This window comes from Mycobacterium talmoniae (genome assembly GCF_001854525.1).
In the GTDB taxonomy this organism is placed as follows: Bacteria; Actinomycetota; Actinomycetes; order Mycobacteriales; family Mycobacteriaceae; genus Mycobacterium; species Mycobacterium talmoniae.
The window spans coordinates 1-55,617 of sequence record NZ_MLQM01000011.1 but is presented as its reverse complement, the minus strand read 5'-3'; the positions used below and the strand labels follow the sequence as shown (position 1 = coordinate 55,617).

Here is a 55,617-nt window from a genome sequence, read left to right as displayed (position 1 = left end):
ACCGAAACCCTCCCACCCCCACACCTCGACCACGGCCAACCCAGAACCAACAACTACTGGCACCCCGACAAACAGCTACCCGACAACAACGAGAACGACGACGACAACGAAGACGACGACGACGACGGACCATAGCCCGGGACGGCCTCAGAAGATTTCCCCAGCAATCCCGCAGGGACCGACCGGAGGTGGGCCACTCCGGAGATCGCCGCCCGTCGTAAGGAGCTGGCCCCACACGCGCACGAGGCGTTCAGCCGCGCGGTATTCGCCGAGGGCGCGCTGCCGGAAAAGGCCAAGCAGCTCATCGCCGGCTTGCGGGTCGTGGTAACACCCCGCGGTCCGGCCGCGATCATGTTGATGACGGAGGGAGCAAACCCCATGCGCGGACTGATACAGAAAGTTGTCCACAGCAGTACGACGACGTTGGCCGCGTTGGGGGTGTTTCTGGCCGTACCCGCGGGTGTGGTCGCCCCCGCGCATGCGGCATCCGGCTTCGGCGGTCCGTCCATTGCCGGAGCCCCAATCGGTTATGCGAGGGGCGGCCATGATCCGGCGTGCGCGACGGAGTCCACCGACCCCACTTGCGCGCCAAATTCCACCGACCCCACCCACGCGCCGAATCCGCTCATCGTGCACGGCCCCTTCTACGCCTGCCCCACCTGTCCCGGCGGCCCATTCGACGACTAATCCGTAACCGGGCTAAAACCAACGGTTGACGTGCATATTTCCGAGAAAAACTGTTCCACGACAACAACCACACCGGACCGTAAGACCGGCGGTATATAGGCGGACTCACTATCTGCGCCGTCCTTTTTCCCACCGGGTGCGTCGAAACATTCGGTAACCGCTGGCACACCAGCCTCACCGGTGGTAGTACGAGGAGAGAAGGCTGTAGCTAGCGAACCGAGGCGGCAGCCATCGGTTTGTACACGTTCAGGGGCGATGCCCTGAACCCAGCATGGCTGCCCCGCTCGGCGTAGCGCGACCCGCGACGAAACCGAGGCGGTATGACCGAAAGCCCGACGCGTGGATCGTTGGCACCGCTGCTGCCGGGCGGTGAGCCGGTTGAGTCGCTGCTGCGCGGTGCGCAGTTCTTCACCGTCGGGACGCCCACCCCGGATCACCGCGAGGTGCATCGTCGCGGCGGGCGGGCGGCCGAGGAGTTTTACCGGGAGCGGTGGCGGCACGGCAAGGTGGTGCGCTCCACCCACGGCGTGAACTGCACCGGGTCGTGCTCGTGGAAGGTCTACGTCAAAGAGGGCATCATCACCTGGGAGACCCAGCAAACCGACTATCCGTCGGTTGGCCCGGACATGCCCGAATACGAGCCGCGTGGCTGTCCACGGGGCGCGTCGTTCTCCTGGTACACCTACTCCCCGTCGCGGATCCGCTACCCGTATGTCCGCCAACCGCTGCTGGAGATGTGGCGCGAGGCCCGCCAGCGCCTCGGCGATCCGGTCGAGGCCTGGGCGGACATCACCGCGGATCCCGTCCGCGCCGCCCGCTACAAACACGCCCGGGGCAAGGGCGGTTTTCTCCGATCGACCTGGGCGGAGGTCAGCGAGTTGATCGCGGCCGCGCACGTGCACACCATCAAGGCCTACGGACCGGACCGGGTGATCGGGTTCTCGCCGATCCCGGCGATGTCGCAGGTCTCCTACGCGGCGGGGACCCGGTTTTTGTCGATGATCGGCGGCACCATCCTGTCCTTCTACGACTGGTACGCCGACATGCCGCTGGCCTCCCCGCAGGTGTTCGGCGACCAGACCGATGTGCCGGAATCCGGGGACTGGTGGAACGCCGCCTACCTGATCATCTGGGGCACCAACCTGCCGATCACCCGCACCCCGGATGCGCATTTCATGGTCGAAGCCCGCTACCGCGGCCAGAAGGTGGTGGTGGTCAGCCCGGACTACTCCGATCACACCAAGTTCGCCGACGACTGGCTGGCCTGCGCACCGGGCACCGACGGCGCGCTGGCGATGGCGATGGGGCACGTGATCCTCGCGGAGTTCTTCCGTGACCGCCAAGTCCCCTATTTTCAGCGATATGTGAAGACCTACACCGATCTTCCGTTCTTGGTGACGTTACGCAAACGGCAGGACGCCTACGTTCCGGATCGATTCCTGACCGCCGCCGACCTCGGTGACACCGGCGACGGTGCGCAGCACCGCACCGTCCTGCTGGATTCGGCGACCGGGCAACCGTTCTTCCCCAACGGCACCCTCGCCGACCATTACAGCGAGTCTGGCCAGGGTAAGTGGAACCTGGAGCTCGGGGACGTCGACCCGCAGCTGACCCTGTACGGCGGCCACGACGAGGCGGTCCCGATCGACCTGCCGCGCTTCGACATCGGCGACACCGAGGGCGGCGGCGCCGTGCGCCGTGGCGTTCCGGTGCGCCGCCTCGGCGACCGGCTGGTGACCACGGTGTTCGACCTGCTGATGGCGCAGTACGCGGTGCCGCGCGACGGGCTGCCCGGACAGTGGCCGAGTGGCTACGACGACGCCGCCCAGCCCTACACCCCCGCCTGGCAGCAGGCCATCACCTCGGTGCCGGCCGCGGCCGCCACCCGGGTGGCCCGCGAATTCGCCCGCAGCGCTGAATGTTCCGGCGGCCGCGGGATGATCGCGATGGGGGCGGGCACCAACCACTGGTTCCACTCCGACCAGATCTACCGCACCTTTTTCACCCTGACCATGCTGTGCGGCTGTCAGGGCGTCAACGGTGGCGGCTGGGCCCACTACGTCGGGCAGGAAAAGGTGCGCCCGCTCACCGGGTGGCAGCAGGTCGCCTTCGCGCTGGATTGGCAGCGCCCCACCCGGCACATGACCGGCACCTCGTTCTTCTACCTGCACACCGACCAGTGGCGTTATGAGCAATTCGGCGCCGACGAACTGTCCAGCCCGCTGGGCCCGGGGCTGTTCGCCGGCCGGACCATGGCCGACGCGATGGCCCAGTCGGCGCGGCTGGGTTGGGCGCCCTCGCATCCGATGTTCGACAGCAATCCCCTGGACCTGGCCGACGCCGCCGCCGACGCCGGCCAAAGCGTCGCCGACTACGTGATCGACGAGCTCAAAGCGGACCGGCTGCATTTCGCCGGCCAGGACCCGGACAACCCGGTCAACTTCCCCCGGGTGCTCACGGTGTGGCGGGCGAATCTGCTTGGCTCGTCGGGCAAAGGCATGGAGTACTTCATGCGGCACCTGCTCGGCGCCGACAACGCCGTCCGCGCCGACGAGACGCCCGAGCAGTTGCGGCCAGCCGAGGTGGTCTGGCGCGACGAGGCGCCGCGCGGCAAGCTCGATCTGGTCACCACCGTCGACTTCAAGATGACCTCCACCTGCACCTACTCCGACATCGTGCTGCCGGCGGCCACCTGGTACGAGAAGTACGACATCTCCACCACCGATATGCACCCGTTCGTGCACTCGTTCAACCCGGCCATCGCCCCGCCCTGGGAGTCGCGCACCGATTTCGACGTGTTCGCCACTATCGCCCGTCACTTTTCCCGGCTAGCGGGCCGGCACTTAGGCACCCGCACCGACGTGCTGGCCGCACCGCTGATGCACGACAGCGCCGACGAACTCGCCCAGCCCGGCGGCGTGGTACGCGATTGGCGCCGAGGCGACTGCGAGCCGATCCCCGGCAAGACGATGCCGCGGCTGGTGACCATCGAGCGGGACTACGGCGCGGTGGCGGCCAAGATGGCCGCCCTCGGTCCGCTGACCGAGACCGCCGGCACCCAGGTCAAAGGTGTTGCGTGGAAGCCCGTTTCAGCGGTCACCTACCTCGCCCACAAAAACGGGGTAGTCCGCGGCGGGGTCGCCGACGGTCGGCCGGCGCTGACCCGCGACATCCACATGGCCGAGGCGATCCTCGCCCTGTCCGGCACCACCAACGGCGCGGTCGCCGTCCAAGGGTGGCACGCGCTGGAACAGCGCACCGGGGTCCGGCTGGCCGATTTGGCCGAGGAACGCGCCAGCGACCAGATCACGTTCGAAGACACCCAGGTTCAGCCCCGGTCGGTGATCACCTCGCCGGAGTGGTCGGGCAGCGAGACCGGCGGCCGGCGCTACTCCCCGTTTGTGGTCAACGTGGAACGCAAGAAGCCCTGGCACACGCTGACCGGCCGGATGCACTTCTTCCTCGACCACGACTGGATCGCCGAGTACGGCGAGTGGCTGCCGGTGTACCGCCCGCCGCTGAATTACATCCGCCACTTCGGCGAGCAGGGACTCCCCCAGGAGCAGCGACCCGAGGTCACCGTGCGCTATCTGACCCCGCACTCCAAGTGGTCGATTCACTCCGAGTACCAAGACAACCTGCACATGCTGCGGCTGTTCCGCGGCGGGCCGGTGATCTGGATGAGCCCGGAAGACGCGGCCGTCATCGGGGTGGCCGACAACGACTGGATCGAGGCCTACAACCGCAACGGCGTGGTGGCCTGCCGCGCCGTGGTCACCCACCGCATGCCCAAGGGCACCGTGTTCATGTACCACACCATGGACCGGCACCTGATGACGCCGATCACCGAGGTGTCGCAGTTGCACGGCGGCGGTGACAATGCGTTGACCCGGCTGGTGATCAAACCCACGCATTTGATCGGCGGCTACGCGCAGTTCTCGTTCGGGTTCAACTACTACGGCACCACCGGAAGCAACCGGGATGAGATCACCGTCATCCGCCGCCGCTCCCAGGAGGTCAGCTACCGATGAGGGTGATGACCAATGTGGCGATGGTGATGAACCTGGACAAGTGCATCGGTTGTCACACCTGCACGGTCACCTGCAAGCAGGTGTGGACCAACCGGCCGGGCACCGAATACGTGTACTTCAACAACGTCGAAACCAAGCCGGGCATCGGCTACCCGAAACGCTATGAGGACCAGGAGCACTGGCACGGCGGCTGGACGCTGGACCGCAAGGGCCGCCTGCAGCTCAAGGCCGGCGGCCGGCTGCGCAAGTTGCTGTCCATCTTCTACAACCCGGACCTGCCCAGCATCGACGACTACGGCGACCCGTTCACCTACGACTACCAGACCGTCATCGACGCCCCCCTGGGCACCCCCAACCCCGTCGCGCACTCCATCTCCGCGCTGACCGGCCGGGATATGAACGTGACGTGGGGCTCCAACTTCGACGACGACCTCGCCGGCGCACCGGAATTGGCGGTCGGCGACCCGAACCTGGCCGGGCTCGAGGACCGGGTGAAGATGGAGTTCGAGCAGGTGTTCATGTTCTACCTGCCCCGCATCTGCGAACACTGCCTCAACCCGTCCTGCGTGGCGTCCTGCCCGTCCGGGGCGATGTACAAGCGCGCCGAGGACGGCATTGTGCTGGTCGACCAGGACCGCTGCCGCGGCTGGCGGTTCTGCGTGTCCGGATGCCCGTACAAGAAGGTCTATTTCAACCATCGCACCGGCAAGGCGGAGAAGTGCACGTTCTGCTTCCCCCGCATCGAACAGGGCATGCCCACCATCTGTTCGGAGACCTGCGTGGGCCGGCTGCGCTACCTGGGCCTGTTCCTCTATGACGCCGACAAGGTGCTCGACGCGGCGGCCACCCCCGACGTGCAGGACCTCTACGAGGCCCAGCTCGGTGTGTTCCTCGACCCGAACGACCCGGAGGTGCAGGCCGAGGCTGCCCGCTCGGGGATCCCGCACGACTGGATTCAGGCCGCGCAGCGCTCCCCCGTCTACGAGCTGGCGGTGCGCCACAAGGTCGCGTTGCCCCTACATCCGGAATACCGCACACTGCCGATGGTCTGGTACATCCCGCCGCTGTCACCGGTCGCCGACGTGGTCAACGCCGCGGGCTATGACGCCGAGAACCCCGACAACGTGTTCGCCACCATCGACGCGCTGCGCATCCCGATTGACTACCTGGCCAACCTGTTCACCGCCGGCGACGCCGCGGTAATCCGCACCGTGCTGCGCAAGCTGACCGCGGTGCGCACCCTTCAGCGGGCCGCGCAACTGGGCTTGGACGTCGACGCGGACCTCCCCGCCTCGGTCGGTGCCACCGCCGACGACCTCGACGACCTGTACCGGTTGCTGGCCATCGCCAAATACGAGGAGCGCTACGTGATTCCGCCCGCCCACATTGAGGAGGCCGGGCGGCTGATGGGCCAGCACGAGCAGCTGTTCTGCAGCCTCGACACCGACGGCGGCCCCGGCATGGGCGGCCTGGGTCCGCCCGGACCGCACGGCATCAGCTCGTATCGCCCATCCTCCCAGCGGCCCGAAACGCCCAGTCGCACCGCGAATTTCAATCTGTTGAACTGGGACGGGCACACTCGGGTGTCGGGGATGTTTCCGGAACCGGGAACCGCGCAATGAATACTCAGACCGCCAAGTTGGCGTCGGTGTTGTTGCAGTATCCGACGGCGTCGTTGTTCGACGGGCTCGACGACCTCGATGCGTACGCCGCAAACACCGCCCCCAAATCGGCGCGGGAGTCGTTCGGCAGATTCCTGGGCTGGCTGCGCGCCACACCTCCCGAGCAGGTCGCCCAGCACTACGTGGACACCTTCGATCTGCGCCGCCGCTGCGCGCTGTATTTGACCTACTACCGCTACGGCGACACCCGCAAACGCGGCATGGCCATGGTGGTCATCAAGACCGCCTACCGGGACGCCGGCTTCGTCCCGTCCGAGGACGAGCTGCCCGACTACCTGCCGATGGTGCTGGACTTCGCCGCGCTGTGCCCCCGCGGCCAGCGGCTGCTGACCGGGCACCGGACCGACCTGGAATTGCTGCGCCGCGGCCTGGTGAAGATCGACTCCCCCTACGCCGACGTGGTCGCCGCGGTTACCGCCGGCCTGCCCAAGCTCGGCAAATACGAACTGGGCCAGGTGAAGTCGGCGTGGGAGTCCGGGCCACCGCATGAGGAGGTCGGGCTGGAGCCGTTCGCCCCGCCGGAATATCTGACGGGTTATGGAGGCGATCCATGCCACACATAACGACCTGGCACTTGTGGTGGTGGGTGATCCTGCCCTACATCGCGATCGCCGTCTTCGTGGTCGGCCATATCTGGCGCTGGCGCTACGACCAATTCGGCTGGACCAGCCGCTCCACCCAACTGCAGGAGCAGCGGCTGCTCAAGTGGGGGGCCCCGCTGTTCCACTACTCGGCGCTCGCGGCGATCGCCGGGCACGCCATGGGCATCCTGATCCCCAAAGCGGTCACCGATTGGCTCGGCATCCACGAAACCTTCTATCAGGATGTCTCCGCGGTCGCCGGGTCGGCGGCGGCGATCGGGGTGTTGATCGGCGGCGCGCTGTTGACGATTCGGCGCACCGCGGTGCCGCGGGTCCGGGCCACCACCAGCGCCGTGGACTACCTGGCACTGATCTTGCTGGGCATCATCGTGATCCTGGGCATCTACCTGACCCTGGGCATCCAGGACACCTCCCACTACGAGTACCGCGAAACCGTTGGCGTCTGGTTCCGCAGCCTGTTCGCCCTGCATCCCAACGTGGCGGTGATCGTCCAGGCGCCGTTGATGTATCAGGTCCACGCCATTGCGGCCTGGGCGATCTTCATCGTGTGGCCGTTCAGCCGCCTGGTGCACGCCTGGAGTTATCCGCTGTGGTATTTGTGGCGGCCCTACATCGTCATCCGCAGCCGGGTAGCCAAACAGCCCCAAGAGCCGGGCACCGCCGGGCGGCGGTGGCGCAAGATCGGCGTCCCCTACTGAGCTCTTAGACGGTGTCGCTGCTCGGTACCGCCCGGCAGGCCGCCCGATAGTCAGCGAAACTCCATGTGGTCAGGAACTGTTGGGCTGCCTGCACTCCGCGGTCGTAGAGTTCTTCGCGCTGTTGCGCGGTGATGTCGAAGTCGATGGCGCTGATCTCCTCGGCGGGCACAAAGATGGTGCGGCGCACCGTGCACGGGTCGTCGAGGTAGGCGGTGTCCTGATTGCTGATCAACGTCTCCAGGGCGGCGAAGCCGAGCGAAAACGGCCCGTGCACCGGATGCGTCGGCGGGATGCCGGGGCGGGCCGACAACCGGATGCCGAAGGTGGGCCACGCCGGCTCGGCGTCGGCGCGGTCGAACAACTGCACCGGGAAGTTCGACAGCAGGCCACCGTCCACCCAGGTCGCCCCGCGCACCCGCACCGGCTCGAACACGAACGGGATCGCCGAGGAGGCGCGGACCGCGCGGGCCACCGCGAAGTCGTCCGGGTCGATGCCGTAGTTGTCGAGATCCCAGGGGATCCGGACCAGCCGGCGCCGGGACAGGTCGCTGGCGGTGACGACCAGCGACCACGCGTATTGGGCGGGCTGCTCACCGGTGCGCAGGTCGCCGAACGTGCGCACCCCCAGATCGCCGAGCAGTCCGGTCAGCAGCTTCTCCAGGTAGTCGCCGCGGTAGAGGCCATCGGAGACCAGCAGCGACAGCACCCCGCCGACCAGCGGCACCCGCCCGATCAGGCTGGGATCGGCGAACTTTCGGTAGTCGATGCTGCGCATGATCTCCTCGAGCCGGGTCAGCGGTTCGCCGGCGCGCTGCAGCGCCGCGGTCAGCGAGGCGACGACCGCGCCGGCGCTGGAGCCCGCGATGCGGGGAAACCGGTAGCCGTGTGCGGTCAGCGCCTCGATCGCCCCGACCAGCCCGATGCCGCGCACCCCGCCGCCTTCACAGACCAGATCGGCCGGCGCGGTGTCCATAACGCCAGCATAGGCGGCGCCGACGGGCGGATTCGGAAGTTTGAATCTCGGCGAGTTTAATCCCCGCTCGGGCCGTCGCTACGAGCCGCGGTTGACCGGAAAACGGGCCCGCAGCGCCGCCCGCAGCCGGTGTGCTTCGGCGATCCGCTGCCGCAGTTCGGCGGCTACCGCGGCGCCGGTCTCGCGGCGACTGCTCCGGCGCGCTTCGGCCGCCCTGGCGAGTTCCTCTAACTCGACGATCTCGGCTTGCAGCAGCTCGTCGAAGAGTTTCGCCTGGGCGGCATCAGCGGCGATGACCGGGCGGGCCGCGGCGTCGGGCACCACCCCGAGGCGACGGACGGTACTTGCGGCTGTCGACACGACGTCATCTTCGCCGAGGATCGGCGGTCTCGCCACCCGAACCGTTCACCGGACGGCCCCGACGCCGACAAGTCAGCGTCACCGGCGCGTTACCGACGCCACCGCTCACGCTGAGCGGGTCACCCGACGCAACGTGTCGGCGACGACGCGTCCGGTATCCCGCAGCGGCTGGGTACTTCGCTGAGTGCGGGCGAGCACAATGGCACCTTCCAGGCTGGCCACGGCGAACACCGACAGGCGCCGCGCCTCAGCGGGTTTGACGCCCTCGCCGATGAGTTGGTCCGCGACCCGGGTGCGCCACGCCACGAACACCGCATCGCTGGCCTGCCGCAGCGGTTCGTTGCTGCTGGCAACCTCGCAGGCCACGGTTCCGATCGGGCAGCCGTCAGCAAAATCGGAGTCCTCCAGCGCCCGCGCCGCCAACGCGAACCAGGCGGTCGCCGCCGAGGCGGTGTCACCGGCCTCGTCGAAAACCCGGTCGAGCAGGTGCTCGTAGCGCTCGGCGGTCCGGCGGATCGCTTCGACCGCGAGCTCTTGCTTGCCGCCCGGGAAGAAGTAGTACAGCGAACCCAGCGGGGCCCCGCCCTCGGCGATGATCTGCTTGAGCGGTGTCGCGCTGTAGCCCTGCCGGCGGAATAACCCGGTGGCCGCCGCCAAGAACCGGTCGCGGGTCGGTGGTGTCACCGCCCCGCACCGCCCCGCAACGCGATGGCCTCGACGATGCGCCCGGCCGCACCACGATCGATCGCGTAGGCGCTGAGCGCCTCGTACTCGAGCTGATCGTCCAGGCGCCGACCGATGACGTCCAGCACCGTTTCCTTGGCCGAGCGCACCGCGGACTGATCGTGGCCGACGATGCGTTGCGCCAGCGCCAGCGCCGCATCCAGCAGGTGATCGTGCGCCACCACCCGGGTGACCAGGTTCGCCTGCAACGCGCGGGCCGCGTCAATCGGCTCGCCGCTCAGTTCGAGGTCGAGTGCCAGTCCGACACCGCAGATGTCCACCAGCCGCGAGATGCCCCCGTCGCCGTGGTGAAACCCCAACCCCACCAAAGGCGCCCCGAACATCGCCCGCTCGGAGGCGATGCGGATATCGCAGGCCAAGGCCAGCTCCAGTCCCGCGCCCAGCGCCCAGCCGTTGATCGCACCGATGACCGGTTTGCGGATGCGATGCAGGCCCCGGGTCAGCCCACCGAATCCGACGCCGCGCGCGTTGCGACGCACCCTGGCGGGGTCGGCGTCCAGCCACTGGGTGAACCAGCTGTTGCGGTCGGCGCCCGCACAAAACGCCGTGCCGGTGCCGGTCAGGACCGCAACGTCCACCGCATTGTCGTCGCGGAAGTCGACCCAGACGTCGCGTAGTCGCTGATCCATCGCCGGGTCGATCGCATTGCGGGCCGCGGGTCGGTTCAGCGTGATCAGGGCGACCCGGTTGTCCTTGGTGTAGCCGATGGTGTCGGTGCCGGCAGCGCTCATAACAACCCCTGGGACGACGTGCACGCGGCTCTCGGTGCCCATCGATTATATCGATCGCTCTACTAAATGGAAAGGCCGCGGGCCTCCGGATGCCGCTGGCGCTCAGTGCAGCCGTTGCCCGTCGGGGCTGAAGAAATGCAGGTGGTCCGGCTCCGGGTGCAGGCGGAGCCTGCTGCCGCGGCGGGCCGGATTGCGCCCGTCCACCCGGGCGACGACGGCGGGCCCGTCCGCGCTTTCCGCGGCGAGCACGCGGCCGTACAGGTAGGCGTCGGCGCCAAGCTCTTCCACCAGGTCGATCTCGACCTCGACGCCGACGGCGCCCACCACGAAGTGTTCGGGGCGGATCCCGACCACGACCTCGGCGGCCGCATCGGCGATCTCGCGGGCCACCGGAATCACCCAGTCGCCCAGCGTCACCGCGCCGCCGCTGACCGGGAGGGTGAACAGGTTCATCGCCGGTGACCCGATGAACCCGGCCACGAACATGTTGGCGGGGTTGCGGTAGAGCTCCCGCGGCGGTGCGCACTGCTGCAGCACCCCGTCGCGCAGCACGGCCACCCGGTCCCCCATCGTCATCGCCTCCACCTGGTCGTGGGTGACGTAGACGGTGGTGGTGCCCAATCGGCGCTGCAGACCCGCGATCTGGTTGCGGGTCTGCACCCGCAACTTGGCGTCCAGGTTCGACAGCGGCTCGTCCATCAGGAACACCTGCGGGCGCCTTACGATCGCGCGGCCCATCGCCACCCGCTGCCGCTGCCCGCCGGACAGGTCTTTGGGTTTGCGATCCAGGTACGGCTGCAGATCCAGCAGCCGCGCCGCGTCCAACACCCGTTCGCGGATCTCGGCCTTCGGGGTCTTGGCGACCTTCAACGCGAACCCCATGTTCTGGGCCACCGTCATATGCGGGTAGAGCGCGTAGTTCTGAAACACCATGGCGATGTCGCGGTCCTTGGGGTCGATATCGGTGACGTCGCGGTCACCGATCCAGATCCGTCCGGTGTCGACGGCTTCCAGCCCGGCCACCATCCGCAGCGACGTCGTCTTGCCGCACCCGGATGGGCCGACCAGCACGACGAATTCGCCGTCGTCGACGCGCAGATCCAGCCGATCCAGCGCCGGCCGGTCACTGCCCGGGTAGCGGCGGGTGGCCTGCTCGAAGGTCACCGACGCCATTACCGGCCACCGAACCCGGTCATCGCGATCCCGCTGATGAACGCCCGTTGGGCGATGGCGTACACGAGGACCAGCGGCACCAGGATGAGCATCGAGGCCGCCATCAGCACCGGCCACTCCGCGACGTATTGGCCCTGCATCCACACCAGGCCCAGGGTAAGCGTGGCAATGCTCTTGCGTTGAATCATCAACAGCGGCCACAGAAAATCGTTCCAGACGTTAACCCAGGTGAGCACGGCCAGCACCAGCACCGCCGGCTTCGCATGCGGCAGCAGGATCCGCCAGTACACCTGCCAGGACGAGCAGCCGTCGAGGATGGCGGCCTCCTCCAGGTCGATGGGCAGGGTGCGAAAGAACTGCCGCATCAGGTAGGTGCCGAAGGCGCTGCCGAACAACCCGGGGACGATCATCGCCCACACGGTGTCGGTCCAGCCGAAGACCCGCATCAGGATGAACTGCGGGATCACCGTCACCGTCAACGGCACCATCAGGGTGCCCAGATACAGCACAAACAAGGTGTCGCGGCCCTTGAACGGCAGCCGCGCGAAGGCATACCCGGCCAGCGAGCAGAAGAAGACCTGCCCGGCGGTGACGCAACCGGCGTACAGCACGGTATTGACGAACATGCGCAGAAACGGCATGCGGGTGAACACGTCCACATAGTTGGACCACTGCGGATGCGCCGGAAACAGGATCGGTTCGGTCACCTCGGCCTGCTGCTTGAGCGACCCCGACAACGCCCACAGGATCGGAAACAGCGCGCACCAAGCGATTCCGATCAGCACCGTGTACCAGCCGACGGTGCGCACGATGCCGAGTCTGATCCGTTGTGCGGTGAGCGGCTTGGGCATCTAGTCCTCCACCGCGTTTCGCCGGGCCAGGCGCAGCTGCAGCACGGTCAGCGTCAGCAGGATCGCGAACATGACCCAGGCCAGCGCGGACGCGTACCCGAAGTCCAGGAACGCGAACGCATGTTGGAACAGCATGATGCCCAGTACGTAGGTGCCGGTTTCCGGGCCGCCGTTGCTGGCGGTGAGCACGTACACCAGGTCGAACGCCTGAAACGCGTTGATCACCGAGATCACCACCACGAACGACAGCGCGCCGCGAATCATCGGGACCGTGATGAAGAAGAAGCGTCGCAGTCCGCCGGCCCCGTCGATGCGGGCCGCCTCATAGAGGGTGTCCGGGACGCCTTGCATGGCGGCCAGCAACACCACGGCGGCAAACGGCACGCTCTTCCACACACTGACCAAACACAACGACACCATGGCCCAGTTCGGGTCGACCAGCCAGGGCACCGGATCGATCCCGATCCAACCCAGCATGATGTTGAGCAGCCCGTTGTCGGTGTTGAACACGAACTGCCACACCACCGCCATCACCACCGACGACACCGCCAGCGGCAAGAAGACGATCGTTCGAAAGACGCCGATTCCCTTGACGGCCCGGTTCAGCGCCCCGGCCACCGCCAGGCTGATGGCCACGGTCGGCACCACGGTGCCCACGCTGAACACCACGGTGTTGCGGATCGCGATGAGGAACAACGGGTCAGCGGTGAACAGGTCGCGGAAGTTCCTCGCCCCCACGAACTTCGGCGGGGTGAACAGATCCCAGCTCTGAACGCTCATGTACAGCGAGAACCCCAGCGGGAACAGCATGAACACCGCGATCGCGGCCAGGTTCGGGGCGACGAAGATCCGCCCCGCGCGCGCCCGTCGTCGCAGCGGTCCGCCGCGGGAGGTTCCCTCGTGGGACGTCATGGCTTCCTCAACACCTCATCGACTTGCGGCGCCAACCGGGTCTGCAACGAGGCGGCGGGCCGCCGCCCGCGCAGCACTGGCCCGAACGCGCGGTCCATCAGCGCGTTGACCTTCTCCCAGACCGGTGTGATGGGCAGGCCCTCCGAGTTGGCGGGTCCGCCGGTCAGCACGCCGAGGTTGTCGATCCGACGGTGGGCCTCGGTGAACCCGGGCGAACCGATGGCCGAGGTCAACACCGGGACGAACAGCCCGGTTTGACCGATCAGGGCCTGCCCGACCGGGCCGGTGGCGAACTTGACGAACTCCCAGGCCTGCTCCTTGCGGGGGCTGCTCGCCGCGATCGCGAGCCCGGTGGTGCCGATATCGGTGCGGGCGCCCCGGCCCTCCGGTGCCCTTGGCCCGGTCGGCAGCACGGTGATGTCGAAGTCGAGGCCGTCGGCCCGGGCGAACGTCTGGTAGCGCCAATGCCCGCCCAACGCCATGGCCGCCTTGCCCAGCGAGAACAGGTTCATCGTCGAAATGGACTGGGCGTCGGACGCGGTGGGCGCCACCCTGTGCTTGTTCGCCAGGTCGGCGTAGAACTGGATCCCGTCGAGGAACGCGTCATCGTCGAAATTGAGGTGGCGCGGGTTCACCCGCGGGGTGGACCACGGCACCCCGTTGTTCATGCCGAACAGTCCGGCCGAATACGACGGCACCCAGGTGTCCACGAACCCCCACTGGGTGACCTTGCCGGCCGCGTCGCGTTTGGTCAAAGCGGTGGCGGCGTCCAGGAATTCGGCGAAACTCCACGGCCGCTCCCAGCGCGACGGCGCCGTCACCCCGGCCTCGGCGAACAACTTCTTGTTGTAGAACAAGAAGTTGCCTGACCACTGTTCGGGGAACGCGTACTGGCCGCCGGCGTAACTGAAGGTCTCATACAGCGACCCGATGCTGTCGGCCCGCAGTTCGTCGGCGAACCCCCGATCCCGGGCCAGCAGGGTGCCCAAGTCCAGCAGCACCCCGCGGTCGGCCAACCCGGCGTAGGAAAACTCCCACGCCATCAGCACATCGGGGCACTTGCCGCCCGCGCAGAACGTCGACATCTGCTGCATCGGGTTGCCGCCGGACAGCACGGTGCGCACGGGGATCTCGGGATACCGGCGGTGAAACGCATCGATGATCCGCATCCGGGCGTCGGCTTCTTCCGGGTTGGCCGCGAAGAAGAAGGTCAGCGCGTCGTTGTCGGGCGCGCATCCACTCGGCCAGGGTGCCAGCGCCGCCGCACCCAGCACGCCGGCGCCGCGCAACCAGGTGCGCCGCCCGAACGGCTGGTCGGCCATGATGTCCGCCTCACACCTCGCGAGCGGTCACCGCGGGCGGTGCCGGTTGCAGCTCGGCCGTCTCCGGATCCGGCACGGATATCCCCCTTCAGCTCCCATCAGTTCCCGTGACCCATCAAAGCAGACCACGGGCGGGCGAACCGGGTTGTCGCGCCGGGTTGTCGCGGTGTTCTCACCGCGGTTGGAACGCGCGAGGCGGTGTTCCGACCTGCCGGGCGAACATGGCCGAGAACGCCGCCGGGCTCCCGTAATCCAGGTCTGCCGCGACCTGCGTGACCGGTCGGCCGGCGGACAGCAGTCGCATGGCATGCACGGCACACGCCCGCTGCCGCCACTCCCCGAAGGCGAGGCCGGTCTGCGCTCGAAACAACCTGTTGAAGGTGCGGGCACTGACCCGTAGCCGCGCAGCCCAGTCGTTCGGCGCCGCGCGGATGCTCGGCGCCGTGAGGAAGACGTCGCACAAGCTACGCAGATCCGAGCGGGCGGGCAGCGGAAGATCAAACGGCAGCGGCGCGGCGGTGCGAAGCTCGTGAAGGATGAGCTCGATGAGCGCGGCATCGCGCCCGTGCCGGTCGTATTCGGCCGGCAGTTGCACCGCAGCGAGCAGCAGTTCGCGCAGCAGCGCGGAAACGTCCACCACCTGGCAGCGGGTGGGAAACCAGGGCGCGGCAGCGGGCTCGATGTAGAGGCTTCGGGTGCTGACGTGATCCATCTGCACCTGATGGTCGGTGTCGGGCGGTATCAGGACGGCGCGGTGCGTCGGAACCGTCCACGTCCCCGCGGCGGTCCCCACCTGCATGATCCCGGTGGCGCCGTAGAGCAGTTGTGCGCGACGGTGCCGATGAAGCGGCAGCAGGTGCTGCGGCGGATAGTCGGTCCCGATCGCCAGCACGGCGCGGTCAATGCCGTCGACCAGCTCGACCGGCACGTTCCGCACCCACCCACCCTACCGAGGCGCTGGCGCAAACTCAGATGAATATGGCGGAGTAGCGATTGTGCGCCATCGGGCGTGCGCCCTAGCGTCGGCTGGGTGCTGATCCTGTGTGCGGTTTTGCTCGGCGTCGGCTGCCTAACCGGCCTGACCACGGTGTTGTTCGGTTTCGGCGGCGGCTTCGTGACCGTCCCGGTGGTGGCCGTGGTGGTTGCCGCCTACGGCGGCGGCGACGCGATGCACACCGCGGTGGCAACCTCGACCGCGGTAATGCTGGTGACGGCGTCGTGGGCAACCCTCGCCCAACATCGAGCTGGCCGCCTGCAACCGCAGTACTTGTGGCCGATGATCGCCTTCATCGCCGTGGGCGCGGCGCTCGGGGCGATCGCCGCGGATTGGGTGTCGAACACCGTGTTGACTGTCCTGTTCGTCGTCTATCTTGCCGGCACGATTGCGGATAGCGTCACCCGCAGCGGATTCCTCAGCGGCGCAACGGGTCACAACGCCGTCCCCAAGCCGCTGAGCAGGACCACCGCCACCGTGGGCGGGATCGGGGTCGGCGCGGTCGCGAGTTTTCTGGGTGTCGGTGGCAGTGTCATGACGGTGCCGTTGCTGCGCCGCAAGGGGCTGCCGATGGCGGACGCCACCGCCTTGGCCAACCCGCTCAGCGTGCCCGTCGCGGCCGTCGCAACCATCGTCTACGCGGTCACTGGCCCAGCGGTACCGCAGCCGGGTCAGCTCGGCCACGTCGACCTCACCGCCGCCACAGCGCTGCTGGGCGGCTCGCTGCCGACCATCGCACTCGCCCCGCGCGTCATCGGCAGCATCCCCGATCGCGTGCACGCCATCGCCTACCTCATTCTGCTGACGGTGGTGTTGGTGGTGATGACCGTCCTCGCGTTGCGGTAGCCGTGCGCGCCGAACGTGCATTCAGGGCGGAAAAATCGCGAAAATCCCGTCGTGAGTGCACGTTCGGCGAGCGGGCCGAGCGGGCCGGCTCAATCGAGCTCAAACCGGCCAATCCGGCAGCGCCAGCGCGGCGGTGCGCAGCCGGTCGGGATCGCCGATGATGTCGATGCGGTGGATGCGGTCGTCGTCGCCGATGCCGATGCGCAGCAAGGCCCGCAGGTGTCCGCCGGGCGCGATGGCGACGCCGGGTGCGCCGTCGATCAGCACCACCACACCGGCGCGGGCGCGCCCGGTGAACCGGCGGGTCTCCTCGGCGACCTCGGTGGCGCCGCGCACCTCGGTGGCGACATCGTCGGGCACCAGCACGCGGTCGACCCGGCGCACCACGTCGGGGGCCAAAAGCTGCAGCAGCGTGGGGATATCGCCGCCGCGCGAGGCCGCCAGGAACGCCGCCACGATGCGAGCATGCTCGGCGGTGCGCGGCGGCGCGACGGCCGGGCCGGCCCGCAGCTGCGCGCGGGCGCGGCTGGCGAGCTTCTTCGCGCTGTCGGTGGAGCGGTCCAGCACCTCGGCGATCGCCTCGAACGGCAGCCCGAACACGTCGTGCAGCACGAACGCCACCCGCTGCGCCGGCGACAGCCGATCCAGCACCACCAGCAGCGCGCGACTGACCGCGTCGGCCCGCAACAGGTCCTCGTCGGCGGCCGGCGCTGCCATCCCCGGGTGGCGCTCCAGGTCGGTCAGCGGTTGCTCGGCCCGCCGCTGGCGGGCCCGCAACTGGTCGACCGCCACCCGCGCGGTGATGGTGGTGAACCAGCCGGTCAGGTTCTGCACGGCCTGCGCGTCCGCGCGGCTGGCCTTGAGCCAGGCCGATTGGACCGCGTCCTCGGCGTCGGCGGCCGAACCCAGCAGGTGAAAGGCCACCGACCGCAGGTGGGGTCGGTCGCCGTCAAAGCGGCGGGCCAAATCGTCCAGGGTGCTCATGGGTCACCTTTCCCGCACCGGAGCCGTCACACAGGTGAGCCCATTCACCAAGCCAAGGAGACCCAACACCATGAGCCTATCTGTCGTCATCACGCTGATCACGGCGATCGCCACGGCGGCCGTCGGGGCCGCCGATCTGGTTCCGGCCAAGTTCGTGCTGGCCAACTCGGCGCGGGTGGGAGTGCCGCGATCCTGGCTGCCGATGCTGGGGACGTTGAAGCTGGCCGGCGGCATCGGGTTGGTCGTCGGGCTGCTCGGCGTGCCGGTCATCGGTGTCGCCGCCGCGGCCGGCCTGGTCGCCTTCTTCGTCGGGGCCGTCGTCACGCACCTGCGGGCCGGCGTGCTGTCCAACATCGCGTTTCCCGGCGGCTACCTGCTGCTGGCGGCCGCGTCGCTGGCGGTAGCCGTCGGCTGAGCGGCCGGGCTGCTCACCCAAAAGCGGGCGGCGGTTCGGCGCGGCCCGCGGTGGTCGAGCGCCCGGGCAACTCCACGACGACGTTGGTGGCCTTGACCGAGGCGACCACCAGGCTGCCCGGCTCGAGCTGCAGTTCGTCGGCGGCCTCCCGGCTCAGCAGCGACACCAGCCGAAACGGCCCGGCCTGGATGTCGACCTGTGCCATCACCGTGTCGCGCAGCACGTTGGTGACCAGCCCGACCATCCGGTTGCGGGCCGACTGGCCGACCACCGGGCTGCGGGTGAGCGGCTCGGAGACGGCGCGTTCCTGCGCGAACCGCGCCAGCTCGGCCCCATCGACGAGGCGCGGCCCGCTGCCGGGCAGCACCGACAGCCGACTGGACTCGATCCAGCGCCGCACGGTGTCATCGCTGACGCCCAGCAGCTCCGCGACTTCGGCGATTCGAAAACTTGGCACGGGGTTGAGCTTATTGCCGACCCGCCCTCAGCGGGCGAAGTACCGGATCCGGGTGATGGCATCCCCGCGGCGGGTGAGGTCGGCGAACAGCACCCCGCGCCCCCGGTCGGCGTCGATCGAGACCGCCGCGGTGGGCCCGGCGCCGATCATCTTCGTCCAGCTGGCCCCGTCCAGGTGCTCGATGAGGTCGGCGAGGCGCGCCGGTTCGTTGTCGCCGAACGTGATCGCGTCCTTCGCAACCAGCGCCTGCCGCGCGGTGAACCGGTCGCCATGCCCGACCGCGGTCAAAAACCCGCCCAGCAGCCGCTTGTGCCGGGCACCCACCCGGCGGAATCCGGTCGCGAATCCCGCGGCGCCGGCCAACCGCTGGTTGCGCAGCAGCCCGGCCCCCAGCTGGACGGCGGGCGACGCCGCGCGCACCCCGTGGCGCAGAAACTGCCCCATCATCGCCGGCAGCTCCCAGTACGCCCGCAGCGCCGCCAATTTCCATTCGCCGTCGTCCGCGCGCAGGTCGTAGCGCAGGAACGCGGGGATGCGCATGGTCACCGCCGCCCCCATCGCGACCTCGAGTTCTAGGTCGCGCACCACGACGGATCCGTGCACGATGTCCAGGTCGCGGTGGAAGGTGATGTCGCGCGGCCCGATGAACGTGTCGAAGAACCGGCCGATCTGGGCGTGGCCGATGTGCGGCCGGGACCCGACCGGATCCTCGACCCGGCCGTCGCCGGTGAACAACCCGACCCAGCCGTCGCGATCGTGGGCCGCGGCGGCCTGCGGTGACCGCTCGACGACCGCCAGCAGGTCCGGATGCTCGGGGGCCATCAGCCGGCCCGCACCAGGTCGACGCCGGCGGCCCGCATCTCCTCGAGGGCCACGGCGGTCGAGTCGGCGGCCACGCCGGCGGTCAGATCCAGTAACACCCGGGTGGCGAAGCCGGCCCGAACGGCGTCCTCGGCGGTCGCGCAGACGCAGAAGTCGGTGGCGATCCCGGCCACGTCGACCTGGTCGACCTGGTGGTGACGCAGCCAGTCGGCCAGCGCGGTGTCGGTGCCGTCGGTGCCGTCGAACCCGCTGTAGCCGGCGCTGTAGGCGCCCTTGCGGAAGACCTCGTCGATGGCGGCGGTGTCCAGCTCGGGGTGGAAGCGGGCGCCGGGACTGCCGGCCCGGCAGTGCGGCGGCCACGACGATTGATAGTCGGGCTGATCGGAGAAATGGTCTCCGGGATCGATGTGGTAGTCCTGGGTCGCGACCACCTGGTGGTAGCCGCGGGCGGTGGTCAGGTAGCCGGTGATCGCCCGGGCGACCGCCGCGCCACCGCTGACCGGCACGGCGCCGCCCTCGCAGAAGTCGTTTTGTACGTCGACGATGATCAACGCCCGCATACGCCCACCGTATCCCCGACGCCGGAAAGGGTGGGCGTCGCAGCTGGTGGTCGGCGACCGCGTTGCATCAGCTAGCTTGTCAAATTATAGTCCGGACACATGTCCAGGAAGCTCGCCACGGTTACTGCCACTTCTGCCGCCCTGCCGGGGGCGAGCGCTGGCACAGGACGGGCCTAGCCCATGCGGATCGCTTTGCTGTCCTACCGCAGCAAGCCGCACTGCGGTGGGCAGGGCGTCTACGTGCGCTACCTGAGCCGCGGGCTGGCCGAACTGGGCCATCACGTGGAGGTGTTCTCCGGTCAGCCCTACCCCGAGGAGCTGGATCCCCGGGTGGTGCTGCGCCCGGTGCCGAGCCTGGACCTCTACCGCGAACCGGACCCGTTTCGGGTGCCGCACCCCAGCGAGATCCGGGACCGGATCGACCTGCTCGAGCTGGCGACGATGTGGACGGCGGGGTTCCCGGAGCCGCGCACCTTCAGCCTGCGGGCGGCGCGGCTGCTGGCCGCCCGCCGCGACGAGTTCGACGTCGTCCACGACAACCAGTGTTTGGGCACCGGGCTGCGCAAGATCGCGGCCGGCGGGCTGCCGGTGGTGGCCACCGTTCATCACCCCATCACCCGGGACCGGGTGCTCGACCTCGCCGCGGCCCGGTGGTGGCGCAAACCGTTGGTGCATCGCTGGTACGGCTTTTCCGAGATGCAAAAGCGGGTCGCACGCGACATCCCCGACCTGTTGACCGTGTCGAGCACCTCGGCCAGCGATATCGCGGCCGACTTCGGCGTGCGCCCCGAACAACTGCGGGTGGTTCCGCTGGGCGTCGACACCGACTTGTTCAAGCCGTCCCCGCAGCCGCGGGTCCGGGGCCGCATCTTCGCCATCGCCAGCGCCGACGTGCCGCTCAAAGGCATTGCCCACCTGCTGGCGGCGGTGGCGAAGCTGCGCGTCGAACGCGACGTCGAACTGCAACTGGTCGCCAAGTTGGAACCCAACGGGCCGACCGAGAAGCTCATCGCCGAACTCGGCATCTCCGATATCGTGCACATCTCCGCGGGCCTGTCCGACGCGGAGCTGGCGAGCCTGTTTGCGTCCGCCGAAATCGCCTGCATTCCCTCGCTGTACGAGGGCTTCTCGCTGCCGGCGGTGGAGGCGATGGCCAGCGGCACCCCGATCGTGGCCAGCCGCGCCGGGGCGCTGCCCGAAGTTCTCGGCGTCAACAGCGGCTGCGCCGAACTCGTCACCCCCGGCGACGTCGACGAGCTGCGCCGGGTGCTAGGCCAACTGTTGGACTCCCCCGGCCGGCTGCGCAGCCTGGGCGCGGCCGGGCGCCGCCGCGCGCTCGACGTGTTCAGCTGGGAATCGGTGGCCGCGCAAACCGTGCAGGTGTATGAACGGGCGATCGAGCGCCGCGGCTCGCGGGCGGCGACGTGCTGACCGTCGACTTCGACCGGCTCGGGGTGGGCCCGGGTAGCACCGTGATCGACGTCGGCTGCGGCGCCGGCCGGCACAGTTTCGCGGCGTATCGCCGCGGCGCCGACATCGTTGCCTTCGACCAAAACGCCGACGACATCAGCGATGTCGCCACCATGTTCGAGGCGATGGCCGAGGCCGGTGAGGCCCCGGCGACCGCCACCGCGCAGGCCGTCGTCGGCGACGCGCTGGCGCTGCCCTACCCGGACGGCAGCTTCGACTGCGTCATCGCCTCGGAAATCTTAGAACACGTCCCCGAGGATGACGCCGCCATCGCCGAGCTGGTCCGGGTACTCAAAGTCGGTGGCACGTTGGCGGTCACGGTGCCCCGCTGGCTGCCCGAGCGGGTGTGCTGGCTGCTGTCCGAGGAGTATCACAGCAACGAGGGCGGCCACGTGCGGATCTACCAGGCCAGCGCGCTGCAGGCCAAGATCACCGCACGGGGGCTGCGGTTCACCCACCAACACCACGCCCATGCGCTGCACGCACCGTTCTGGTGGCTGAAATGCTTTGTGGGCGTGTCCAAGCCGAACCATCCCGCGGTGTCGGCCTACCACAAGCTGCTGGTGTGGGACATGATGTCGCGGCCGTGGGCCACCCGCGCGGCCGAGTCGGTGCTCAACCCGCTGATCGGCAAGAGCGTCGCGCTGTACTTCGAGAAACCGGCGGATCGCGTTGCGCTGGTCTGACCCGGCACCGCCGCCCGCCGTGCCCGGGGTGCTCAGCGCGCAGCAGTGCCGGCAGACCGCGCAGTCGATTGCGGCGGTGCAGGAGTCGTCGGGTGCGATCCCGTGGTCGGCGACCGGGCACACCGACCCGTGGGATCACGTGGAATGCGCGATGGCGTTGACCGCGGCCGGGCTGTGGGAGCCGGCCCGGGCGGCGTTCGAGTGGAGCCGGCACGAACAGCGGCCCGACGGTTCCTGGCCGTTGCAGACCCGTGCCGGTGTTGTCGAAGACGCCAACAGCGACAGCAACTTCTGCGCCTACATCGCCACCGGGGTGTGGCATCACGTGCTGGTCACCGGCGACCGCGGGTTTGCCACCAGCATGTGGCCGACGGTGTTCGCGGCGATCGAGTTCGTGCTCGAGCTGCAGCTGGCCGGCGGCGAAATCTGTTGGGCACGAGCGACCTCCGGGCCGGTGCCGGAAGCGCTGCTGACCGGCTGCGCCAGCATCTACCACAGCATCCGGTGCGCGCTGGCGTTGGCGAACTATCTGGACACGCCGCAGCCGGAGTGGGAGCTGGCGCTGGGACGGTTGGGGCACGCGATCGTCGCGCATCCGTCGGCGTTCACCGAGAAGCCGCACCACTCCATGGACTGGTACTACCCGATGCTGGGCGGGGCGTTGCGCGGCCAGGCCGCCAGCGACCGGCTGGCCGCGCGCTGGGACGACTTCGTGGTCGACGGCCTGGGCATCCGCTGCGTCGACGACCGGCCGTGGGTCACCGGCGCCGAAACCTGCGAGCTGGTGCTGGCGCTGGACGCGATGGGCCGGCGCGACGCCGCGCAGCAACAGTTCGCGGCGATGCAGCATCTGCGCGAACACGACGGATCCTATTGGACCGGGCTGGTTTTCGCCGACGGCAAACGCTGGCCGGTGGAGCGCACCACCTGGACCGGGGCCGCGGTGATCCTGGCCGCCGACGCGCTGGCGAACGCCACCGGCGCCAGCGGCCTGTTCCGCGGCGTCGACCTGCCCCGCGGCCTGGAGGGCGACTACGACTGCGAGTGCGCCACCCAGACCCGTCGCTAGATCGGCTCGCCGACGACCCCGGACACCCGCTCCAGCACCCGCAGCGACCCGAGGGCGGTGACCTCGCTGAACTGACCGCTTTGCATTGCCCGGCAGTAGATCTGATACGGCGCCTGGCCGCCGTCGGCGGGGTTGGGAAACACGTCGTGGATGATCAACGCCGAGCCCAGGGCGACCCACTTCGCCCAGCCGTCGAAGTCCGCCTGCGCGGCGGCCTCACTGTGCCCGCCGTCGATGAACAGCAGCTGCAGCGGGGTGCGCCACCCTCGGGCCACCACCGCGGATCTGCCGACGACGGCGACCACGTGGTCCTCGAGCCCGGCCTCATCGAGGGTGCGCCGAAACGTGGGCAGCGTGTCGAACCGGCCGCTGACCGCGTCGACCAGCGAGGTGTCGTGGTACTCCCACCCGGGCTGATGTTCCTCGGAGCCGTGGTGGTGGTCGATGGTGTACAGCACGCCGTCACCGGCCAGTGCGGCCGCACCCAGCAGCACGGTGGACTTGCCGCAGTAGGTGCCGATCTCCACGCCGACCCCGCCGTCGAAGTACCGCGCCGCCGTATCGTGCAGCACCTGGCCCTCGTCGGCGGGCATGAAACCGGTCACCCGATCGGCCAGGGCGAACAATCGGGCAGTTTGCGCAGCCAGTGCGCTGTCGGTAGTCGGCATGCTGGCAACCTAGCGTCTGCCCACCGTCGGTGGCCAGCGCGCATGCTTGCTCGGACGAAATCGTTGTAGTAGCGTCCGGACATGTGTCCGAACCGGTAGCTCGGGAGGCGACGCGGCGCCGGTTGACGGCCAAGCAGGCCGACACGGTGGAACGCCTCGGCAAGGCTGCCGTCGCGATTCTGAGCCGCGAGGGCTTCTCGGGCCTGACCATCCGGATGGTGGCCGCCGAGGCCGGGGTGGGGGCCGCGACGGCCTACACCTACTTTTCGTCCAAGGAACACCTCGTCGCGGAGGTGTTCTGGCGCCGGCTGGCCTCTACCCCGACACCGCCGAGTGACTCCCCCGATCCCGTCACCCGCGTCGTCGCGGTGCTGCGGCATATCGCGCTGCTGGTCGTCGACGAGCCGGAGCTGGCTGGGGCGGTGACCAGCGCACTGCTCGGCAAGGATCCCGACGTCGAACATCTGCGGCTGCGCATCGGGCAGGAGATCCGGGGCCGGCTGGCCACCGCGCTGGGCGCGCGCAACGAGCCCGAGATCGTCGAAACGCTCGAATTGCTGTATGCCGGTGCGCTGGTCCGGGCCGGCATGGGGTACTCGTCGTACCAGCAGATCGCCAACCGATTGGAAAGCGCGGCGCGGCTGCTGCTGATCTGAGCGGGCGGGTGGTTTGGCCGCGGCCCGCCGCGGGAACCCCGCGGTTATGTTGCTGCGCAGAATCGCTCGTCCGCTGTTGTCAACGGTATTCATCGGCCAAGGGCTCGAGGCGTTACGCGCACCGCGTGCCGCCGCCGACGCCGCGCAACCGACGGTGCAGGGGTTGCGGCGGCTGCCGTCCCCGGTCGCCGGCAAGATTCCCGACGACGCCCAAGGGGTCGCCATGATCACCGCGGCCGTGCAGATCGGCGGCGGTCTGCTGCTGGCCAGCGGCCGGATGCCGCGGCTGGCCTCGGCGGCGCTGACGTTTACGGTGATCCCCGGCAACCTTGGCGCGCACATGTTTTGGAATGAAGACGATCCCGAACGCAAAGCCGAGAAGCGGCGCGCCTTCCTGGCGGATGTGAGCCTGCTCGGTGGGCTGATGATCGCCGCGGCCGATACCGCGGGGAAGCCGTCGCTGGGCTGGCGCGGTCGGCAGGCGGCGCGACGGGTTTCGGCGGCGGTGACCTCGGCGTTGCCGGCCGGCGGGGCCGACACGTCGCTGGTGGACTCCCAGTTCGGGGAAAAGCTCGGCCAAGGGCTGCAGGTCGGCGCCGAACGCGGCCGTGAGCTAATCAGTGCGGCCGGCGAAAAAAGCGGGCCGCTGGTGGAAGCGGCGCGTCGCCGCGGCGGCGAACTGGCCGAACTCGCGCGCGAACGGGGTGGGGAACTCGCCGAACTCGCGCGCGAACGCGGCGGCGAACTCGCCGAACTCGCGCGTGAGCGGGGCAGCGAGTTCGCGCACGCGTTACCGCGGTCGGTGAGCTGACCGTCGCCGCAATCCCTGCCAGGCGTATAAGCCCCACGACACCGCCACCAGGCTAAACACCACCACCTCCACGGCGCCCAGCCAATCGGTGGGGTACAGCACCCCGGTGATGTAGTGGGCGACAAAGCCATCCGGCGGCAGCGGCGCCATCCCGGCCTTGGCGCGCGACCACCGTTCCAGCCAGGTCAGCGGGCAGTCCAGATGGGCGGTGTTGATCGCGAAGCCCCACACCGCCGTCGGCACGTGCAGCCAGAACGTGCGACGCCAGCGCAGCGCGAGGAATCCGCCCACCACGAGATAGCTCATGAACGCGAAGTGCGCGAAGACGGTTAGGGCCACCACGATCTGATACATCGACGGCCGCCATCGTAGACCGGCGCGCCGCCCCGCGCGCAGGTACATTGGCGCACAGCAACCACTGCCGTCAGGAGCGAACGCAGATGAGACCCGGTGATTTCAATCCCAACGTGCCCCACTACCCCCAGCCCGGCGGTTACGGGCCGGCGTCGGGAGCGGCGCCCGGCGGCCTGGGGCTGCGTTTCGCCGCGCGGGTGATCGACGGTGTCCTGGTCAACATCGTGGCGTTCCTGCTGTCGCTGTTCACCCTGGACCGGGATTACTGGTTTTTGGCCACCGGCCTGTTCTCCGGCGTGCTGATGTTCGGCTATTTCGTGCTGCTGGAGGTCACCCACGGCGCCACCCTGGGCAAGCGGCTGTTGGGCCTGACGGTTCGCGGTCCGGGCGGGGCGGACAAGCCCGACGCCAAGCAGTCGGCCACCCGCAACGCGTTCACCTTGCTGGCGGTGATCCCCTACGTCGGGAGCCTGATCGCGTTCGTGGCCTACATCGTCATCGCGGCGACGATTAGCGCCAGCCCCACCAAGCAGGGCAAGCACGACGAGTGGGCCGGCGGCACCCAGGTGGTCAAGGGCTGAGCCGCCTCACCGGCGCCGGGCCAGGTAATCGGCGACGATCGTGTCGATGTCCTGACCGACGTCGACGGTGACGCCGCGTTCCTCGGGCGCCAGCGGCTCCAGCGTGTCGAACTGGGAGCGCAGCAGCGCGGACGGCATGAAATGGCCGGTCCGGTACGCCTGCCGCCGGCCGATGACGTCTGGGGGGCCGCTGAGATGCAAGAACTCGACGGTCGGACAGTGTCGGCGGAGCTGGTCGCGGTAGCTGCGTTTGAGCGCCGAGCAGCCGATCACCCCGCCGCCGGTGTGCGCCGACAACCACTGCCCGACCAGCTCAAGCCACGGATACCGGTCGGTGTCGGTCAACGGGATACCGGCGGTCATCTTGGTGATGTTGGCGTCGGGGTGGAAGTCGTCGGCGTCGGCGAACGGCACCCGTAGCCGCCCGGCCAGCGACCGCCCCACCGACGATTTGCCCGCCCCGGATACCCCCATGACCACGATCGGCGACACATCAGCGAGCGTGCCGCAATGATCAGATGATTACAACCTATCGGGGTATATGGGATTATTTATCGGTGGTCCAGGACGGTTCGTCGAGTGAGTTGCACCGCAACGTCCTGACCGCGATCGGCACCGGGATCGTGTCCGGACGATACCCCGCCGGGCAGGTGCTGACCCTGGATGCGCTGAGCGCCGGCAACGGCGTGTCGCGCAGCGTGGTCCGTGAGGCGATCCGGGTGCTGGAATCGATGGGGATGGTCGCTGCACGGCGCCGCATCGGGATCACCGTGCAGCCCGCTGCAAGCTGGAATGTCTTTGACCCCCGGCTGATTCGCTGGCGACTCGATGACGGCGACCGGGCCGTGCAACTGGAGTCGCTGCACGAGCTGCGCCGGGGTGTCGCCCCCGCGGCGGCGGCCTTGGCGGCCCGGCGCGCCGATCCCGAGCAGTGCCGCGTCATGGCCGCCGCGGTTTCGGACATGGTGGTGCACGCCCGCTCGGGTGACGTCGACTCGTACCGGCTGGCCCACAACGCCTTTCATCGCACCGTGTTGGAGGCCAGCGGCAACGGCATGTTCCGGGCGCTGCACGCGGTGCTGGCCGAAGCGCCCACCAACCACGTCAGCCCGGAGGTGATCGAGTTGCACGAGCGGGTCGGCCACGCCATCCGGGTCGGTGACGACGCCGCCGCCGAACGGGCCATGCGCCTCCTGTTCTAGCGCGGGGGTGGTTGATTGCGCCGACTGTGCGGTTTCATCCGCGAGACGCCTGCCGGGCGTATGAAACTGCACAGTCGCGAACGCCCGCAATGGGTTTAGCGGCCGCGGTTACGGTTCCATTCCATCCAGCCGACACCGGAGCGGCCGTCGGCGGTGGACACGCTGACCCACGCCCGGGGGAACTGGCTGATCCGCCCGTCGCTGGCCACCAGCCGCACCGGCGCGTGCGCGACGACCTCGGCGGTCACCGTGATCTCCCCGGGCTGCAGGCCCACGACGGTGGTGATCGGTAACCCGTTGTCGGCGAACGTCTCCCGCGCGGTGACGGTCTGCAGCTCGATGAGCCGCTCCCCCGTCTTCTGCACATAGCCGACCCCGATCGGGCCGGCGCCGGGAATGCGAATGTCCACGCCGTGCAGGTGGGTGCCGTCGTCGAGGTGCAGCGCGCTCCACACCCAGTCCATGCTCCACCAGTCGCGCACACCCCAGGAGTGGTCGCGCTGACCGGCGGCGTCGCGGAGCCGGTAGTCGGTGCCGTCGACGGTGACGGTGCCCGAGACCGTGCACGGGATCTCGTAGCGCGGCGTGAGCCGGTACTGGTAGGGCGTGCCGTCGGTGCTCCACACCAGATCCACCGCCACCTCGACGGGCCGCCCGGTCTCGCCGCGCAGCAGCGCCGCCGGGTCGTCGTAGGCCGCACCGGCCCCGCGCGCCGCGACCCGATAGCTGCGCAGCGGCGCGCCCGGATCGAGCGTGAGATCGAAGGTGTCGCAGCCGATTGCGTCGAGGCGCACCGGCAGCGCCGCGGCGAAGTCGTTGAGAGCGATGGTCGGCAGCTGCGGGCCGCACAGCAGCGCGTTGACCCAGGCGGTGCCCTCGTTCGGGTACAGGCCCACCCGGATCCACCCGGCGATCCGCTGGCCAGGATCGACGAAGTCGAAGTACCAGCTTTCATTCCACAGCGGTTCGTCGCCGGGCGGATGCGCCGCATCGTCGGTGTCCGCCGGGTGCAGCGGTTCGACGGCGACCGCGGCGGGCAACTCGGCCAGCGCGTCGGTGTCGAGCACGTGCTGGCTGTGCCGCTGCAGCATCGTCATGAACATCCGGTCGCCGCGCTCGGTGCGCTCCACCAGCATGGACGACACGATCGCCATCATCACCCCGAAGAAGCTTTGGCGGCGCACCCCGGTGCGGACGTCGTCAATGCTCAGCGGGCAATCCGGGCCCAGCGCGGTGTGATACGCGCGCAGCAGGGCGTCGTAGTGGGTGCGTCGGTCCGCCACCGGCAGCGCGCAGCCCAGGAAGTAGGCCAGGTCGGTCAGCGCGGGACCCCAGGTGACGGTCTGCCAGTCCACCACGGTCAGGCGGCGGTGCGACCCGTTCGCGCCGAACAACATATTGTCCAGCCGGTAGTCGCCGTGGATCAGCCCGTGCGGGCGGTCGGCGGCCGCCTCGGCCGCCAGGTAACCGTCGAAACCACCGACCAGCCGTTCGCACACCATGCGTTGCGGCGGGGTCAGCGCCGCGCCGTACCGGTCGGCGAACCCGGCGTACAGCTGGGCGATCAGCGCCTGATTCACCGGCGTGTCGCGGTTGAGCCACGCCGCGTCGGCCAGCGCGGCGTCGCCCAGCAGCGGCGCCTGCAGCCGGGCCAGCTCCTCGACCGCCAGCAGCGCCTGATCGACTGTGGCGCCGCCGATCTCGTTGCCAACCACGGCCGGCGCGGCGTCACCGAGCAGCAGATCGAAGATGCCGGCGACCGGGTCGAAGCCGGCGTGATAGCAGGGCGCGACTGGGCCCGCCAGCCGCGGCGCGATGTCGGTGTAGAACCGGACCTCGCGCTCGTAAAGGCCCAGCGCCAGGCCGGTGGCCCGGCTGGTCGGGTCGCTGGCGGCGACCTTGAGCACCACCGAACGCGGACCGTCGCCGCCCGCGGCGTAGGTCGGGGTAATGCGGTAGCACTCGCTCATCTGCCCGGTGCCGATGCGTTCGGCGGAAAACCCGGTGACGGTGCCGGCGGCCAGCACCGCGGTGAGCCAGTCGGCGGTCAGGTCGGTCGGCCGTTCGATGATGCCGTCGTCGGTCACGCGACCAACATAGCGGCGCGAGCAGACGCAAAAGCCCCTTTTCCGCACCGGAAATGGGGGCTTTTGTGTCTGCTCGCGGGCGGAGGGCGCCGCGGAAAGACCTAGCGGGCCAACGAAAAGCCCTGCCACGCGATCCGGCGTTCGGGGTGCGGGTCGTATTCGACGCGGCACTCGCGGTCGAACACCAGCACGGCGCGGTCGGCCGCGGTGTAGGCCGGCCAGTCGTCGCCGGGCACCCCGGTGCGGCTAAACGACCGCCAGCGGCGCTGCACTTGATCGCTGACCCGCAGCGCGGCGCGACGGTCGGCGGCGACGGTCAGCAGGGCGCCGAACCGGGTCCGGTAGGTATCGAACACCGCCAACAGCTCGGTGGCGTGGGTGGCGCCCAGCCCCGACCACCGCAACAGCCGCGGCGCGAAGTCATACCGGTACAGGTAGGTGGGTGCGTGGGCACCGTGGGCCTCGGCGATCTCCCAGGCCGCCGCGCCGAACGCGAAATCGCCGCCGAGCTGCACACAGGCCGCCGGGTCCGGATAGTCCGGGTAGGCGGCGGTGATGCGTTGCCGGGCAGCCGGACCGGCCTCGGCGAACAGCGCCTCGATCATCGGCTCGGTGGTCGGCAGCATCCGCAGAAACCGGGTGAACAGCCGACCCTCCTCGGCGTTGGTGCCCACGATCAGCGGCACTCGGTGGGCGCTGCCGCGCCGCATCGCCTCCACCGGATCCACCGGCAATACCTCGTCGCCGGCCACCGGGCCGATCGGGAACGCCCCCAGCATGTTCTGCACACCCTGGTCGACCAGCCGGTCTTGGGCGGCCACCAGATCGGCCGCCGACGCCGCCATCACCGCGTGGGCGGCGTCGGCGGGACGCGCCCCGAGCAGCGCGGCGAACCGGGCCGCGAAGTCGGCGGCCATCTCCGGGGTGCGCACCATGCCCGCCGCGGGGCTTTCCGAAATCGCCTGGGAGAACAGCCCTTCGGCGGCGGGCACCGCCAGCAGGGTGGCGACCACGTGCGCGCCGGCGCTTTCGCCGAAGATGGTGACGTTGTCCGGGTCGCCGCCGAAGGCCGCGATGTTGTCCCGCACCCAGCGCAGCGCCAGCACCAAATCGCGCAGGTACAGGTTGCTGTCGATGCTGACCTCGGGGGTGGACAGCGACGACAGGTCCAGACAGCCCAGCGCGCCGAGCCGGTAGTTGACCGAGACATACACGCAGCCGCCGCGGGCCAGCGCGGCCCCATCGTACAGCGGGGTGGCCGAACTGCCCAGGATGTAGCCGCCGCCGTGAATGAACACCATCACCGGCAGCGGATCGGGCCCCGCCGCCTGCGGTGCCACCACGTTGAGGGTCAGGCAGTCCTCCCCCATCGGCTGGTACTTGCCGGGGCTGACCATGGTGTAGCGACGCTGCTGCGGCGCGCATTTGGTGAACCCGTGACAGTGCCGCACCCCCGACCACGGCTCGGCGGGCTGCGGCGCCCGGAACCGCAGCGCCCCCACCGGCGGACGCGCATACGGGATGGACCGCCACCGGTGCACCCCGCCGCGGGTGAACCCTTCGACGATGCCGGTGGCGATGGTCGCGCGGACGGGGTGTTGGTGCATGACCGAACGGTAGCGAATTTCCCGGCCCGGCCACGCCAAGCCCAACCAATTCGCCGGCGGCGGTTAGCCTGACGGGATGCGAAACGCTGTGCTGGTCGCTGTGTTGCTGCTGGTTGCCGGGTGTTCCCGGGCGACGGTGGGCCACCCGGAATCCCCGCACCCCAGCGCGCCGGCGCCGTCCTCGCGCACCCCCACCGCCGCGCCGTCGGCGCCGGTGCCGTCCACACCCCCGGATGCCGGCGCGCCGGTCGCCGCGGTGATCGCCTGGGTGGAGGCCGGCCGTCGGGTCGACGCCACCGGCTACCACAGCGCCACCCGCGACGGCGCCACCACCGAACTCGGCGACGACGTCGGTTTCACCACGCCCGCGGACGCGACCGGTCACACGACCTGCATGACCAACGCCGGCGCCCTGGCCTGCCTGGTCGATCTGACCGATCCGCCGCCCCGCCCGCAGGACGTCTACGGCGCGTGGCAGGGCAATTGGGTGGATTTCGACGGCTCCAGCGTGCAGGTCGGGTCCGCCCACGCCGACCCCGGGCCCTTCCTGCGCGGCGACGGGCCCGAACTGCCCTACGGGGCGTCGCTGGCCTTCGGCGACTACCGGTGCCGGGCCGACCCGGCCGGCCTGGTCTGCGTGAACTACGCGCACCGCGCGGCGGCGCGGTTCGCCGCGGCGGGCATCACCCCGTTCGGGTGCCTGCACCCGGCGCCCACACCGCCGGGCGTCGGGAAGAAATTCGGCTGCTGAGGGTCTTAGCGCCAGCCGTCGGCGGCTTTCGCCGCCCGCATCAGCGTGTCGCACAGCTGCCGCAGCTCGCTGGCCGCGGCCCCCTCGTCCAGCGCCGTGGCCACGTCTTCGGCCGCGCAGCGCACCTGATACACCCGGTCGGACAGGGCGGCGGCTTCCTCGGCGGTGAGCACCACCGCGTCCGGGGGCAGCGTCGCGTGGACGCCGTTGATCTGGGCGCGCTGCTCGTAGGCGCGCTGCCGACACGATTGCCGACAGTATTGGCGGCGGCGGCCGGTCCCGGTGTCGGCCACCTCACGGCCGCACCAGCGGCAGGGTTGTGGTTTACCGCGGCGGGTCACGCTTGGTGACTCTAGTCGGGCCCACCCGGCGGTCCCGGTATCATGGAGGGTCGCGTCGCAGCCCGGGAACTCCGTTCGACGTTGCTGCGTTGTTAGCCCCGTAGAGAATTTGCTTAACGGAATCTAGGAAAGGTTGGGCCGATGGCTGATCGCGTCCTGAGGGGCAGTCGCCTCGGAGCCGTGAGCTACGAGACCGACCGCAACCATGACCTGGCGCCGCGTCAAGTCGCGCGGTACCGCACCGAGAACGGCGAAGAGTTCGACGTCCCGTTCGCCGACGACGCCGAGATCCCCGGCACCTGGATTTGCCGCAACGGGATGGAAGGCACCCTGATCGAGGGTGAGCTGCCGGAGCCCAAGAAGGTCAAGCCGCCCCGCACCCACTGGGACATGCTGCTGGAGCGCCGCTCGGTCGAGGAGCTCGAAGAGCTGCTCAAGGAGCGGTTGGACCTGATCAAGTCGCGTCGCCGCGGGTAGCTGACCCGCGCCTAACGCGGCCTTAGCCGACCGCGCTGCGGGTCCGGTTCAGCCGCCCGGCGATCCCCCACCGGGCGACTTTGATCATCGCTTCGCGGATGTTGGAGCCGCTCATCTTGGACACGCCGAGCTCCCGCTCGGTGAAGGTGATGGGCACCTCGACGACGACGAAGCCGTTGTTGATGGCCCGCCAGGTCAGGTCGATCTGGAAGCAGTACCCCTTCGACTCCACCGCGGCCAGGTCGATCTTTTCCAGCACCTCGCGCCGGTAGGCGCGGTACCCGGCGGTGATGTCGTGGATCCCGACGCCCAGTAGCAGCCGCGAATAGGTGTTGGCGGTCTTGGACAGCGCCAGCCGCCGCCACGGCCAGTTGCGCACCGCCCCGCCGTCCACGTAGCGGGAACCGATCGCCACATCCGCTCCGCCGTCCACGGCGTCCAACAGCCGGTGCAGCTGCTCGGGGGCGTGGCTGCCGTCGGCGTCCATCTCCACGATCACCGCGTATTCGCGGGCCAGTCCCCAGGCGAACCCGGCCAGGTAGGCCGCGCCCAACCCGGCCTTGGCGGTGCGGTGCATCACGTGCACCCGGTCCGGGGCGGCCGCCGCCAGGTCGTCGGCGAGCTGCCCGGTGCCGTCCGGGCTGCCGTCGTCGACCACCAGCACGTGCGCCTCGGGCTTGGCCTGCCGGACCCGGCCCAGGATCAGCGGCAGGTTCTCCCGCTCGTTGTAGGTGGGGATCACCACCAGCGTGCGCTGGCTGGGACGGTCACCGGCAGCCTCGTCACTGCGCTCTGCATGGCCGCGGGTCATCTGGCTCCTCTTTCTGGCCCGGAGCGGGCTACGGGGTGAAGGTGGTGGTGAGCGGTCATCGGCGCCGCTCCTCGGCATCGTCGCCGGCGGAGCTCATGTGCGCCGCTCCTCCTCACGTGGCTCTGCATCGTCGCCGGCGCGGCTCATGTGCGCCGCTCCTCCTCATCGCTTCGCTCTGCATCGTCGCCGGCGCGGTCGTTCACCGTCCGGAACAGCCGACGAAACGCACGCGTGGACCATCCATTCTGCAGCACCGCACCCAGAACCGCCGCGGCACCCGCTGCGACCAGCACCCATTGCACCAGCGGCCCCCACCGGGTGGCCAGGGTCAGCGACGTCTTGAGCCGCACCTGATTGTCCAGGTAGGCGGGCTGGAAGAACTCGGTGCTGGCCAGTTCGCGGCCGTCCGGGGCGATCACCGCGCTGACGCCGGTGGTGCCGGCCACCACGACGTAGCGGTCGTGTTCCACCGCGCGCGCCTTGGCGAACGCCAGCTGCTGCCGGCTCATCGTCTTGTTGAAGGTGGCGTTGTTGGTGGGCACCGCCAGCAGCTGGGCACCGTTGAGCACCGATTCGCGCGGCGCCCGGTCGAAGATGACCTCCCAGCAGGTGGTGACCCCGACCGGCACCCCGGCGGCGTGCACCACCCCCGAGCCGTGGCCGGGCACGAAGTAGCCGGCGCGGTCGGCGTAGCTGGACAGGTGGCGGAAGAAGCCCCGCCACGGCAGGTACTCGCCGAACGGTTGCACGATCCGCTTATCGTGCTGTTCGGCCGGGCCGGCCTGCGGATCCCACACCACCACCGAGTTCAGCGCCACCGGGTCCTCCGGGGTCCAGCCCGGCCCGGCGCGCACCGTGCCGACCAGGATCGGGGCGCCGATCGCCTGGGCGGCCTCGGCGATCCGCTGCCCGGCGTCCGGGTTGACCAGCGGGTCGATATCCGAGGAGTTCTCCGGCCAGATGACGAACTGCGGCTGCGGGGCCCGCCCGGCGTGGACGTCGGCGGCCAGCTGCAACGTCTCCCGCACGTGGTAGTCGAGCACTTCGCGGCGTTGGGCGTTGAAGTCCAACCCGAGCCGGGGCACGTTGCCCTGCACGGCGGCGACGGTGACGGCGGGTTCGTTGCCCGATCCCACCCCGGCGTGCCGCACCGACGGCCACACCAGCACGGTGGCGAACAGCACCAGGCAGATGCAGGCGCCCGGTAGCAGCACCGCGGGCGGTTCGGTGTGGCCGGAGTCCAGCAGGCGGTCGCGTCGAAACCAGCCCACCAGTTCCACCGCGAACGCCGTCGCCGCGCAGCCGACCAGCACGATCGCCGTCGACAGCAGCGGCACCCCGCCGACGGCGGCCAACGGCAAAAACGGGCCGCTGGTTTGCCCGAAGCCCACCACGCCCCACGGGAACCCGCCGAACGGGACGGTGGATTTCGCCCACTCCTGCCCCGCCCACAGCACCGCAAACCAGATCGGCCAGCCCGGCAGCGCGCGCACCACCACGGCCAGCAGCCCGAACAGGCCGGGAAACAGCGCGCACACCAGCGCCAGCACCAGCCAGGGCACCGTGCCGACCAGGGTGCTGATCCAGGGCAGCAGCGGCAGGTAGAACGCCACGCCGAACAGGAAGCCGTAGCCGAAGCCGCCGGCCACGATGGTGGCCGCGTGGATCAGCACCGCCGCCAGCAGTGCGAACGCGACCACCGCCGCCCACCACCATTGCAGCGGCGGGAAGCTCGCGCACAGCAGCAGCCCGGCCACCAGGGTGGCGCTCAGTTGCGGCAGCCGCGCCCACACGGCGGCACCGAAGCCCGGCAGCCGGTCGGCGATCGCGGTGCCCGCCCGGCCCAGGCGGCGCCCGGCCGCGGCCCCCAGCCGGCGGGCCACCCGCAGCGCCTCGGGCAGCTCCCGGTCCTCGGGGTAGCGGTGCGGGTCGTCGAACGGGTCGTCGTCGTACGGGTCCTCGAACGGGTCGTCGTCGCCGACCACCGGGATGGTTTCGGTGTCGTCGTCGGGCCGCGCGGTCCCGTCGAACCGCTTACCGCCCCTAGCCATACAGAACCGCACCCCGGTGCACGGTTTGCCGGCAACGCGGCAGGGGGTCGGTGGGGCCCAGCCGCGGCAGCGGCGGAACCTGCGCACGCGGGTCGGTGGACCAGCGTTGGACCGCGTCGCGGGGTGCGCTGACGGTCAGCTCCCCGGTATCCCAGACGGCGTAGCTGGCCGGCGCCCCGGGCACCAGCGTGCCGGCAACGCCGTCGTGAACCCCGCCGGCGCGCCAGCCGCCGCGGGTCGCGGCAGCAAACGCCGCCCGCGGTGACACCGCGCTGCCCGGGGTCCGGTGGCTGGCCGCCGCCCGCACCGTCGCCCAGGGATCCAGCCCCGTCACCGGGGCGTCGGAGCCAAACGCGAGGGGCACGCCATGGGATGCTAGCAGGGAAAACGGGTTGAGCTTGCTGGAGCGCACGGCTCCCAGACGGCGGGCGTACATGCCGCTGTCCCCGCCCCACAGCGCATCGAAATTGGGTTGCATGCTGGCGATGACGCCCCAGGCGCCCAACTGGGCGGCCTGCTGATCGGTCACCATCTCCGCATGTTCCAACCGGTGCCCGCACCTGGCGACCGCGGCCACCCCGAAATGCTCGACGACCCGCGCAAACGCGGTGACCGCCGCCGCCACCGCGGCGTCCCCGATCACGTGAAAACCGGCCGTGATGCCCGCTTCGGTGCAGGCCCACAGGTGCGCGGTGATGGTGTCGGTGTCCAGGTAGCAGGTGCCGGTGCGGTGCGGGGCGTCGATGTAGGGCTCGTGCAGCCACGCGGTGTGCGATCCCAGGGCGCCGTCCACGAACAGGTCCCCGGCCAGCCCGTGGGCGCCGGTGTGCTCCAGCAGTTCGCGGGCCTGCGCGGCGCTGGTCACCGCCTCACCCCAGTACCCGATCACCTCGACCCCGTGGTCCAGGCCGCGCAGTTCGCGCCAGTCGTCGAGGCCGCCGATGTCGGGGCCGGCGCATTCGTGGACCGCGACGATGCCGTGGGCGGCCGCGGCGTCTAGCGCCGCGGTGCGGGCTTCGGCGCGCTGCGCGGCGGTCAGCAGATCCCGCGCGGCGGCCCGCACCCGGTGATGGGCGTCCCCGGTCAGCGGCCGCTGCGGGTCGGCGGCCAACTCCGGGATCCGGCGCCGCAGCCCGGTGGAGGCCAGCGCGGAGTGCGCGTCGACGCGGGCGAGGTAGCCGGGCCGGTCGCCGAGCACCGCGTCCAGCTCCGCGGTGGTCGGGGCGGTGTTGTCCGGCCAGGTCGTCTCGTCCCAGCCGTGTCCCCACACCGGTTGGTCGGGGTGCGCGGCCGCGTAGTCGCCGATCAGCGCCAGGCAGTGCTGCCGGGAGGACGCCGTCCGCAGGTCCAGACCCGACAGGGTCAGCCCGGTCGCGGTGAGGTGGATGTGGCTGTCCACGAACGCCGGGGCGACGAAGCCGCCGTCCAGATCGGCGACGTCGGCGTCGGGGAACCGTTCGCGGCCGACGGCGTCGCTGCCCACCCAGGCCACCACGTCGTCGCGCACCGCCATCGCGGTGGCGTCCGGGTGAGTCGGGCTGTGGATCCGGCCGCCCAGCAGCAGCCTGGTCGGACTCGGGGTCGTCACGGCGTAAAACTACGGGGTTGCGGTGACACGGTGTGGTGCGGGCTCAATCGGCGTGTCGGTACAGCGCGGGCGCGGGCACCTCGGTGACGTCGATGACTTCGCCGTCGATGTAGTCGCCGTGGCCGCCGCTGGGGGTCCGCGGGGCGCCGCCGGTCATGACCGTGACCAGCGGGGCGCGCCGGCCGATGCCGCGAACGGCCAACGCTGCCACCACCGGGCGGGCGATCGCCCGCGTCGCCGGCACCAGCAGCAAAAGCCCCGCCACGGTGCTGACCAGGCCGGGAACGATGACCAGCACGGTGCCCAGCGCGACGAGCGCGCTGTCGGTGAGCGCGCCGCCGGAGCGCAGCCGGCGCAGCTGGCGCCGGGCCTGCGCACCCGCCAGCAGCAGCCCGCCGACGAAGGTGGCCGTCAGCAGCAGCAGGGTCCACCCGAAGCCGATCGTGGAGGTCAGCGCAACCAGCACCGCCAGTTCGACGACGGCGTACCCGAGAAACAGTCGCGTGCCCATGTGGGGCCAACGTATCGCGGCGCGGCTTTGGTTCCTTGGGTCGCCGCCGGGTGGGTAATAGATTGGGCGGAATGACGACGATCGAGTTCGACACCCCCGATGGGCCCATCGACGCCTTGCTGAGTGTTCCGGACGGACACGGCCCGTGGCCGGGCGTGGTGGTGGTCCACGACGCGTTGGGTTACGGCCCGGACAACGAGGCGATCTCCGGTCACATCGCCGCCGCCGGGTACATCGCGCTCACGCCGAACCTGTATGCCCGGGGTGGCCGGGCCCGCTGCATCACCCGGGTGATGCGCGAGCTGCTGACCAAACGCGGTCGCGCGCTCGATGACATCCTGGCTGCCCGCGACCACCTGCTGGGCATGCCGCAGTGTTCCGGGTCGGTCGGTATCGCGGGATTCTGCATGGGCGGCGGTTTTGCGCTGATCATGTCGCCCAAGGGGTTCGCCGCGTCGGCGCCGTTCTACGGCACCCCGCTGCCGCGGCACCTGAGCGAGACCCTGGACGGGGCGTGCCCGATCGTGGCCAGCTTCGGCGCCCGCGACCCGCTGGGGGTGGGCGCGCCGACCCGGCTGCGCCGGGTCGTCGAACACAAGGGCATTCCCGCCGACATCAAGGTCTACCCGCGCGCCGGGCACAGCTTTGCCAACAAACTGCCCGCCCAGCCGCTGCTGCGCGTCACCGGGTTCGGCTACAACGAGGCCGCCACCGCCGACGCCTGGGCCCGGGTGTTCGCGTTCTTCGGTGAACACTTGGGCGGTGCGTCGCAGGCCTGACGGTTGCGGCGGGCTACGGCGCGGCTTAGTTGGCGGCGCGGATTTCCAGGCCGAGGTTGTTGTGCATGCCGCCGCGCAGTTTGCTGAAGAAGTTAAACACCCGGCCGATGAGGCCGTAGCGCTTGCCGATCGCGTCGTAGACGGTGCCGGTGTGCGACGGGTCCAAGATGGTGGCGGTCGCCTCGATCGCCTCGCTCTTGGGCCGGCCCCGCAGGTCGCAGGCCGCCAGCGTCACCCGCGGGGTGTTGCGGATCCGCTTGACCTTCCAGGACTTCGCCTCGGTGATCACCAGCAACCGGTCACCGTCGGCGGCGGCCCAGATCGGGGTGGGTTTGGGCCGGCCGTCCTTGGTGAAGGTGGTCAGCAGGATGTAGTCGGATTTCGCGATGTCAGCGAACGTGGGAGCCACGGGTCGACTCTAGCGGCGAGCAGACGCAAAAGCCCCCTCATGGGGCGGTTTTTAGGGGCTTTTGCGTCTGCTCGGCGAACTAGCCCTCCAGGTCGCCTTCGGTTTCCAGCAGCGCCTGACGCAGCCCGTCGAGGGTGGCTTGCTGGGGCTCGGCCCACATGCCGCGGCCGGCGGCCTCCAGCAGCCGCTCGGCCATCCCGTGCAGCGCCCAGGGGTTGGACTCGGCCATGAACTTGCGGTTGTCGGGGTCCAACACGTAGCGCTCGGTGAGCTGCTCGTACATCCAGTCGGCCATCACGTGGGCGGTGGCGTCGTAGCCGAACAGGTAGTCGACGGTGGCGGCCATCTCGAAGGCGCCCTTGTAGCCGTGTTTGCGCATCGCGGTGATCCAGCGCGGGTTGACCACCCGGGCCCGGAACACCCGGGTGGTCTCCTCGGACAGGGTGCGGGTGCGGACCGCGTCGGGGCGAGTGTTGTCGCCGATGTAGGCCGCCGGCGCCTGCCCGGTCAACGCCCGCACGGTGGCCACCATGCCGCCGTGGTACTGGAAATAGTCGTCGGAGTCGGCGATGTCGTGTTCGCGGGTGTCGGTGTTTTTGGCCGCGACGGCGATGCGTCGGTAAGCCCGGTTCATGTCGTCGGTGGCGGGTCGGCCGTCCAGGTCGCGGCCGTAGGCGAAACCGCCCCACGCGGTGTACACCTGCGCCAGGTCGGCGTCGTCGCGCCAGTTGCGGGAATCGATCAGCTGCAGCAGCCCCGCCCCGTAGGTGCCCGGCTTGGAGCCGAAAATCCTGGTGGTGGCGCGCCGCTGGTCGCCGTGGGCGGCCAGGTCGGCGCGCGCGTGGGCCCGCACATAGTTGTCGTCGTCGGGCTCGTCGAGGTCGGCCACCAGCCGCACCGCGTCGTCGAGCATGGTTACCACGTGCGGGAAGGCGTCCCGGAAGAACCCGGAGATGCGCACCGTCACGTCGATGCGGGGCCGACCCAGCTCGGCTAGTGGGATCGGCGTCAGGCCCACCACCCGCCGCGACGCGTCATCCCACACCGGCCGAACACCGAGCAGCGCAAGCACTTCGGCGATGTCGTCGCCGGCGGTGCGCATCGCCGAGGTGCCCCACACCGACAAACCCACCGAGGCCGGCCAGCGCCCGTAGTCGTCGCGGTAGCGGGCCAGCAGCGAATCCGCCATCGCCACCCCGGTTTCCCACGCCAGCCGGGACGGCACCGCCTTGGGGTCCACCGAGTAGAAGTTGCGCCCGGTGGGCAGCACGTTGACCAGCCCGCGCAGCGGTGAGCCCGACGGTCCGGCCGGGATGAACCGACCGTCCAAGGCGCGCAGCACCTGCTCGATCTCGCCCGCGGTGCCGGCCAGCCGCGGCACCACCTCGGTGGCCGCGAACCGCAGCACCGCGGCGACAGCGGGGTTGTCGGTGAGCCGCGCGGCGGCATCGGGATCCCAGCCGGCATCCTGCAGGGCGGCGACCAGCCCGCGCGCCGCGGCCTCGGCCTCATCGACGGCGGCCCGCTCGTCGGTGCCGTCCTCGGCCAGCCCGAGCGCCTGCCGCAGACCGGGCACCGAGTGCTCGCCGCCGAACAGTTGACGCGCCCGCAGGATCGCCAACACCAGATCCAGTTGCTGTTCCCCGGCGGGGGCCTGCCCCAGGATGTGCAGCCCGTCGCGGATCTGCACATCCTTGATCTCGCACAGCCACCCGTCGACGTGCAGCAGCATGTCGTCGAACTGCTCGTCTTCGGGACGCTCGGCCAGACCCAGGTCGTGATCCATCTTGGCGGCGCGGATCAGCGTCCAGATCTGCTGGCGGATCGCGGGCAGCTTGCCGGGGTCCAGCGCGGCGATGGTGGCGTGCTCGTCGAGCAGCTGCTCCAAACGGGCGATGTCGCCGTAGCTTTCGGCGCGCGCCATCGGCGGGATGAGGTGATCGACCAGCACCGCGTGCGCGCGGCGTTTGGCCTGGGTGCCCTCCCCCGGGTCGTTGACCAGAAACGGGTAGATCAGCGGCAGATCCCCCAGCGCGGCGTCCGGCCCGCAGGCCGCCGACATCCCTAAGGTCTTGCCGGGCAGCCACTCCAGGTTGCCGTGCTTGCCCAGGTGCACCACGGCGTCGGCGTCAAAACTGTTGGGAAAATCCGAACCCAGCCAGCGGTAGGCGGCCAGGTAGTGGTGACTGGGCGGCAGATCCGGGTCATGGTAGATCGCCACCGGGTTCTCGCCGAAGCCGCGCGGCGGCTGCACCAGCAGCACCACGTTGTCCGCGCGCAGTGCGGCGATGACGATTTCGCCGTCCGGGTCGTTGGTCCTATCGACGAACAACTCTCCCGGCGGCGGCCCCCAGTGCTGCTGCACGGCGTCGGCGAACTCGGCGGGCAGGGTGGCGAACCAGGCGCGATAGTCCTTGGCGGACACCCGGATCGGGTTGCCGGACAGCTGGGCCTCGGTCAGCCAGTCCGGATCCTGTCCGCCCGCGTCGATCAACGCGTGGATCAGCGCGTCGCCGTCGTGGGCGTCGAGTCCGGGCAGCTCCCCCACCCGGTATCCGTGGTCGCGCAGCGCGCCCAGCAACGCCACCGCGCTGGCCGGGGTGTCCAGGCCGACGGCGTTGCCGATGCGGGCGTGCTTGGTCGGATACGCCGAAAACACCACCGCCACCCGTTTGTCGGCGGCGGGGATGGCGCGTAGCCGCCCGTAGCGCACCGCAAGGCCCGCGACGCGTGCGCAGCGCTCCGGGTCGGCGCGATACGAGATCAGTCCCTCGTCGTCGATCTCCTTGAACGAGAACGGAACCGTGATGATGCGCCCGTCGAATTCGGGGACCGCGACCTGGCTGGCGACGTCGAGCGGGGACAGGCCGTCGTCGTTGGCGCACCACTGGTCCCGGTCGGTGGTCAGGCACAGGCCTTGCAGGATCGGGATGTCCAGCGCCGCCAGGTGCTCGACGTTCCAGCCATCATCGTCGCCGCCGGCCGCGGCCGTCGCCGGCTTGCTCCCCCCGGCGGCCAGCACGGTGACGATCATCGCGTCGGCGCGCCGCAACGTGTCCAGCAGTTCGGGTTCGGCGGTGCGCAGCGACGCGCAGTACAGCGGCAGCGCGTGACCCCCGGCGGCCTCGATCGCCGTGCACAGCGCCTCGATGTAGCCGGTGTTGCCGGCCAATTGCTGGGCCCGGTAGTACAACACCGCGATGGTCGGCTGGTCGGCAGCACCGGCGCCGGGCCGCTCCAGCGGTCCCCAGGTCGGGGTGGCCACCGGCGGCGCAAACCCGATCCCGGTCATCAGCACGGTGTCGGACAAGAAGGCGTGCAGTTGGCGCAGGTTCTCGACGCCGCCCTGGGCGAGATAGATGTGGGCTTGCACGGCGATACCGGCCGGAACGCTGGAGCGGTCCATCAGCTCGGCGTCCGGGGTTTGCTCACCGCTGACCATCACGGCCGGGACACCGCTGGCCAGCACCGCATCAATGCCGTCCTGCCAGGCCCGGTAGCCGCCCAGGATGCGGACCACCACGACGTCGGCGCCGTCGAGCAGGTCGGGCAGGTCCTCGAGGATCAGCCGCGCCGGGTTGGCCCACCGGTAGCGCGCGCCGCTGGCGCGGGCGGTGATCAGGTCGGTGTCAGAGGTCGACAACAGCAGCACGGTGGGATCGGGCACCCACCATTCGTACCGTATCGCCGAAAACTGAGGTACGCGGCTACTCTATTCGGCTGCGGCGACGCGGCGTCATAGTCGATTGGCCAGCAGCGGATGGCTGCCGACCACTCGAACCGAGGAGCCGAAATGTCCAACGTCGATACTGCCCGGTCCGCCTACCAGGCGTTTAGCCGCGGGGATCTGGCGGCGCTGAAAGAGTTCTACGCCCCAGACGCCGTCTGGTACTCCTCCGACGAGATTGAGCCGGGCGGGGAGGTGCGCGGACGCGACGAGATCATCGACATGATGGCGCGGCTGCCCGAGTACTGGAACACCGTCACGATCGAGCCGCGCGAATACATCGACGGCGGCGAATATGTCGTCGCGATCGGCACCCAGCGCTTCGCCAACGACAAGGGCAGCGAAGAGTCCCCGTTCGTCAACGTGCTGAGGTTCGACCGCGACGGCAAGGTTGTCCGTGGTGAATTTCACGCGGACAGCGCGAAAATCGCCAAGCTGCAGGCCTAGTGACCGCGTGTGACGCCCCGATCGCAGTGCCGCCCAACGCCATCGAGTACCGGCAAGTGACGGTGCTGTTCGTCAAGGTGGCGCAGTCGATGGACGTGGCCGCGGCGCTCGGCGCAGAACGCTTCCACGAAGTCATGGCCGCGCTGGGCAACTGCGCGGCCATGGTGGTCCGTCGCTACGGCGGCATCGTTGACAAGGTCACCGGCTCGGGTGTGGTGGCGCTGTTCGGCACCCCGGTCGCGGTGACGGATCACGCCGTGCGTGCCTGTTTCGCCGCCCTGGACATTCAGACCGAAACACAGTGCCTGAGCGGACATGTGGAGAATTCAGACGGGGTCGTGGTGCAGCTGCGGGCTGGTCTGAACTCGGGCCGCATGCTGCTCGAGGGCGACAATCCGCAGGGCCACACCGCGCTCGGTGACGACGTCGGCCTGGCCCAGCGGATGCAGTCGGTGGCTCCGCCGGGCGGGGTGATGTTGGCCGAGTCCACCGCTCGGCTGGTCCACACCCTCGCCGTCCTTGGCGAACGCGAGATGGTCAAAGGCACCCACGCCCAGGTGCCCGCCCGACGCCTGATCTCGATGGCGCACGGCACGCTGGCGTTGGCCTAACGCGTGTCGGCCCGGGTCCGATTGACCAGGTGCACCAGCTGGTCGCGCCGCTCGATGCCGAGCTTGGCGAAAATGCGATAGAGGTGGCCGTCCACCGTGCGCACCGAAACGGTCAGCCGGTCGGCGATCTGACGGTTGGACAACCCGGCCGCGACCAGCATCGCGATCTCGCGTTCCCGGTCGGTGATCGGCAGCGGCTGGGCGGCGGCGACGACGGCCGGGGTGCGGACTTCGCCCGACCCGGCCAGCCAGTGCGCCCGACTCGACGACTCCAATTCCTTGCTGCGGTGGCCGGTACGGGCGTGTTCGCGCGCCGCCTGCGCGGCGGCGTCGGCGGCCAGGGCCGCCGCCCCCATCGCGGCGAACCGGTCGGCCGCCGCGTCGAGCGAGTCGCCGTCGTGGTTGGTCAGGCCACCCGCGTAGGTGGCGATCGCCGCCGCCAACGGCGTGTTCAGGATCTGCGCCAGCTCCCCCAACCGGGCCGCGTGCGCGCGGTCACCGAACCTGGCGGCGGTGTGCAGTGCGCGCATCTCGACCGCGGACATCCCGGATTGCTGCGCGATCTGCGCGGCGCGCGCCGCGTGCATCCGGGCGGCCGTGGTCTCGCCGACCGCCGCCCGCTCCCAGGCGCGGGCCAACTCGAGTTCGGGCAGAAACGCGGCCACCTGCGGCCCGTAGGCGTGTTCGGAACTGCGCAGCGCCGCGCCGGCGGCCTCCCCGTCACCCCGCGCGCCTTCAGCCTGCGCCCACCAGGCCGTCACCAGCATTGTCCACGGCGACGGAAAGCCTTGCGACAGCGCCGATATCGAGTCGCGAAAGGCCGCGCACGCGGATGCCAGCGCGCCGCGGGACAGGTGCAGCAGCCCGCGCATGGTGTTCACCATGGCATCCGCTTGCGGGACACTGGCGGCCATCGCCGCATAGCGTTGGCACACCCGCTCGGCCGCGGGGTGATCACCGGCGGCGGTGAACGCCAACATCTGCGCCACCCCGATGGCGAAGCGCTGCGGTCCCGAATCGCTCAGCGCGGCCGCCCGCAGCCCCGTCTCCGCGGTGCGCTGCACCTCCTCGAACCGCCCGGCCAGGGCACATGCGCAGCTCGTCGCGACCGCTGCCCACACGGTGGCCAGTGGCAGCGCATCCGAGGCGCACAGCGTCGGCCCGGCGTCGATCGCCGCGGCAACGTCGCCGGAAAAGAACGCAAACGACAACTCCAGGGCGGTGACCAGACCGCGCACCGGTTCGGAGACCACGCACGCCTGGGTGGCGGCCAACGCCTCCCGTGCCGGCTCCACCCGGCCGCAGACCCAGAACAGGTTGGCCGCCCGCTGACAGCCCCAGCGCACGCTCAGCAGCTCGTCGCCGGGATCGGGGGCGACGCCGCCGAGCACGGTCTCGGCCGCCTCACCGCGGCCCTGCCAACTCAGCGCGTCGGCCAGCACCAGCGCGGCCGCCACCCCGCCGCCGCGGTCATACGCGAACCGGGCTAATTCCTCGCCGTAACCGACGCTCGACATGGTCACCGCGGCGGCCGCCGCACCGGTGATGACGTCGAGGTCCGGGGGCAGGTCGCTGTGCATCATCAACTGGGCCAGCCGGATCTGGCCGCGCACATCGGGCAACCGGGAGCGCCGCCGACCCGCCCGCAGGTGGGTCTGAAGAGCTTGGGCCAGCACGCCGTTGAGCTGGCGGGTCCGCACCACGCCGGCCAGCCGGATGGCGGCTTCGCCCAGGACGGGATGATTCAGCCGCGCCACCGTGTCGGATCCGTCGGCGACCAACTGGATGAACCCGCGTCGTTCCAGGCGTGCCAGCGCCCGGTCATCGCAGAGTCCGCGCAGGATCTCCCAATCCAGCAGCTCCCCGACGGCCAGCATCTCGACCGCCTGCAGTTCCTCCGGGGCAAGGGAGCGCAACCGAAACTCGAGCAGGTCGTAGAGTTCGCGGTCGGCGTGCAACGGTCCGCGAAGCTGCCAGCCGTCCTCGGTGTGGACCAGGATCCCGCTCTCCCGACCGGCGCTCAACAGTCCCCGCAGCAGCAGCAGATTGCCCGCGGTGCGGTCGTAGAGTTCGGTGATCAAGCGGGGCTCGACGGTGTCGCCGAGCACGGCGCGGGCAAGTTCCCCGGTCTGCTCTCGGGTGAACGCCTCGATGCGCAGGTTGAGCAACAGCCGCTCTTTCAGCAGCGCCGTCACCGGGTCGGGCACCGCCTCGGCCGACCGGATCGCCACGATCAATCGGGTGCTGCCGCGGGCAGCGAGCCGGTGCACCAGCATGGCCGACAGCGGGTCCAGCAACTGGGCGTCGTCAACCACCAAAACCAGGTCGGGTTCCTGAGCCAGGGTGTCGTGCGCGGCCGCCAGCATCATGGCGGGTTCATGGGCCACCTCGACGTTCACAGAGCGCGAGAACGCCCCCAACGGCACCGTGCACCCGGTTTCGGTGCCCAACACAAACCGCACCGTCCGCCCGCCGGACTCGAGGGTGTGGGCAAGGGCGCGAGCCAGCGTCGATTTGCCGACCCCGCTGTCGCCGACCAACGCCACGCCGCAACGGTCGTCGCCGTCGTCCAGGGCGGTCAACGCCTTATGGAATACGTCGTCGCGCGCGACGATGGGCCAGCCGGGCCTCGAGTGGGCGGGATCTGCCTGCACCCAACCCCCAAAAGTGCTGGACGGCGCGTGTCGGTGGCAGTTTACGCCCGTGTGCAGGGCAAATGTGCGAAATGCGCGGCCGCACGAGTAGCGGATTACCTCTCTTTCGGCCGCCTGCTACGCGAGGTCGTACCGTGAACGGGTGAGGCGAAGCCGCGACCAGGACGCCTGCCCGGGCGCCCTGCAGACGCACCAGGCCGCCGACGGTGCGCTGGCGCGGGTGCGGCTGCCCGGCGGGCTGGTCAGCGCCGCGCAATTGGCCGCACTGGCCCAGGCGGCGACCCGGTACGGGGCCGGCACGCTGGAGTTGACCGGCCGCGGCAACGTGCAGATCCGGGGCATCACCGACACCGGGGCGGTGGCGGAGGCGGTCGCCGCGGCCGGGTTGTTGCCGTCGGCCACCCATGAGCGGGCCCGCAATATCGTCGCCTCGCCGCTGTCCGGTCGCGTCGGGGGCCGCGCGGACGTGCGCGGCTGGGTGGTGGAGCTTGATGCGGCGCTGCAGGGCGCCCCGCCGCTGGCGACCCTGCCGGGGCGGTTCTGGTTCAGCCTGGACGACGGCCGCGGCGACGTCTCGGGGTTGGCCGCCGACGTGGGCGTGCACGTTCTCGACGACGCGGTGGCGCTGCTGCTCAGCGGGCGCGACACCGGGGTCCGGCTGGCGCCCAGCGACGTGGTGGGCACGTTGGTCACGCTGGCGGCGCGGTTCCTGGAGATTCGCGGAACCGCGTGGCGAGTAACGGAATTGAGCGATCCGCGCGACCTGCTGCCCGACGCCGACCCGGACGGCGCTCGGTTTGGTCCGGTCGAGCGGCCGCCGGTCGGCTGGATCGAGCAGGACGACGGCCGGGTGGCGCTGGGCGCGGCGGTGCCGCTGGGGGTGCTTTCGGCCCACGTGGCCGAGTACCTGGCGGTGATCGGTGCGCCGCTGGTGATCACGCCGTGGCGGTCGGTGCTGGTGTGTGACCTCGAGGAGGCGGTCGCCGACGCGGCGCTGCGGGTGTTGGCGCCGCTGGGTTTGGTGTTCGACGCCGACTCCCCCTGGCTGATGGTCAGCGCGTGCGTCGGCAGCCCCGGCTGCCGGCACGCGGTCGCCGACGTGCGGGCCGATGCGGCCGCGGCCGCGCGGGCCGGTGACGCGGACACCGGGCGGCGGCACTTCGTGGGCTGCGAGCGGGCCTGCGGTGCCCCGCCGGCCGGTCAGGTGCTGGTCGCGACCGGCCTGGCCGATCCGGCATACCGGGTTTTGCCCGCGCATCGCTAGGGTGAGCGGGTGCTCGACTACCTGCGCGACGCCACCGAGATCTACCGGCAGTCGTTTGCCACCATCCGCGCCGAGGCGGACCTGGCCGGGTTTCCCGCCGACGTCGAGCGGGTGGTGGTGCGGCTGATCCACACCTGCGGGCAGGTCGACCTCGCCGAGCACATCGCCTACACCGCCGACGTTGTCACCCGGGCGCACGCCGCGCTGGCCGCGGGGGCACCGGTGCTGTGCGACTCGTCGATGGTGGCCGCGGGCATCACCGCCACCCGGTTGCCGGCCGGCAACCGGGTGGTGTCGCTGGTCGCCGATCCCGACGCGGCCGAGCTGGCCGCCCGGCGGCACACCACCCGGTCGGCGGCCGGGGTGGAGCTGTGGGCGGACCGGCTGGCCGGTGCGGTGGTGGCGATCGGCAACGCGCCCACCGCGCTGTTCCGGCTGCTGGAACTGGTCGACGACGGGGTGCCGGCGCCGGCCGCGGTGCTGGGCGGGCCGGTCGGGTTCGTCGGCTCCGCGCAATCCAAACAGGAGCTGGTCGACAACCCCCGCGGCATGTCGTATCTGGTGGTCCGCGGCCGTCGCGGCGGCAGCGCGATGGCGGCCGCGGCGGTCAACGCGATCGCGAGCAGCGCCGAATGACCGCGCGCGGCACCCTATTCGGGGTGGGTCTCGGGCCCGGGGACCCGGAGTTGGTGACGGTCAAGGCGGCCCGGGTGATCGGCGACGCCGACGTGGTGGCCTACCACAGCGCCCGCCACGGCCGCAGCATCGCCCGCGGGATCGCCGAACCGTATCTGCGGCCCGGCCAGCTCGAGGAGCACCTGGTCTACCCGGTGACCACCGAAACCACCGATCATCCGGGCGGCTACGCCGGGGCGATCGAAGACTTCTACACCGAGGCCACCGAACGCATCGCCGCGCACCTGGCCGCCGGGCGCAATGTGGCGCTGCTGGCCGAGGGCGACCCGCTGTTTTACAGCTCGTACATGCATCTGCACACCCGGCTGACCCGGCGGTTCGACGCGGTCATCGTGCCGGGGGTGACGTCGATCAGCGCGGCCGCGGCCGCTACCGCGACACCGCTGGTGGCCGGCGACGAAGTGCTGTCGGTGCTGCCCGGAACGCTGGGGGTGGCCGAGTTGACGCGCCGGCTCGCGGACACCGACGCCGCGGTGGTGCTCAAGCTGGGCCGGTCCTATCCGGCGGTGCGCGAAGCCCTTTCGGCCGCCGGGCGGCTCGGCGACGCGTTCTACGTGGAGCGGGCCAGCACCGCCGCGCAGCGGGTGCTGCCGGCCGCGGAGGTCGACGAGACCGGGGTGCCGTACTTTTCGTTGGCGTTGCTGCCCGGCGGCCGGCGCGCCCCGGCCCCGGCCGGCTCGGTCGCCGTGGTCGGGTTGGGTCCCGGCGGCATGGACTGGATGACGCCGCAGGCTCGCCGCGAGCTGGCCGCGGCGACCGACCTGATCGGCTACGGGCCGTACCTGGATCGGGTGCCGGGCCGCGATGGTCAGCGCCGCCACCCCAGCGACAACACCGACGAGGCGGCGCGGGCCCGGTTGGCCTGCACGCTGGCCGAGCAGGGCCGGTCGGTGGCGGTGCTGTCGTCGGGGGATCCCGGGGTGTTCGCGATGGCCACCGCGGTGCTGGAGGAGGCCAAGCAGTGGCCCGACGTGCCGGTCCGGGTGGTTCCGGGCATGACCGCCGCCCAGGCCGTGGCCAGCCGGGTCGGGGCCCCGCTGGGCCACGACTATGCGGTGATTTCGCTGTCCGACCGGCTCAAACCGTGGGAGGTGATCGCCGCCCGGTTGACCGCGGCGGCGGCCGCCGACCTGGTGCTGGCGATCTACAACCCGGCGTCGAAAACCCGGACCTGGCAGGTCGCCGCGATGCGCGATCTGCTGCTCGACCACCGCGATCCGGGCACCCCGGTGGTGATCGGGCGCGACGTGTCCGGGGCGGGCGAGGACGTGCGGGTGGTGCGGCTGGCCGACCTGGACCCCGGCGACGTGGATATGCGGTGTCTGCTGATCGTCGGCTCGTCGCAGACCCAGTGGTACGACGACCGGGTGTACACCCCGCGCCGCTACCCCGGGTAGCCTTCCCCGCACATCGAATGTGCATCCAGGGCTTCGAGTGTGAATCGTGGGCGAAAAAAACGCGAAACTTCCGCCCACGATTCACACTCGAAGCCGTGGGTGCACACTCGACCAGACCCACCTCACCTTGGTGAGGTGGGTCTGGCGCTACGCAGGAGCAGAGTGCGTTTGCTAGCGGCGCAGGTCCGCGAGCGTGGCAACCCATTCTGCTGCCGCCTCGACGCTGCCGACCGTCGTGGCCCCGTCCGGTAGCGGCGGTCGGTCCACCATCACCACCGGGACACCCAAGGCGGCCGCGGCGTCCAGCTTGGCCCGGGTCATCGCACCGCCGCTGTTCTTGGTGACCAGCGCATCGATGCGATGGGTGCGCAGCAGCGCGTATTCGGCGTCGTAGTGATACGGCCCGCGGGACAGCAGCAGCCGATGGTGCCGCGGCAGTGTGTCTGGATCCGGCGCGGTGACCACCCGGATCAAAAACCACGCCGCGCTGTCGGTGAAGGCCGCCACGCCCGAGCGCCCGCTGGTCAAAAACACTCGGGCAAAGTGCTGATCGGCAACGGTTTTCGCGGCTTCGGTGTTGGATGCCACCCGCAGCGCGTCACCGGGCTCCCAGGCCGGGCGGGCCAGGATCAGATGCGGCACACCCAATTCGGCGCACGCCGCGGCGGCGTGGGCGGTGATGGTGGCCGCGAACGGGTGGGTGGCGTCGACGACGGCGTCGACGCGCTGATCGCGCAGCCAGCGGCGCAGCCCGTCGATGCCGCCGAACCCGCCGACCCGCACCGCGCCGACCGGCAGCGCCGGGTCGGGCACCCGCCCGGCCAGTGAACTGATCACCTCGACAGCCGGATGCAGCGCGGCCGCCAACGCCCGGGCCTCGGCGGTGCCGCCGAGCAGCAGGACCTTCAATGCCGGCTCCCCCGCGTGCGTCCGGTCGAGTACAGGTAGCTGTCGGTGAAGCCCTCGGCGGCCAGCACCTCGCCGACGATGATCACCGCGGTTTTGGTGATCCCCGCGGCATGCAGCTGCGCGGCGACGTCGGCGAGGGTGCCGCGCAGCACGGTCTGCTGCGGCCAACTCGCGAACGCCACCACCGCGCACGGGGTTTCGGGGCGGTAGCCGCCGGCCAGCAGCTGCGGGACGATCGCGTCGATCTGCGCGGCGGCCAGATGCAACACCAACGTGCCGGCCCCGGCGAGGGCGGCCAGGTCTTCGCCGGGCGGCATCGCGGTGGACAGGGTGGCCACCCGGGTCAGTGTCACCGTCTGCGCCACCCCCGGCACGGTGAGTTCCCGGCCCAGTTCGGCGGCCGCGGCGGCGAACGCCGGTACACCGGGCACGATTTCGTAGTCGATGCCCAGCGCGTCGAGCCGCCGGCACTGCTCGGCCAGCGCGCTGTACAGCGACGGGTCACCGGAGTGCAGCCGGGCCACGTCGAGGCCCGCGGCGTCGGCGTCGGCGAGTTCGGTGATGATCTGGTCCAGGGTCAGCGGCCCGGTATCGACGATCCGGGCGCCCGGCGGGCAGTGCGCCAGCAGGTCGTCGGGCATGATCGAGCCGGCGTACAGGCAGACCGGGCATTGGCTCAGCACCCGCTGCCCGCGCACGGTGATCAGGTCGGCGGCCCCGGGCCCCGCGCCGATGAAGTACACGGTCATGGTGTCACCACCCACTGGGTGATGGGCCGCTGCGACCGCCAGCCGGTGAACCCGCCCAGCGGTTCGCTGTGATAGTGCTGAAACCGGTGCAGTTCCCCACCCAGACGCGAATGCTGTTGCGCCAGCAGCGCTTCAGATTCGACGGTGACGGCATTAGCGACCAGCCGGCCGCCGGCGGGCAGCTGCGCCAGGCACGCGTCGAGCAGACCCGGCTGGGTGAGGCCGCCGCCGATGAAGATCGCCGACGGTGCCGCGGCGCCGTCGAAGGCGTCGGGTGCCGCCCCGCGCACCTCGATGTTGACCCCGAACGCCGCCGTGTTGGCGACGATGTTCATCCGGCGCCGCCCGTCGTCGCGTTCGAAGGCCACCGCGCTGCAGCCCCGCCCGCTGCGACACCATTCCACGGCGATGCTGCCGGAGCCGGCGCCGACGTCCCACAGCCGCTGGCCCGGCCGCGGCGCCAGCGCGGCCAGCGTCACCGCGCGGATGGTCTGCTTGGTGATCTGACCGTCGTGCACGAAGGCGTCATCGGGCAAAAACAGCACGCGCTCGTCGGGCAGGTAGCGCACCGCGACCACGTTGAGGTCGTCGACGTCGAGCGGCGCGTCGGTGGCCCACTCGCGCGCGGTGCCGGTGCGGCGGCGCTCGGCGGGCCCGCCGAGCTGTTCGAGCACGGTGAACTCGGAGTCGCCGCGGCCGTACGCGTTGAGCAGCACCGCCAGCTCTTTGGGGGTGGAACGCCCGCTGGACAGCACGATCGCCTGGCCGCCGCGCCGCACGGCGGTGTGCGGGTCGGCGCTGACCAGGCTGATCACCTCGGTGTCGGCAACCGGCCAGCCTAGCCGCGCGCAGGCCAGGGTCACCGCGGACACGTGCGGCAACACCGTGACCCGCTCGGGGCCGTACAGCCGGATCAGGGTGCTGCCGATGCCGTGCAGCAGCGGGTCGCCGCTGGCCAGCACGTGCACCTCGGCCGGGCCGTCGTCGAGCAGGCCGCGCAACGCGGGCAGCAGCGGCGACGGCCACTCCCGGCGTTCCGCGCCGACGGTGTCGTCGAGCAAGCCCAGTTGCCGGTGCGATCCGTAAACGACGGTGGCGCTGCGTAATTGGGTGCGGGACGGCTCGGTGAGCCCGGCCATTCCGTCGGCGCCGATACCGACCACCACGAGGCGGTTCATCGCGGCATCCGGCGCCAGATGAACTGCGGCAGCAACCGCATCACCGCCGACGCCGGCCCCAACGCCCACGGGATCCACACGCTGCGTCGACCGTTGGCCAGGGCGCGGGCGGTGGCGGCGGCGACCTGCGACGGCGTGACGGGCAGCGGCGCGGGCGTCATCCCCTGGGTCATCCGCCCGATCACGAACCCGGGCCGCACAATCAGCAGCCGCACCCCGGTGCCGTGCAGCGCGTCGGCCAGCCCGCCGGCAAAACCGTCCAGGCCGGCCTTGGCCGAGCCGTAGACGTAGTTCGCCCGTCGCACCCGCGCCCCGGCGATCGAGGAGAACACCACCAGCGTTCCCTGTCCGGCCGCCCGCATCGCCGCGGCCAGGTGGGTGAGCAGGCTGACCTGGGCGACGTAGTCGGTGTGCACGACGGCGACCGCGTGCGCGGCGTCGGCCTCGGCGCGGGCTTGGTCGCCCAGGATCCCGAACGCCAGCACCGCGGTGCCGATCGGACCGTGTTCGGCGATCAGCGATGCGACCAGCGGGCCGTGGCTGTCCAGGTTGTCGGCGTCGAACTCGACGGTGTGCACGGCCGCCGCCCCGGCCGCGTGCAGTGCCGCCACCTGGTCGCCGAGCTGGTCGGCGCGGCGCGCCGCCAGCACCACCGGTGCGCCCGGGGCCAGCCGTCGCGCCAACTCGATCCCGATTTCGCTGCGGCCGCCGAAAATCACGATTGGTGCACCGCTCGTGTCATTCACGGCTGCGATTATCTCCTGCGCTACCGTGAGCGGTGATGGCGAACACCACGACCCGGCTGACCAGCGACGCGCTGGCGTTTCTCACCGAACGCCACCTGGCCATGTTGACCACACTGCGCAACGACGGGTCCCCGCACGTGGTGGCCGTGGGGTTCACCTTCGATCCCAAGACCCATATCGCCCGGGTGATCACCACCGGCGGCTCGCAAAAGGCGGTCAACGCCGACCGTGGTGGGGTGGCGGTGCTCAGCCAGGTCGACGGCGCCCGCTGGCTGTCGTTGGAGGGCCGGGCCAGCGTGAACCGCGAGGTCGACGCCGTCCGCGACGCCGAGTTGCGCTACGCGCAGCGGTACCGCACACCGCGGGTCAACCCGCGCCGGGTGGTCATCGAGGTGCAGATCGAGCGGGTGTTGGGTTCCTCGGATCTGCTGGACCGCAGCAAGGGCTGATCAGACCGGCAGTCGGTCCGAGTCACATTATGGCGAACTTGTCGACCAGCCAGCGCCCGCTGTTTTTGACCAGGTGAAATTGCAGTCTGCTGCGATCCAGATTCGGCTGGCCGCTGCCTTGCGTCACCGCCTGATCCGCGAAGACCAATACCCGACTTTTATCAATTTAGTGCGCACCGCTTGAGCGGATCTTGGCCAGTGCGGTGGCGAGGTCGACGGGGATGGGGTCGGCGGCGGCCAGGGTTTGGTCGCCGACGGCGATGGTGACGGTGCGGTAGCGGCGTGCGGTGCGCACGAATTTCTTGATGCTCCACCCGGTGTGGGTCTCGATGTAGTGGCTGATAGCCATCGCGGCGAACACGATCGTCAGGTGCGCGTCGATGGATTCACGGGTCCGGTGGTAGATCGGGCGGGCGGCCAGGTCGTGCTTGGACATCCGAAACGCCTTCTCGATGCGCCACAGCCGGTGGTAGGCCTCGATGATGAAGGTGGCGGGCTTGCTGGTCAGGTTGGTGGTGTAGCCCTTCCAGCCGGCCAGCGCTCGGGTCTTGGCCTCCAACGTGCGGTTCACCGATTTGGTGGCGCCGGTCAGTTGGATGTAGCGGTTGCGTTTGACCGGGGCTTTCCCATCGACGGCGCGCTGGGCTTTGGCGACCTGCTCATCAATGCCGCGCAGCGTGCGCCGTGCCCGATCGGCGCGGTATTGGTAGTGGATCATCCGATCCGGGATGCCGCGGGCTTTCTCCGAGGTGCTCGACGGCCACGGCTGGGTGAGGATCAGCCCATCGGGAATCTCCTGCCCGGGGTGGGTTTCTAGCCATTCGGTCACCACATACGGCAGCTGCGGTATCCGGGAGCCGAGCACATAGGTCAGCCCGGCGGCCTGCAACGCGATCTGGTTCGCCTCGGAGATCATCCCGGCATCGGCGACGACGGTGACATCGGCGATCTGGTGGGCGGTCTTGAATGCGGTGATGACCGGCAGCATCGTCGCGGTCTCGGCCTTGTTGCCCTCGAAGGCCTGCACCATCAGCGGCATCCCGGACGCATCAGTGAGCAGCCCGAGAGTGATTTGAGGCTCCAGGCGGCGCTCCTTGGAAAAGCCCGGCTCACGGAACCCGTCGCCGGCGTCAGTCTCGAAGAACAAGGTCGAGACGTCGAAGAGGACCAGACTCGTGGGGCCGAGTTGCGCGTGGGCGGCGCACGCCGTCGAAATTCCCTGCCGGAAACTGGGTTTAGCGAAGACCGGAAGCCGGCGATTCAACGTCGGATAGGTCACCGGGGTGATTCCGGCTTCCTCGATCACCCGCAGCGAGTCGACTTTGCTGGTCGGTTCGATGATCCGGGCCGCCACCAACTGGCGGAACACCTCATCGTCGCCGGTGGCCTCGTCGAAACCGAGCGCGTCATAGACATCTGAGAGAGCTTCCCACAGGTGCTGGGCGCGTGAGGAGGTGATCGGCAACGGCTCAGCATCGACCGGGGCGTCCAGTCCGAGATCAAGTTGGTCTTGGCCTGCGGCGATCTTCTGCGCCCCGGCCGCCTTCAGCGCCGCGACACCGACCTCATCATGGGCCGATCCGAGGTGCTCGATCTTGCGGGAACCGCCCCGAGACGACCACACGATCTGCACCGCCGTGGCCCCCGAGGCGGTCTTCACGGTGCGGACATAGGCCATTCGGGCAGCCTACGGCCCAAAATTAGTGCGCAAATTTCGCTTCACCGCCCACCAACACCGCAGGTCACAGACCTACGGGGTCGCGAACCTCCGCTCGGTGATAAAAGTCAGGTTCAGCGCCGCGACACCGACCTCATCATGGGCCGATCCGAGGTGCTCGATCTTGCGGGAACCGCCCCGAGACGACCACACGATCTGCACCGCCGTGGCCCCCGAGGCGGTCTTCACGGTGCGGACATAGGCCATTCGGGCAGCCTACGGCCCAAAATTAGTGCGCAAATTTCGCTTCACCGCCCACCAACACCGCAGGTCACAGACCTACGGGGTCGCGAACCTCCGCTCGGTGATAAAAGTCAGGG

54 protein-coding genes and 2 pseudogenes are annotated in these 55,617 nt (G+C 70.1%); 23 read left to right on the top strand and 33 right to left on the bottom strand.

The window, feature by feature from the left end; translation table 11 throughout:
* The 5 genes and pseudogenes from BKN37_RS29725 to narI form a co-directional block, all read left to right on the top strand.
* Positions 1-135: pseudogene (locus BKN37_RS29725) on the top strand (hypothetical protein); the annotation flags it as partial.
* Between the two features lie 872 nt (positions 136-1,007).
* Entirely contained in the window at positions 1,008-4,718 is a 3,711-nt protein-coding gene (locus BKN37_RS04260; RefSeq protein WP_071022042.1) for a nitrate reductase subunit alpha, read from the top strand.
* Positions 4,715-6,340, top strand: coding sequence for a nitrate reductase subunit beta (narH, locus tag BKN37_RS04255; RefSeq protein WP_071022039.1), 1,626 nt, complete (start codon positions 4,715-4,717; stop codon positions 6,338-6,340). The genes BKN37_RS04260 and narH overlap by 4 nt, the downstream gene beginning before the upstream one ends.
* A complete protein-coding gene (gene narJ, locus BKN37_RS04250) occupies positions 6,337-6,963 on the top strand; it encodes a nitrate reductase molybdenum cofactor assembly chaperone (RefSeq protein WP_071022036.1) in 627 nt (208 codons plus the stop codon). Before narH ends, narJ begins: the two co-directional genes overlap by 4 nt.
* On the top strand, positions 6,951-7,700 hold the full coding sequence (gene narI / locus BKN37_RS04245) for a respiratory nitrate reductase subunit gamma (protein ID WP_242657073.1): 750 nt from the start codon (positions 6,951-6,953) through the stop codon (positions 7,698-7,700). Before narJ ends, narI begins: the two co-directional genes overlap by 13 nt.
* A gap of 4 nt (positions 7,701-7,704) precedes the next feature.
* Here the strand turns inward: narI and BKN37_RS04240 are convergent, their stop codons facing one another.
* The 9 genes from BKN37_RS04240 to BKN37_RS04200 all read right to left on the bottom strand — a co-directional run bounded on the left by BKN37_RS04240 (position 7,705) and on the right by BKN37_RS04200 (position 15,703).
* A complete protein-coding gene (locus BKN37_RS04240) occupies positions 7,705-8,673 on the bottom strand; it encodes a patatin-like phospholipase family protein (RefSeq protein ID WP_071022031.1) in 969 nt (322 codons plus the stop codon).
* A gap of 78 nt (positions 8,674-8,751) precedes the next feature.
* Positions 8,752-9,033 carry a hypothetical protein gene (locus BKN37_RS04235; protein WP_131823520.1) on the bottom strand — a complete coding sequence of 94 codons (282 nt, stop codon included), beginning with the start codon at positions 9,031-9,033 and terminating at the stop codon, positions 8,752-8,754.
* Positions 9,034-9,138: 105 nt separating this feature from the next.
* Positions 9,139-9,717 carry a TetR/AcrR family transcriptional regulator gene (locus tag BKN37_RS04230; RefSeq protein WP_071022025.1) on the bottom strand — a complete coding sequence of 193 codons (579 nt, stop codon included), beginning with the start codon at positions 9,715-9,717 and terminating at the stop codon, positions 9,139-9,141.
* Positions 9,714-10,508 carry an enoyl-CoA hydratase/isomerase family protein gene (locus BKN37_RS04225; RefSeq protein ID WP_071022020.1) on the bottom strand — a complete coding sequence of 265 codons (795 nt, stop codon included), beginning with the start codon at positions 10,506-10,508 and terminating at the stop codon, positions 9,714-9,716. The genes BKN37_RS04230 and BKN37_RS04225 overlap by 4 nt, the downstream gene beginning before the upstream one ends.
* 102 nt (positions 10,509-10,610) lie before the next feature.
* Complete coding sequence (locus BKN37_RS04220; protein ID WP_071022017.1) at positions 10,611-11,681, bottom strand: ABC transporter ATP-binding protein; 1,071 nt, start codon at positions 11,679-11,681, stop codon at positions 10,611-10,613.
* Positions 11,681-12,532 carry a carbohydrate ABC transporter permease gene (locus BKN37_RS04215; RefSeq protein WP_071022014.1) on the bottom strand — a complete coding sequence of 284 codons (852 nt, stop codon included), beginning with the start codon at positions 12,530-12,532 and terminating at the stop codon, positions 11,681-11,683. Before BKN37_RS04215 ends, BKN37_RS04220 begins: the two co-directional genes overlap by 1 nt.
* Positions 12,533-13,444 carry a carbohydrate ABC transporter permease gene (locus BKN37_RS04210; protein WP_071022010.1) on the bottom strand — a complete coding sequence of 304 codons (912 nt, stop codon included), beginning with the start codon at positions 13,442-13,444 and terminating at the stop codon, positions 12,533-12,535.
* Positions 13,441-14,766, bottom strand: coding sequence for an ABC transporter substrate-binding protein (locus tag BKN37_RS04205; RefSeq protein WP_071022006.1), 1,326 nt, complete (start codon positions 14,764-14,766; stop codon positions 13,441-13,443). The genes BKN37_RS04210 and BKN37_RS04205 overlap by 4 nt, the downstream gene beginning before the upstream one ends.
* Positions 14,767-14,938: 172 nt before the next feature.
* Positions 14,939-15,703: an AraC family transcriptional regulator gene (locus BKN37_RS04200; RefSeq protein WP_071022003.1), complete on the bottom strand. Its 765-nt coding sequence runs from the start codon at positions 15,701-15,703 to the stop codon at positions 14,939-14,941.
* A gap of 93 nt (positions 15,704-15,796) precedes the next feature.
* Between BKN37_RS04200 and BKN37_RS04195 the strand changes: the two genes are divergently transcribed.
* A complete protein-coding gene (locus BKN37_RS04195; RefSeq protein WP_071022000.1) occupies positions 15,797-16,606 on the top strand; it encodes a sulfite exporter TauE/SafE family protein in 810 nt (269 codons plus the stop codon).
* A gap of 99 nt (positions 16,607-16,705) precedes the next feature.
* On the opposite strand, the gene BKN37_RS04190 is transcribed toward BKN37_RS04195, so the two are convergent.
* A complete protein-coding gene (locus tag BKN37_RS04190; RefSeq protein ID WP_071021997.1) occupies positions 16,706-17,590 on the bottom strand; it encodes a sigma-70 family RNA polymerase sigma factor in 885 nt (294 codons plus the stop codon).
* 70 nt (positions 17,591-17,660) lie between these two features.
* Between BKN37_RS04190 and BKN37_RS04185 the strand changes: the two genes are divergently transcribed.
* Entirely contained in the window at positions 17,661-18,005 is a 345-nt protein-coding gene (locus BKN37_RS04185; RefSeq protein ID WP_071021992.1) for a DoxX family protein, read from the top strand.
* Between the two features lie 13 nt (positions 18,006-18,018).
* On the opposite strand, the gene BKN37_RS04180 is transcribed toward BKN37_RS04185, so the two are convergent.
* Genes BKN37_RS04180 through BKN37_RS04170 form a run of 3 tightly spaced genes read right to left on the bottom strand, consistent with a single transcriptional unit; the run spans position 18,019 to position 19,844 of the window.
* A complete protein-coding gene (locus BKN37_RS04180; protein WP_071021989.1) occupies positions 18,019-18,462 on the bottom strand; it encodes a TOBE domain-containing protein in 444 nt (147 codons plus the stop codon).
* A 27-nt stretch (positions 18,463-18,489) separates the two neighbouring features.
* On the bottom strand, positions 18,490-19,284 hold the full coding sequence (locus tag BKN37_RS04175) for a ketosteroid isomerase family protein (RefSeq protein ID WP_071021986.1): 795 nt from the start codon (positions 19,282-19,284) through the stop codon (positions 18,490-18,492).
* Positions 19,284-19,844, bottom strand: a complete 561-nt coding sequence (locus BKN37_RS04170) for a nicotinamidase (RefSeq protein ID WP_071021983.1) — start codon at positions 19,842-19,844, stop codon at positions 19,284-19,286. Before BKN37_RS04170 ends, BKN37_RS04175 begins: the two co-directional genes overlap by 1 nt.
* 180 nt (positions 19,845-20,024) lie before the next feature.
* Between BKN37_RS04170 and BKN37_RS04165 the strand changes: the two genes are divergently transcribed.
* The 3 genes from BKN37_RS04165 to BKN37_RS04155 are packed head-to-tail and all read left to right on the top strand — an operon-like array spanning position 20,025 to position 23,069.
* The gene (locus tag BKN37_RS04165) at positions 20,025-21,275 is read left to right on the top strand and encodes an MMP alpha-(1->4)-mannosyltransferase (RefSeq protein WP_071021979.1); all 1,251 of its coding nucleotides are present in this window, start codon (positions 20,025-20,027) and stop codon (positions 21,273-21,275) included.
* On the top strand, positions 21,269-22,000 hold the full coding sequence (locus tag BKN37_RS04160; RefSeq protein WP_071021975.1) for a class I SAM-dependent methyltransferase: 732 nt from the start codon (positions 21,269-21,271) through the stop codon (positions 21,998-22,000). Before BKN37_RS04165 ends, BKN37_RS04160 begins: the two co-directional genes overlap by 7 nt.
* On the top strand, positions 21,987-23,069 hold the full coding sequence (locus BKN37_RS04155; RefSeq protein ID WP_071021972.1) for an MMP endo-(1,4)-3-O-methyl-alpha-D-mannosidase: 1,083 nt from the start codon (positions 21,987-21,989) through the stop codon (positions 23,067-23,069). Before BKN37_RS04160 ends, BKN37_RS04155 begins: the two co-directional genes overlap by 14 nt.
* On the opposite strand, the gene BKN37_RS04150 is transcribed toward BKN37_RS04155, so the two are convergent.
* On the bottom strand, positions 23,066-23,737 hold the full coding sequence (locus BKN37_RS04150) for a class I SAM-dependent methyltransferase (RefSeq protein WP_071021968.1): 672 nt from the start codon (positions 23,735-23,737) through the stop codon (positions 23,066-23,068). The two genes, BKN37_RS04155 and BKN37_RS04150, sit on opposite strands and share 4 nt — an antisense overlap.
* Positions 23,738-23,820: 83 nt before the next feature.
* Between BKN37_RS04150 and BKN37_RS04145 the strand changes: the two genes are divergently transcribed.
* Together BKN37_RS04145 and BKN37_RS04140 are read left to right on the top strand one after the other, a co-directional pair.
* The gene (locus BKN37_RS04145; protein ID WP_071021965.1) at positions 23,821-24,393 is read left to right on the top strand and encodes a TetR family transcriptional regulator; all 573 of its coding nucleotides are present in this window, start codon (positions 23,821-23,823) and stop codon (positions 24,391-24,393) included.
* Between the two features lie 46 nt (positions 24,394-24,439).
* Positions 24,440-25,204 carry a DoxX family protein gene (locus tag BKN37_RS04140; protein ID WP_071021961.1) on the top strand — a complete coding sequence of 255 codons (765 nt, stop codon included), beginning with the start codon at positions 24,440-24,442 and terminating at the stop codon, positions 25,202-25,204.
* Here the strand turns inward: BKN37_RS04140 and BKN37_RS04135 are convergent.
* Positions 25,184-25,558, bottom strand: coding sequence for a DUF2784 domain-containing protein (locus BKN37_RS04135; protein ID WP_071021958.1), 375 nt, complete (start codon positions 25,556-25,558; stop codon positions 25,184-25,186). The two genes, BKN37_RS04140 and BKN37_RS04135, sit on opposite strands and share 21 nt — an antisense overlap.
* An 86-nt stretch (positions 25,559-25,644) precedes the next feature.
* Between BKN37_RS04135 and BKN37_RS04130 the strand changes: the two genes are divergently transcribed.
* Positions 25,645-26,139, top strand: a complete 495-nt coding sequence (locus BKN37_RS04130; RefSeq protein WP_071021955.1) for an RDD family protein — start codon at positions 25,645-25,647, stop codon at positions 26,137-26,139.
* Positions 26,140-26,145: 6 nt separating this feature from the next.
* Here BKN37_RS04130 and BKN37_RS04125 read toward each other — a convergent pair whose 3' ends face one another.
* Positions 26,146-26,613, bottom strand: a complete 468-nt coding sequence (locus BKN37_RS04125) for a gluconokinase (RefSeq protein ID WP_071022054.1) — start codon at positions 26,611-26,613, stop codon at positions 26,146-26,148.
* Between the two features lie 83 nt (positions 26,614-26,696).
* Here BKN37_RS04125 and BKN37_RS04120 point away from each other — a divergent pair, with 83 nt between their 5' ends.
* Complete coding sequence (locus BKN37_RS04120; RefSeq protein ID WP_071021952.1) at positions 26,697-27,341, top strand: FadR/GntR family transcriptional regulator; 645 nt, start codon at positions 26,697-26,699, stop codon at positions 27,339-27,341.
* A 95-nt stretch (positions 27,342-27,436) separates the two neighbouring features.
* Here the strand turns inward: BKN37_RS04120 and BKN37_RS04115 are convergent, their stop codons facing one another.
* Together BKN37_RS04115 and BKN37_RS04110 are read right to left on the bottom strand one after the other, a co-directional pair.
* A complete protein-coding gene (locus tag BKN37_RS04115) occupies positions 27,437-29,428 on the bottom strand; it encodes a DUF7064 domain-containing protein (protein ID WP_071021950.1) in 1,992 nt (663 codons plus the stop codon).
* Between the two features lie 101 nt (positions 29,429-29,529).
* Positions 29,530-31,035 carry a carboxylesterase/lipase family protein gene (locus BKN37_RS04110; RefSeq protein ID WP_071021947.1) on the bottom strand — a complete coding sequence of 502 codons (1,506 nt, stop codon included), beginning with the start codon at positions 31,033-31,035 and terminating at the stop codon, positions 29,530-29,532.
* 76 nt (positions 31,036-31,111) lie between these two features.
* On the opposite strand from BKN37_RS04110, the gene BKN37_RS04105 reads away from it, so the two are divergent.
* Entirely contained in the window at positions 31,112-31,786 is a 675-nt protein-coding gene (locus BKN37_RS04105; protein ID WP_071021944.1) for a RodZ family helix-turn-helix domain-containing protein, read from the top strand.
* Positions 31,787-31,791: 5 nt separating this feature from the next.
* Here BKN37_RS04105 and BKN37_RS29505 read toward each other — a convergent pair whose 3' ends face one another.
* Positions 31,792-32,127, bottom strand: a complete 336-nt coding sequence (locus BKN37_RS29505) for a hypothetical protein (protein WP_071021941.1) — start codon at positions 32,125-32,127, stop codon at positions 31,792-31,794.
* Between the two features lie 141 nt (positions 32,128-32,268).
* Between BKN37_RS29505 and BKN37_RS04095 the strand changes: the two genes are divergently transcribed.
* Positions 32,269-32,604, top strand: a complete 336-nt coding sequence (locus BKN37_RS04095) for an RNA polymerase-binding protein RbpA (RefSeq protein ID WP_071021938.1) — start codon at positions 32,269-32,271, stop codon at positions 32,602-32,604.
* Between the two features lie 22 nt (positions 32,605-32,626).
* On the opposite strand, the pseudogene BKN37_RS04090 reads toward BKN37_RS04095, so the two are convergent.
* From BKN37_RS04090 to BKN37_RS04075, 4 genes and pseudogenes are all read right to left on the bottom strand, one after another.
* Positions 32,627-33,436: pseudogene (locus BKN37_RS04090) on the bottom strand (polyprenol monophosphomannose synthase); the annotation flags it as partial.
* A 122-nt stretch (positions 33,437-33,558) separates the two neighbouring features.
* Positions 33,559-35,466 carry an apolipoprotein N-acyltransferase gene (gene lnt, locus BKN37_RS04085; RefSeq protein WP_083341561.1) on the bottom strand — a complete coding sequence of 636 codons (1,908 nt, stop codon included), beginning with the start codon at positions 35,464-35,466 and terminating at the stop codon, positions 33,559-33,561.
* The gene (locus tag BKN37_RS04080) at positions 35,459-36,979 is read right to left on the bottom strand and encodes an amidohydrolase (RefSeq protein WP_071022051.1); all 1,521 of its coding nucleotides are present in this window, start codon (positions 36,977-36,979) and stop codon (positions 35,459-35,461) included. Before BKN37_RS04080 ends, lnt begins: the two co-directional genes overlap by 8 nt.
* Before the next feature lie 118 nt (positions 36,980-37,097).
* Positions 37,098-37,565 (bottom strand): FxsA family protein, encoded by a 468-nt coding sequence (locus tag BKN37_RS04075; protein ID WP_071021931.1) that lies wholly within the window; start codon positions 37,563-37,565, stop codon positions 37,098-37,100.
* Positions 37,566-37,636: 71 nt separating this feature from the next.
* Between BKN37_RS04075 and BKN37_RS04070 the strand changes: the two genes are divergently transcribed.
* Positions 37,637-38,344, top strand: a complete 708-nt coding sequence (locus BKN37_RS04070) for a dienelactone hydrolase family protein (RefSeq protein WP_071021928.1) — start codon at positions 37,637-37,639, stop codon at positions 38,342-38,344.
* 25 nt (positions 38,345-38,369) lie between these two features.
* On the opposite strand, the gene BKN37_RS04065 is transcribed toward BKN37_RS04070, so the two are convergent.
* Positions 38,370-38,753, bottom strand: a complete 384-nt coding sequence (locus BKN37_RS04065; protein ID WP_071021926.1) for a PPOX class F420-dependent oxidoreductase — start codon at positions 38,751-38,753, stop codon at positions 38,370-38,372.
* A gap of 79 nt (positions 38,754-38,832) precedes the next feature.
* Entirely contained in the window at positions 38,833-42,420 is a 3,588-nt protein-coding gene (gene cobN / locus BKN37_RS04060) for a cobaltochelatase subunit CobN (RefSeq protein ID WP_071021923.1), read from the bottom strand.
* Between the two features lie 126 nt (positions 42,421-42,546).
* Here cobN and BKN37_RS04055 point away from each other — a divergent pair, with 126 nt between their 5' ends.
* Complete coding sequence (locus BKN37_RS04055; RefSeq protein WP_071021919.1) at positions 42,547-42,927, top strand: nuclear transport factor 2 family protein; 381 nt, start codon at positions 42,547-42,549, stop codon at positions 42,925-42,927.
* The gene (locus tag BKN37_RS04050; RefSeq protein ID WP_071021916.1) at positions 42,927-43,538 is read left to right on the top strand and encodes an adenylate/guanylate cyclase domain-containing protein; all 612 of its coding nucleotides are present in this window, start codon (positions 42,927-42,929) and stop codon (positions 43,536-43,538) included. The genes BKN37_RS04055 and BKN37_RS04050 overlap by 1 nt, the downstream gene beginning before the upstream one ends.
* Here the strand turns inward: BKN37_RS04050 and BKN37_RS04045 are convergent.
* Positions 43,535-46,120 (bottom strand): LuxR C-terminal-related transcriptional regulator, encoded by a 2,586-nt coding sequence (locus BKN37_RS04045; RefSeq protein ID WP_242657072.1) that lies wholly within the window; start codon positions 46,118-46,120, stop codon positions 43,535-43,537. The two genes, BKN37_RS04050 and BKN37_RS04045, sit on opposite strands and share 4 nt — an antisense overlap.
* 214 nt (positions 46,121-46,334) lie before the next feature.
* Here BKN37_RS04045 and cobG point away from each other — a divergent pair, with 214 nt between their 5' ends.
* The 3 genes from cobG to BKN37_RS04030 are packed head-to-tail and all read left to right on the top strand — an operon-like array spanning position 46,335 to position 49,549.
* Positions 46,335-47,456, top strand: a complete 1,122-nt coding sequence (cobG, locus tag BKN37_RS04040) for a precorrin-3B synthase (protein ID WP_071021912.1) — start codon at positions 46,335-46,337, stop codon at positions 47,454-47,456.
* A gap of 9 nt (positions 47,457-47,465) precedes the next feature.
* On the top strand, positions 47,466-48,092 hold the full coding sequence (locus BKN37_RS04035; protein ID WP_071021909.1) for a precorrin-8X methylmutase: 627 nt from the start codon (positions 47,466-47,468) through the stop codon (positions 48,090-48,092).
* Positions 48,089-49,549, top strand: a complete 1,461-nt coding sequence (locus BKN37_RS04030; protein ID WP_071021905.1) for a precorrin-2 C(20)-methyltransferase — start codon at positions 48,089-48,091, stop codon at positions 49,547-49,549. The genes BKN37_RS04035 and BKN37_RS04030 overlap by 4 nt, the downstream gene beginning before the upstream one ends.
* Before the next feature lie 171 nt (positions 49,550-49,720).
* Here BKN37_RS04030 and BKN37_RS04025 read toward each other — a convergent pair whose 3' ends face one another.
* The 4 genes from BKN37_RS04025 to dprE2 are packed head-to-tail and all read right to left on the bottom strand — an operon-like array spanning position 49,721 to position 53,131.
* Complete coding sequence (locus BKN37_RS04025; protein ID WP_071021901.1) at positions 49,721-50,458, bottom strand: cobalt-precorrin-6A reductase; 738 nt, start codon at positions 50,456-50,458, stop codon at positions 49,721-49,723.
* Positions 50,455-51,207, bottom strand: coding sequence for a precorrin-4 C(11)-methyltransferase (cobM, locus tag BKN37_RS04020; RefSeq protein WP_071021896.1), 753 nt, complete (start codon positions 51,205-51,207; stop codon positions 50,455-50,457). Before cobM ends, BKN37_RS04025 begins: the two co-directional genes overlap by 4 nt.
* On the bottom strand, positions 51,204-52,385 hold the full coding sequence (cbiE, locus tag BKN37_RS04015) for a precorrin-6y C5,15-methyltransferase (decarboxylating) subunit CbiE (RefSeq protein ID WP_071021893.1): 1,182 nt from the start codon (positions 52,383-52,385) through the stop codon (positions 51,204-51,206). The genes cobM and cbiE overlap by 4 nt, the downstream gene beginning before the upstream one ends.
* The gene (dprE2, locus tag BKN37_RS04010; RefSeq protein ID WP_071021890.1) at positions 52,382-53,131 is read right to left on the bottom strand and encodes a decaprenylphospho-beta-D-erythro-pentofuranosid-2-ulose 2-reductase; all 750 of its coding nucleotides are present in this window, start codon (positions 53,129-53,131) and stop codon (positions 52,382-52,384) included. Before dprE2 ends, cbiE begins: the two co-directional genes overlap by 4 nt.
* 35 nt (positions 53,132-53,166) lie before the next feature.
* On the opposite strand from dprE2, the gene BKN37_RS04005 reads away from it, so the two are divergent.
* Entirely contained in the window at positions 53,167-53,580 is a 414-nt protein-coding gene (locus BKN37_RS04005) for a F420-dependent biliverdin reductase (protein WP_071021885.1), read from the top strand.
* Positions 53,581-53,602: 22 nt separating this feature from the next.
* Here the strand turns inward: BKN37_RS04005 and BKN37_RS30145 are convergent, their stop codons facing one another.
* The 3 genes from BKN37_RS30145 to BKN37_RS28610 all read right to left on the bottom strand — a co-directional run bounded on the left by BKN37_RS30145 (position 53,603) and on the right by BKN37_RS28610 (position 55,504).
* Positions 53,603-53,728: a hypothetical protein gene (locus BKN37_RS30145; protein WP_278184931.1), complete on the bottom strand. Its 126-nt coding sequence runs from the start codon at positions 53,726-53,728 to the stop codon at positions 53,603-53,605.
* A gap of 18 nt (positions 53,729-53,746) precedes the next feature.
* On the bottom strand, positions 53,747-55,258 hold the full coding sequence (locus BKN37_RS04000) for an IS1634 family transposase (protein WP_071021881.1): 1,512 nt from the start codon (positions 55,256-55,258) through the stop codon (positions 53,747-53,749).
* Between the two features lie 72 nt (positions 55,259-55,330).
* Complete coding sequence (locus tag BKN37_RS28610) at positions 55,331-55,504, bottom strand: hypothetical protein (protein ID WP_165618287.1); 174 nt, start codon at positions 55,502-55,504, stop codon at positions 55,331-55,333.
* Positions 55,505-55,617 lie beyond the last annotated feature (113 nt).

Bases quoted from the DNA above. Each gene is read 5' to 3' on its own strand.
- BKN37_RS04260 (WP_071022042.1), top strand. From the start codon at position 1,008: ATGACCGAAAGCCCGACGCGTGGATCGTTGGCACCGCTGCTGCCGGGC.
- narH (WP_071022039.1), top strand. From the start codon at position 4,715: ATGAGGGTGATGACCAATGTGGCGATGGTGATGAACCTGGACAAGTGC.
- narJ (WP_071022036.1), top strand. From the start codon at position 6,337: ATGAATACTCAGACCGCCAAGTTGGCGTCGGTGTTGTTGCAGTATCCG.
- narI (WP_242657073.1), top strand. From the start codon at position 6,951: ATGCCACACATAACGACCTGGCACTTGTGGTGGTGGGTGATCCTGCCC.
- BKN37_RS04240 (WP_071022031.1), bottom strand. From the start codon at position 8,673: ATGGACACCGCGCCGGCCGATCTGGTCTGTGAAGGCGGCGGGGTGCGC.
- BKN37_RS04225 (WP_071022020.1), bottom strand. From the start codon at position 10,508: ATGAGCGCTGCCGGCACCGACACCATCGGCTACACCAAGGACAACCGG.
- BKN37_RS04220 (WP_071022017.1), bottom strand. From the start codon at position 11,681: ATGGCGTCGGTGACCTTCGAGCAGGCCACCCGCCGCTACCCGGGCAGT.
- BKN37_RS04215 (WP_071022014.1), bottom strand. From the start codon at position 12,532: ATGCCCAAGCCGCTCACCGCACAACGGATCAGACTCGGCATCGTGCGC.
- BKN37_RS04210 (WP_071022010.1), bottom strand. From the start codon at position 13,444: ATGACGTCCCACGAGGGAACCTCCCGCGGCGGACCGCTGCGACGACGG.
- BKN37_RS04205 (WP_071022006.1), bottom strand. From the start codon at position 14,766: ATGGCCGACCAGCCGTTCGGGCGGCGCACCTGGTTGCGCGGCGCCGGC.
- BKN37_RS04190 (WP_071021997.1), bottom strand. From the start codon at position 17,590: ATGAGCACCCTGGACGATTTGGCCCGCCGCTTTGACGGCGACCGACCC.
- BKN37_RS04185 (WP_071021992.1), top strand. From the start codon at position 17,661: ATGAGCCTATCTGTCGTCATCACGCTGATCACGGCGATCGCCACGGCG.
- BKN37_RS04175 (WP_071021986.1), bottom strand. From the start codon at position 19,284: ATGGCCCCCGAGCATCCGGACCTGCTGGCGGTCGTCGAGCGGTCACCG.
- BKN37_RS04170 (WP_071021983.1), bottom strand. From the start codon at position 19,844: ATGCGGGCGTTGATCATCGTCGACGTACAAAACGACTTCTGCGAGGGC.
- BKN37_RS04165 (WP_071021979.1), top strand. From the start codon at position 20,025: ATGCGGATCGCTTTGCTGTCCTACCGCAGCAAGCCGCACTGCGGTGGG.
- BKN37_RS04150 (WP_071021968.1), bottom strand. From the start codon at position 23,737: ATGCCGACTACCGACAGCGCACTGGCTGCGCAAACTGCCCGATTGTTC.
- BKN37_RS04140 (WP_071021961.1), top strand. From the start codon at position 24,440: ATGTTGCTGCGCAGAATCGCTCGTCCGCTGTTGTCAACGGTATTCATC.
- BKN37_RS04135 (WP_071021958.1), bottom strand. From the start codon at position 25,558: ATGTATCAGATCGTGGTGGCCCTAACCGTCTTCGCGCACTTCGCGTTC.
- BKN37_RS04130 (WP_071021955.1), top strand. From the start codon at position 25,645: ATGAGACCCGGTGATTTCAATCCCAACGTGCCCCACTACCCCCAGCCC.
- BKN37_RS04125 (WP_071022054.1), bottom strand. From the start codon at position 26,613: ATGGGGGTATCCGGGGCGGGCAAATCGTCGGTGGGGCGGTCGCTGGCC.
- BKN37_RS04110 (WP_071021947.1), bottom strand. From the start codon at position 31,035: ATGCACCAACACCCCGTCCGCGCGACCATCGCCACCGGCATCGTCGAA.
- BKN37_RS04105 (WP_071021944.1), top strand. From the start codon at position 31,112: ATGCGAAACGCTGTGCTGGTCGCTGTGTTGCTGCTGGTTGCCGGGTGT.
- BKN37_RS04095 (WP_071021938.1), top strand. From the start codon at position 32,269: ATGGCTGATCGCGTCCTGAGGGGCAGTCGCCTCGGAGCCGTGAGCTAC.
- lnt (WP_083341561.1), bottom strand. From the start codon at position 35,466: ATGGCTAGGGGCGGTAAGCGGTTCGACGGGACCGCGCGGCCCGACGAC.
- BKN37_RS04080 (WP_071022051.1), bottom strand. From the start codon at position 36,979: ATGGCGGTGCGCGACGACGTGGTGGCCTGGGTGGGCAGCGACGCCGTC.
- BKN37_RS04075 (WP_071021931.1), bottom strand. From the start codon at position 37,565: ATGGGCACGCGACTGTTTCTCGGGTACGCCGTCGTCGAACTGGCGGTG.
- BKN37_RS04070 (WP_071021928.1), top strand. From the start codon at position 37,637: ATGACGACGATCGAGTTCGACACCCCCGATGGGCCCATCGACGCCTTG.
- BKN37_RS04055 (WP_071021919.1), top strand. From the start codon at position 42,547: ATGTCCAACGTCGATACTGCCCGGTCCGCCTACCAGGCGTTTAGCCGC.
- BKN37_RS04030 (WP_071021905.1), top strand. From the start codon at position 48,089: ATGACCGCGCGCGGCACCCTATTCGGGGTGGGTCTCGGGCCCGGGGAC.
- cobM (WP_071021896.1), bottom strand. From the start codon at position 51,207: ATGACCGTGTACTTCATCGGCGCGGGGCCCGGGGCCGCCGACCTGATC.
- cbiE (WP_071021893.1), bottom strand. From the start codon at position 52,385: ATGAACCGCCTCGTGGTGGTCGGTATCGGCGCCGACGGAATGGCCGGG.
- BKN37_RS04005 (WP_071021885.1), top strand. From the start codon at position 53,167: ATGGCGAACACCACGACCCGGCTGACCAGCGACGCGCTGGCGTTTCTC.
- BKN37_RS04000 (WP_071021881.1), bottom strand. From the start codon at position 55,258: ATGGCCTATGTCCGCACCGTGAAGACCGCCTCGGGGGCCACGGCGGTG.
- BKN37_RS28610 (WP_165618287.1), bottom strand. From the start codon at position 55,504: ATGGCCTATGTCCGCACCGTGAAGACCGCCTCGGGGGCCACGGCGGTG.